Here is a 57,671-nt window from a genome sequence, read left to right as displayed (position 1 = left end):
TTCGCGACGCAGAAGCGAACGCCGAAGCTGAGCGCCCAATGGTATAAGGAACTGATCCGCCGAAACGCCCTGGTCTGAGGGCCGCCGCAGCGACGATCCACCTCTCGTCAGGAGGTGGATCGCGCCGCGTCACGCACAGATGTGGGCATCGGGCAGCGGCGCGTTCGCCGGCACGGCGACGCCCTTTGCCGCGGCGGCCGCTTCCAGTGTCGGGCTGGGACCCGGACGCGAAAGGTCGGTCGCGGCGGCGTAGAAGGGATCCGCCTCCGCCCGCGCCAGCGTCGTGAAGGTGAAGCCAAGGCTGCGGTAGAGATCGAGCAGGCGCGGCAGCATATGCGCATCGAACGCGCCCAGATGCATCAGCAGGACATAGGGGATGTCGCGGCCCAGAGCGGCCTGCGACAGCATGCGCGACCGCAGCGCCTGGACGCGCGCGGCCGCGAGAAAGCTGCTTTCGAGCCCGGCGATCGCGCCCTGATCCCGCTTCGCGACGCAACGGGCATAGGCGTCGTTCCAGCCATAGTCGCCAAAGCTCATCGTCACGGCGGCGATGCGGTAGCCGCGTGCGCGAAGGCCGGCACGGACCGCATCGCGATCCGCCGCATTCCTTCCCTCGCTGAGGAACGGATAGCGGAACCAGTGCCAGTCGCTGCCGCGCGACGCGGCGACGAGGGGTGGCTCGTCGCGCCAGACGTCGGCAAGGAAGGCGTCGGGACCCACCGTGGCAAGATCGCCATGCGTCCAACTGTGATTGCCGATCGGGAAACCGGCCGCTCGCCAGGCGCCGACGACCTGCGGCGCAGTGGCGTCGGTTGCGAAGCCCCCATTGTAGAAGCCGAAGGCGGGCGCGTGCGCCGCCTTGAGCGCGGCGATGATCCGTCGGGCGATCGCCAGACGATCGTCGCCCACCGGCAGGGGCCCGTGCGCGGGCATGTCATCGAAGGTCAGCGCGATCTGCGGCGGCTGCGCGGGGGGCGCAGCCGCCGTCGCCGTATCGAACAGCGCCAGCGGTACGGCATCCGCCATCGCGCGATAGCCGCCGGGCCCCGGATGCAGATGGTCGCCCGAATCATAGGCCGGCAGCAGGCGGTCCGGGTGCGCCGGGTCACGCAATGCGGCATCGAAATCGATGACCCCGTCGAACGCGCCGGATGTGCGGATGAAAGCGTTGATCGCCTGCCGATCCGCCTCCGTCGCGGCATCGGGGTGGTAATAGTCGTTGCCGGCGAAGGGCGTGATCGTCCCGCCGATCAGGCGGATGCCATGCGCATGTGCGCGCCCGGCAAGCTGACCGTAGGCGCCGGTGATCGCCCGGACGAGCGCCGCATGTTCCGCATCACCGATCCGATGATCGCGCGTCGCGGTGCCGAGGTCATTGACCCCTTCCAGCAGGATCACGTCGGCAACGCCGGGGGTTCCGAGAACGTCGCGGTCGAAGCGCGCGACCAGACTTGGCCCGATGCCGTCGAGCAGCACCCGGTTGCCGCCGATGCCCATGTTGACCACGGCATGGGGGGGCGTCGTGCGTCCGGCGGCCAGGCGCGCGGCGAGCAGGTCCGGCCAGCGCTGGTTGCTGTCGTCGACGATACCTTTGCCGTCGGTGATCGAATCGCCGATCGCGAGGATCGCCGACGTGGGGCCGTTCGTCACTTCGACGTCAGACAGGGACCACCAGCCCCCGATCCTCGCGGCATCCTTCAGCGACGCGGCCGCACTCTGGTCGCCAGGCGCGAGGAACGTCGTGGCGCGCGCGCCCGGATGGCCGGTGCGCGAAGCGATCGTATCGGGAAGGAACAGGCTGATCGCCAGGTCCTGGCCGGGATGCGTCGCGAGCGGCAGCGGATCGGTATAGGCCTGCCCTCCCGCAGGAATGGTGACGCCCATCCCGCCCCCGAACGTCAGCGGGACGATGCCGCCGACGGTCGCCTGCCCGGGCTTCGCCTCGGCTGCGATCCGCGCCGCACCGACGACGAGCGCTCGGTCGCCTGCGACGTTCGACAGCCGGACGCGCACGCGCGTACCGCCGGCGGACAGATGCACGATCTGGCGGATCGTCGCGGGGCCTGCCGCGGCGACGCGGTCGGCATCGGCCCCCGTCATCCGCATCTGCGCCGACGCCCAGACCGGCACCCATTGGCGCGCCGAAACCCCGCCCGCAACCGTGCCGAGCAGCATCGCCACCATCCCGTATCGCGCGACCGCCGCCATGCCCTGTATCCTCACCTGCCGCCACGGCTTGTCCGTGCGCGTGATAGCGATATCATCGGGGAGGACGCGCCGCCAGCCGTGTCAGGGAGAGAGGGATGCGCGTGAATCGCCTGCTTTTGACGCTGTTGCTGATGCTGTCGGTGTTCGTCGCGCCGGCCGGGGCACGGGCGCAAGCGTGCGACGGCCCGGTCGCTGCCTGCACGCATCCGACGCGCGGCGGCCTGGCACTGATCCTGCCGGGGCGTGCGACGGTGGTCGTGGTCGACGCGGCGGACGATCCCGGCGTCAGACGCGCAGCCTCGGATGTCGTCGCGGATCTTCGAGCCGTCGGCGGCGGCACGGTGCGCGGCGCCGACCGGCTGGACGGTGCCACGGTGATCGCGGGCACCCTGGGGCGAAGTCCGATCGTCGATGCCCTGGTGCGCACTGGAAAGGTCGATGTCGGGGGTCTGGCGGGACGATGGGAGGGCTATGTCGCGCAGGTGGTCGATCGACCGGCACCAGGTGTCGCACGCGCGCTCGTCATCGTCGGCGCGGACCGGCGCGGTACGATCTTTGGCCTGTACGACCTCAGCGCCAAGGCGGGCGTAAGCCCGTGGTCCTGGTGGGCCGATGTGCCGCCCCTGCGCCATCCGACCCTCTTTCTGACCGCCGGACGCGTCGCCGACCATCCGGTCGTCAAATATCGCGGCATATTCATCAACGACGAGGAGCCCGCGTTCGGCGGCTGGGCACGCGCCCGCTTCGGCGGGGTCAATCACCTCGCCTATGAACGCGTCTTCGCGCTGCTGCTCCGGTCCAAGGCGAATTTCCTGTGGCCGGCGATGTGGGGCAAGTCGCTGTGGCAGGACGATCCCGCCACCGCGCCGCTGGCCGACCGGATGGGCATCATCCTCGGGACCTCGCATCACGAGCCGATGGGACGGTCGCAGGTCGAATGGCAGCGGCAGGGCGGGGGGCCCTGGGACTATACGCGTAACGCGGCCGCACTGCGCGCGTTCTGGCGGGCCGGCATCGAACGGCGCGGCCATGCGGAAGATCTCGTCACGATCGGCATGCGGGGCGATGGCGACGAACCGATGACGCAGGGGACCGCGATCGACCTGCTCCAGCGCATCGTCGCGGACCAGCGCGGGATCATCGCCGACGTGACGGGCAAGCCCGCCGACCGGACGCCGCAGGTCTGGGCGCTCTACAAGGAGGTGCAGGATTATTACGACCGGGGGATGCGCGTTCCCGATGACGTGACGTTGCTGTTCTCGGACGACAATTGGGGCAACATCCGCCGCCTGCCGCCGCCCGGCATGGCGCGGCGGGGGGGCGCGGGCGTCTATTATCATTTCGATTATGTGGGCGATCCGCGCAACTACAAATGGCTCGACACCAACGCGATCCCGCGTGTCTGGCAGCAGATGCGGATGGCACACCAATTCGGCGCGGATCGGTTATGGATCGTCAACGTCGGCGACCTGAAGCCGATGGAATATGCGACGAGCTTCTTCCTCGCGATGGCATGGAACCCCGATGCGATGACGTTGGCGGGGATGCAGGCCTATCCCGCACGATGGGCGGCGCACCAGTTCGGCGATGCGCAGGGGCGGGCGATCGGCGCGCTGCTCGGCCGCTACGGCCAGCTCGCCAGCCGGCGCAAGCCCGAACTGATCGACGCCGATACCTATATGTCCACGCCGGGTGGCTGGGCACGGGTGCTCGCCGAATGGGAGGCGCTCGCAAGGGTTGCGCATCGTGTCGGCGCTTCCGTGCCGATGGATCGGCGCGACGCCTATGACGAGCTGGTGCTGCACCGGATCGACGCGATGACCAACCTCCACCGCCTTTATGCCGCCGTGGCGTCCAATCATCGGGCGGCATTGGCGGGCGATGGCGGGGAAGCCGAACGGCAGGCCGCGGCCGCTCGCGGTTTCTTTGCACAGGATGCCGCGTTGCGTCGGCGCTATGAGGCGCTCGCGGGCGGCAAATGGCCCGTAATGATGGCACAGACGCATATCGGCTATACCGGCTGGCAGCAGCCGGAGGTGGACAGGATACCGCCGCTCTGGACCGTCGCATCGGCCGGGCCAAGGCCTGCGCCCGTACCGGCACCGCCGATCGCGATCATCGCCGCCGATGCGGGTCGGCCGATCGATGGCGGGACCATCCGCTGGCAACGGATCGCCGGCTTTACCGCGGACGGCGCGGCAATGGTCGCGGCTCCGGCGACTGTGTCCCCTATCGAGAAGCCCGGGGGGGCAGGGCCGCAGATCGCCTATCGCGTCAACCTTCCGGCGGCGGGCGCTTTCCGCTTCGACGTGGTCGCGGCGCCGGGGCTGGACGTCCGCGGCAGCGGCCACCATCGCGTGGCGCTGTCGATCGACGGCGGCGCGCCGGTGATCGTCGATCTGCTCGCGCACGAGGACGAGGCGCGCTGGCGTCGGGCGGTCGCAGACAATGCGCGTGTCGCGGGCGCTTCGGTATCGGTCACCCGCGCCGGCCGCCACACATTGCACCTGTGGCTGGTCGATCCCGAAGTTGTGGTCGAGCGTATCGAGCTGCGGCGCTGAATCAGCGTGCCGCCAGGTCGCTTGCCACCCAGACCAGCGGCGCGTTCCAGTTGATCGCGACTTCGTTCAGCGCGAAGGCACGCGCATCGTCCCGCCAGCATCGCTGCGGCGCGCAGCCTTTCAGCGTCGCGGCGATGGGGTCCGCAAGGGCTGTGTTGTTGGCGCCGCCGCCCAGAACGCCCGGCGGCGGACCCGGCTGTCGCTTGTCCAGCTGGTGCGTCCAGAACCGGTGGTGCGGGTTCTGCATCGGATTCCATCCGAAGCCCGACACGTAGCTGCGATCGAGAGGATTGCGCCCCAGCACGTAATCCGCGGTGTCGACCTCCGCATCCCGATAAGCCGCCTTGCCGGTGAAGCGCGCGGCCAGGCCGAGCACGATACCGCGATTGAGGATCGTGCCGTTCGATCCCCAGGGATACCGCAGTGTGTCGAAGGGGATATGATAGCCGGTACGCGCATCTTCCCCCAGGAAGCGGTCGGCAAGCGCGACGATCTTGGCACGTGCCGCGTCCCGTTCGGCATCAGGCAGACCCGCTGCGGTGGCGAGCGTGATCGTGCCCAGCGCGGCGGTAGCACCCCAGCTCGCCTCGCTGTCGAGCGGTGCGGCATGGAGCGGATTGCGGTGCAAGGCGTCTGCCAGCTCCGGCATCCGCGTTGCGGCATAGAGTTCGGCCGTCGCCCAGTAGAATTCGTCGGCGAGGTCGCCGTCGCCATAGCCGCCGCTGCCGGTAAAGGCCTGGGCGGCGTAGATGTCGGGATTGCGCAACGCCGCCCGATAGGCGCTGGCGGCGGCGGTGAGGCAGCGGTGCGCGAAGGCAGGATCCGCCGTCTTCCACACGCGCGCGCATTGCGCGGCGGTCGCCGCGAGGTTGAGCGTCGCCGCGGTGCTCGGCGGGTAGAGCAGCCGATCCTCGCGGTCGTTCGCGGGCGCGGTGGGCAGGGGTGTCCAGTTGCGGTCCGCGACCTTGTGATGTGCCATGCCACCCGCATCCACGTCCGTGAGGCGCAGCGGTCCGCGTCCCTGTCGCCCGACGGGAAGGGCGAGGTGCGTGCCGTCCGGCACCTGCATCGCGAGCAGGAAGCGCATTTCCACCCGCGCTTCGTCGAGGAGGTCGTCGGTGCCGTTGCCGGCCTCCGGCAGGGCGGCGCTGCCGTCCGGAAAGGGTGGGGATCCGGCATTCACCTCGTAGAGGTTCTGGAGCGTCCAAAGCGCGATGCCGCCGTTGACGACATATTTGCCCTGGTCGCCCGCATCGTACCAGCCGCCGGTCACGTCGAGGGTATAGGGACAGCCGGGCCAGACCGTGCCGCCGAGGTCTGGACCCTTGAAACAGGCCGCGACCTCATGCGCATGGCCGGCCGGACGTGCCCATGCCTTGCCGGCAAAAGCCGCGTCGATCGGCACGCCCGCGCGTGTCTGATAGAAATAGTTCAACGCGGCGCGGGCGAGCGGCCGGTAGAGGTCCGTCGCGATGACGAAGGGATGCGACGAGGCATTGGCGACCTCGAGCCGATACGTGCCCGGCGTGCGTACGGCACCCAGGTCGAGCTGATGTACCCGATCGCCCGACGCTGGATCCTCGCCGAACGGCTGCGTCATGCCGTTGGCGACCGGCCTGCCCTGCGTATCGACGACGCGCCATGCGAGCGGTGCCTTTGCGGCATCCGCCACGATCGCGCGCTTCGCGGTGTCGGGGCGGAAGCCAAGCTGATTGAGATGCACCGTGTCCGGCGCGTTGCCGAGCGCGGTCAGCGCCAGCAGGACGCGAAGGTGCCGCCTCATGCCGCGCCGCTCCAATCGTCGCTCGGTCGCGACGGCGTCGGCACCGTCGTCGGGGCGAGCGGCGACGGTGCCGCGGCGCGAAGGAAGTCGCCATGGGTCGGCAGCCGCATCGCGGTATCCAGATAGCCGCGCCGGATCTGCTCCAGTGCGCCTGCGACCTTGTCTTCGTCCAGCGCGTCGACGGCGGGTTCCCACCCCTCCGGCGCCAGCCCCTGTCCCAGGCACACCGCGACCCAGCTGGGATTGGTGAAAAGCTCATAGCCTTCCCGGAACAGGCGCCCCTTGCCGCGCCACAGGTCGAGCTTGCGCGCGAGACTGTCGGGCACGCTCATCTCGCGCACACGATTCCAGAAAGGCGTGTCGTCGCGGCGGGTCACCTTGTAATGGAGGATGATGAAATCGCGGATGTCCTCGTAGAGGTCACGCATCTGGCGGTTGAACTCGGTGCGTTCGGCGGGGTCGAAGCGACGGTCGGGAAACAGCGCGACGAGGCGCTGGATCGCAGACTGGACGAGGTGGATGCTGGTCGACTCCAGCGGCTCGATGAAACCGCTCGCGAGGCCCAAAGCGACGACGTTGCGGTTCCAGCATTGCCGGCGGCGTCCCGCCTCGAAGCGGATGCGCCGCGGCGCGGCGAGCGCTTCTCCCTCGAGGCTGGCGAGCAACTGCGCCTCCGCATCCTCGTCGGACAGATGGTCGCTGCAATAGACGAGGCCGTTGCCCATCCGGTGCTGGAGCGGGATGCGCCATTGCCAGCCCGCGTCACGCGCGGTGGCGCGGGTGAAGGGCGACGGCTCGCGCGGGTCGGGCAACGCGCAGGGCACCGCGACGGCGCGATCGCACGGCAGCCACTGGGCATAGCTGTCATAGCCGGTTTCCAGCGCGTCCTCGATCAGCAGGCCGCGAAAGCCGGAGCAGTCGATGAACAAATCGCCTTCGATCCGTCGGCCGTCGGCCATCGTGACGGATTCGACGAAACCGTCCCCGCTCCGCAGGTCGACGGTGGCGATCCGCCCCTCGATGCGGGTCACGCCGCGCGGTTCGGCATAGTCGCGCAGATAGCGGGCGTAGAGCGACGCGTCGAAGTGGAAGGCGTAGAACAACTCCCGCACCGGCGACTGGGCGTCGTCGCGCGCGCGCCCGAACTTGCCGTTGGCCGCGGCGACCGCGCTCATCGACCAGGCTTCGACCGACGGGATCGGCCGCCGATTGCGTTCGCGCAGCCACAATTGGTGGAAATGCACGCCCTGCAGATCGTGGCCATGATTGCCGAATGGATGGAAATAGGTCTCGCCCAGCGCGCCCCAGTCGCGGAACTCGATACCGAGCTTGAACGTGCCCGACGTCGCGGCGACGAAGCCGTTCTCGTCCAGACCGAGCATGCGGTTGAAGTTGAGCAGCGGCGGGATCGTCGCCTCGCCAACGCCGACGGTGCCAATCTCCTCCGACTCGACCAGCGTGATCTGCGTATAGCCGTTGTTGAGCAGGCGCGCGAAGGCGGCGGCGGCCATCCAGCCGGCGGTACCCCCGCCGACGATGACGACGCGGCGGATCGCATGGGGGTTCGCCGGGGGATTTGCGGAATCGATCATCGGGACAGGCGGCTCGCTTGCGCCGCCAGCCAGGCGGCATGGGTTGGGGTGCGCTGCACGGCGGCGGCGATATCGGCTTTGTGGCGGGCCATCGCTGCGGCGGCGGCGTCGGCGGGAACGGCCTCGACCAGCGGGTCGACACGGCGCGGCAGGACGCCCTGGCCGATCAGCACCGCCGCCCATTCGTCCCGGCTGAAGGTTTCTTCCTCGTAAAAGGGCAGGCGGCCTCGCTCGGCGAACTGGGTGAGCGTATGGGCGAGGCTGTCCGGCGGCGGCGTTGCGGCGCAGGCGCGCCACATCGGCTCCGGCCGGCGCGCGGCGACGTAGTGGAGCGCCACGAAATCGCGGACGCGCTCGGCTTCCGCGACGCATTGACGGTTGAAGTCCGCCGCTTCCACCGGTGCCATCGCCGCATCGGGCAGCATCGTCACCAGCCGGTCGATCGCGCTGAGGGCGAGGTGCAGGTTGCACCATTCGAGTGGCTCGACCTGAGTCGCCGAGTCGCCGATCGCCACGCAATTGCCCCGCCACGGCGCGCGGCGCATGCCGGGCCGGATCGCAATGCGATCGCCGTCGGGCATCAGTGCCGCCAGTGCCGCCTCGTCGGCATGCGCCGCGGCATAGGCGATGCCGGTTTGTGCGCCGCTGCTCCACCGCCAGCCGGCGGCATGCGCGACGACCGGGGTGAGTACCGGCGGCTCGATCGGCGCGCCAGCGTGGATCAGCAGGCGGTCGCAGGGCAGCCAGCCGGACCAGTCGTCGACCGCCTGGTCGATCGCGCCGCGCAAGCGTGCTGCGGGCCCTGTCGCGTCGACGACGAGATCGGCGGCCAGCGATCCACCGCCGACCAGCGTCAGTCGTGCGACAAAGCCGCGGTCGTCGATCGCCACGTCGGCGATCTCGCCCGCGAGGATGCGAACCCCGACGTGATCGGCAAAGGCGCGCACCATGCGTTCCTGGCGCGGCAGGTCGAGCGTCAGGCCGTAATCATGGTCCGCGAAGGGCGTGCCTGGCGTCGGCGGTACGAACCGCCCGGCGCGTGCCAGAGCGGCGGCGGGCGCGTAGGAGTCGAATGCGTCGGCCCAGCCTGCGCGACGCGCACGCAACCAATGCAGGTGAAAGCTCGTCGCTCCGAAGCGCTGACCATAGCGATCATAGACGTGCGCATAATCGGGAAGATCGTCGGCCCAGCCGCTGAACAGCGTGCCGAGGCGGCAGGCCGCACCGGTTCGCAGCACGGCGTCCTCCTCGCCGATGCCCAGATCGGCATGGAAGCCGCGGATCGACGGCAGCGTACAGGCGATGCGGTCGGCCAGCGCGTCCGGTGCCCCCCGGGTCGCCAGCATCGTCACGTCGAGGAAGGGCGCGCGCCGCTTGATCGCCGCGGCGGCATACCATCCGGTTATCCCGCCCCCAGCGACGAGGACGGTGCGCAGCGGTTCGGTCATGCCGCGTCCGTCATCGGGCAATAGCGATCCAGGAAGCCGCGATGATCGGGTCGGGCGGCGACGTCGGCGGCGATCTCCTGCCGCAACGCGGCGATGCCGCGATGCACGGCGACGGGATCGGATGCGTCCGCGCGCGGATCCCAGCCCTCCGGCACGATGCCCTGGCCCAGATAGACCGCCACCCAGCTCGCATCGAGGAAGACCCCCTCGCGATATTTGACGACGCGACCGCGGCGGCGCCACAGGTCAAGTTTCTCCGCCAGGCTGTCCGGGATCGTCATCGTGCGCACATAATCCCAGAACGGCGAGTCGGACCGCGTCGTCGCGTGATAGTGCAGGATCAGGAAATCGCGGATGCGGTCATATTCCAGGTCGATGACGCGATTGAACTCGTCCCGGTCCGGCGGGCTCGGCGCACCGTCGGGGAAGAGCTCAACCAATGCGGTGATCGCCTGCTGCACCAGATAGATGCTGGTCGACTCGAGCGGTTCGAGAAAACCGCTCGCAAGGCCGATCGCGACGCAATTGCCCACCCAGCTGCGCCGCCGACGCCCGGCGCGGAAGCGCAGCAGGCGCGGCTCGGCGAGGGGTTCCCCCTCCACCGCCGCGACCAGTGCGTCGCGTGCCTCGGCATCGCCGACGAAGGCGCTGGCGTAGACATAGCCATTGCCGGTGCGGTGCTGCAGGGGGATGCGCCAGCGCCAGCCGGCGGGCATGGCGATCGCGCTGGTATAGGGCGTCACTGCCGTCTCCGTCCTGCACGGCATGGCGACGGCGCGGTCGGCGGGCAGCCAATGCGCCCAATCCTCGAACGGTTCCTCCATCGCGCCGCCGACGAGCAGGGAACGGAAGCCCGAACAGTCGACGAACAGGTCGCCCTCGATCCGGGTCCCGTCGGCAAGCGTGATCGCGCGGATGTCGCCGGTGTCGCCGTCGCGATCGACCGCTGTCACGATCCCGTCCGTCCGCACCACGCCCGCCCGCTCGGCGAGGCCGCGCAGATATGGCGCGAACAGCTGGGCGTCGAATTGATAGGCATAGCCGAACGTCCCCGCCAGCTGACCCGGGTCGGCCTGCGGATGCGCGAAGCGGCCCTGCCGCGCGAGCGTGCAGGCGTAGGACAGGTCGTCGAGCGGCGGCAGCGGCGCGCCGGCGCGGGATAGCCGGCTCCAGTAATGATGGAAGTCGATCGCACCCTTGCCGCTACCGAAGGTGCCGAAGGGATGGATATAGCTGTCGCCGATCCGACCCCAGTCGCGAAATTCGATCCCCAGTTTGAAGGTGGCGCGGGTGAGCGCCATGAACTCCGCCTCCGGGATGCCGAGCCGCTCGTTGAAGAAGCGGATGTGGGGCAGCGTCGCCTCGCCAACGCCGACGATGCCGATCGCTTCCGATTCGACGAGATGCACGCTCGCACGATGCGGCAACAGCCGCGCGATCGCCGCCGCCGTCATCCAGCCGGCTGTGCCGCCGCCGACGATCACCACCCGCACTGCCTTGCCCGGCGTGGTCAAGATCCGCTCCCCCGTTTACGGCGCTTGTGTTCGCGCTCCCATCTCCTTCTGGGTCGTTCATCGTCGCGCGTTCGTCAACACCACTTCCACAACTGGCGCCGTACGTTGCAGGAACGTCACACCTCGGCGTCAAAAACGGCGTCGCATAGAAAAATGTTACCGCGACCATTGCTCGATTGTGAATGGTCTGCCTACAAAGAGGCCGTATCGGACGGGCGCCGCAAGCAGTGCCGCGATCGTATTTAGGGGAGGACCAATGATGCGCCCTGTCGCGCCGTCCACTGTCACTGCACGTTCCATCGTTCGCCTGCTGCGCGGCGCTTCCGTCACGGCGCTGTGCATCGCCGCCCCATTTGGCGTCGCGCAGGCGCGCCCGCTGTCGGGCCAGGACACCAGCCAGTCGCCGACCGGCGCGAAAGCGGGCGAAGGCACCGTCGGTGTCGCCACCGCCACCGGCGCGGCGACCAGCCCCGCCGACGTCCAGGCTGAAACGCAATCGACCGGCGGCGCGAGTCCCGACGATATCGTCGTCACCGGCATCCGTCAGAGCCTCGCCAACGCGCAGAACATCAAGCGTAACGCGGACACCATCGTCGACGCGATCACCGCGTCTGATATCGGCGCACTGCCCGACCGCTCCGTCACCGAAGCGCTGCAGCGTGTGCCGGGCGTCGCGATCAGCCGCTTCGCCGGGTCGAACGACCCCGACCACTTCTCGGTCGAGGGTTCGGGCGTCAACGTGCGCGGCCTGAACTTCGTCCGTTCCGAATTTAACGGCCGCGACACCTTCTCGGCTGGCATCGGTGGTCAGGCGATCAACTTTTCCGACGTGCCCGCCGAGTTGCTCGGCTCGGTTGAGGTCTACAAGAACGCGACTGCCGAGACGATCGAGGGCGGTCTGGCCGGTACCGTCAACCTCAACACGCGCAAGCCGTTCGACAATAAGGGTTTGCACATCGGCGTCGACGCCGAGGCGAATTACGGCGATTTCGAGAAGAAGTGGTCGCCGACCGGCTCGATCCTGGTCAGCGATACCTGGCAGACCAACATCGGCACCTTCGGCCTGCTCGGCGACGTATCCTATTCGCGTATCCGTAGTCGCGCGGACGGCATCCAGGTCACCAATTTCCAGACCCGTGACAACCAGAACGCGATCGCGGCGAACTCCACCACGACGCTCGTCTGCCGCAACGCGCTGCCTGGCACCACCGACACCACGACGCTGCCTGCCGCGGGTTCGGCCTGCGGCGCGGCGAACACGCCAGGGGCGGACGGCTTCCTCGACCCGGCGGGTGTGCGCTATGCCCCGATCGGCGGCCAATTCCGCAGTCAGGACTATGACCGCAAGCGCGATGGCGTCGCGTTGGCGGCGCAGTGGCAGAGCAACGACGAGAAGACGGTACTGACCGCGCAGTTCCTGCGTACGCACACGACCAACGAATGGGGTGAGCACACGTTCGAAACGGCGCCGGATCTGTCGGAATACAGCACCTATCCGTTCGGATGTCTCGGCAATACCGACGGCGCGCCGTCGAACGGCAACAACACGACCCGCGCCGAATGCCCGGTCGGCTCGACCAAGAATTACGTCTACGACGCGAACGGCTTGTTCCAGAGCGGCTATATCACCTACCCGGGCAACGTCGCCTATCGCGGCACTGGCCCCAGCACCTCCGCCAGCTTCGTACCGGCCGGCGGCACGCAACAATCGCTGTCGCGTCGTCAGGTTTTCGATGAAAACACGGTCAAGGACTTCGGCCTCAACCTGAAGACGCAGCTCAGCGACCGCCTGTCGGTCAATCTGGACGGCGACTATACCAAGGCCGAGCACTACAATCTCGACTTCAGCACCTTCGGTTCGACGTTCGCCGATTCCGAACTCAACATCACCGGCAATCTGCCCGTGGTCGTGCCGCACAAGCCCAACCAGCTGAACTACACGTGGTCGGGCGCGGCCCCCAACCCGGTGGTCGTCGGCGAGACCGACAAGCAGTATTTCTCCGACCCGCGCGTACAGTTCTGGCGCGCGGCCATGGACCATATCGAACAGTCCGAAGGCCGCGAATATGCGTTCAAGGGTGACTTCGACTATAAGTTCGGCGAAGGTGGCTTCGTCAAGGACATCAAGTTCGGCGCCCGCTATGCCGACCGCTCGATGGACGTGCGCTATAGCACCTACAATTGGGGCGTGCTGAGCGAGACGTGGGCGGGCAATACGCCCGTCTCGATCGCCCAGTCGCCGAACAACACCGCCTTCTACAATTTCCCCAACTTCTTCCGCGGCGCGACTCCGGGACCGGTGGGGGGCTATTATTATACCGGCGACCTGATCAACGATTATGACGGATCGGCCAAGCGGCTGCAGCAGGTGGAGGCGGCTTGGGCAGCGAATGGCTCGACCGCGACCGGCTGGTCGCCGCTGGCCCAGCGCGCGGGCGTCGTCGCCGGAACGCCGTTCCTTCCGTCCGAAATCCAGAAGGTGACTCAGCAGGACAAGAACGTTTATGCGCAGCTGAACTTCGCATCGCCGGGGCCGGTGTTCGGCGACGTACGGCTCAGCGGCAACGTCGGCGTGCGTTATGTGGTGACCGACGTGACGTCGGCGGGATCGATCGGTGCGCCATCAAGGGCGCAAACCGGTACCCTAGATGACTTTGACTCTCGTTGCCCGCCGCCTTCCGCCCAAAATGGCCAGCCGCAGCCGGTCAATCCGAGCGGTGTGTGTACCCTCGGCCGCGCGGGCTATAATGCCCTCCGACAATTCTCTACCGGCATCACAACGGCGGAAGTCGCGCGGAACAATTATGCTTACTGGCTGCCCAGCGCGAACCTCAAGTTCGGGCTGAGCCGGGACCTGATCCTGCGTCTGGCGGCATCGAAGGTGCTGACGCGCCCCGATCTCGCCAACATCCGCAACTTCCTGACCGTCGGATTCGACACCGGCAGCGGGACACTGACCGCGACCGCGGGCAATCCCTATCTGAAGCCGGCCACCGCCTGGCAGTTCGACGCGACACTCGAGTGGTATTTCGGTCGTGTTGGGCAGCTGTCGGTCGATGCCTTCTACAAGTCGGTGCACAACTTCTTCTATCAGGCGGTCACGAACCGTACGATTCAAAGTGCGGGTATCTCGCAGAATGTGCTCGTTCGCGGGCCGGCGAACTTCGACGGCTATGGCAAGATCAAGGGCGTCGAGGTTTCCTATCAGCAGACGTTCGATTTCCTGCCCTCTTTCCTAAGCGGTCTAGGGACAAGCCTGAACTACTCGTATATCGACAGTTCGGGCCTGCCCAATTCCTTCCTGAATGGCGGCTCGCCTTCCGGCACGTCGAACATCACGCCCGGCAATTTGCCGCTGGAAGGTCTGTCGAAGCACAATGCCAATGCGACCGTCTTCTACGAGAAGGGGCCGATCTCGCTGCGCGCGGCGTACAACTGGCGTTCCAAGTATCTGCTCACCGCGGCGGACGTCATCTTCCCGTACACGTCGATCTATCAGTCGGCGGGCGGCCAGCTCGATGCGTCGGCCTTCATCAACATCAACAAGTACATCAAGATCGGCGTCCAGGGCGTGAACCTCGCCAATCAGGTCGTGAAGACGGAGCAGGCGTATATCAGCGGCTCGAACGCGACGGCGCCGCGATCCTATTTCGTCAACGATCGCCGCTATTCGTTCATCCTGCGCGGCAACTTCTGAACTTGCGGGCGGTCGGCCCTGGCCGGCCGCCCGGTTTTCCCCAACTGGAAAGGGCGCGCTCCGATCGGAACGCGCCCTTCTTTTTTGCCCGCTTCGGCGGCGACGGCTCAGTTGTGCGGTAGTTTGGCCGGATCGACGCCCGGCCCGAGATCGAGCAGGAAGGCCGGGCCGACCTCGACGACCTGCTTGGCGCCGGCCAGTTGCAGCGAGATGTTGGCCTTGCCCGCGGCGAAGGCCTGCGACGCGACGCCACTGGCGAAATATCGCTTCCAGCCTGGGCCGACCGATGCGGTCGCCGTCGCGATCTGCGGATAGGGGGCCTCCGAACCGGTGGCACCCAGCGGAATGGTCAGCGGCGCGTCCTCCTTCGCATCCGGCGCGCGCAGATAGACCATGACCAGCACCGTATCGCCCGCCGCGATCGGCTTCACCGTGGGATAGGACGCGCCCGTATCCCATGGATGCGCGCCGGCGCGCGTGACCTGTACGCGCACCGCGGCGCCACCCGGCACGTCGGCGGCCGGTACCTGTTTGGCGCTTTGGTTTGGACCGTAGAGCGCCCAGCCGATCCCCGGCTGGTTGACCGCCTTGTCGAAGATGCTCGGCTGCGCGGAAGGCGCGGGCGCCGTCTGCGCAATCGCGACGGTCGCATATAGTGTCGCCAGCGATAGGGCAACAAATGTCTTCATCATCCTTCTCCCTGTTATGCGGCCGGCGGGTCAGCCGGTCCGGATCGGCGCCGTGGCAAGCGCGGCGGCGACGGCGGCGCGCATCGGCTTGGGCTGAAGCGCGGTGTCGTAGAGGGTCGGGCGGCGCGGGGCGCGATCGCGCCGAGGTTCGAAGCCCTCGATCCAGCTATGGCGATCCGCAAGTCCCCAGCACAGCACGTCGGTCAGCTGCGGATAGGCGAGCGTCACGTCGAGATAGGCTCGCGTGAATTCCGCGACGCCTCGGTCGCGTACCGCGATGTCGGCGGGCAGCATGTTGTCGCGCACGTCCAACTCCGTGACGACGAGCACATAGCCCATGTGCGTCACCGCATCGAGGAACGCGCGCCATGGCCCCTCAAGCGCCGCAACATGGCTGGCGGTCGGCAGCCCCTGGGTGATCAGATGGGACTGCACGCCCAGCGCATCGACGGGCGTGCCACGCCGACGGAACCCTTCGAGCAGGCGCAGCACCCCCGCGCGGTGCGCGTCGTTGCCGGGCTCCCAGCTCATATAGTCGTTGTAGACCAATTGCGCATGCGGTGCGGCGGCACGGGCGGTGTGGAAGGCGAGGTCCAGCGTCGGCTCCGTTCCGCCGAGCGCCTTGGACAGGCTCGTCTCATACAGCGTGCCGTCCTTGGGATTCACCGCCTCGTTGACGACGTCGTAGCTCTTGATGCGCGTCCCGTAGCGCCGCGTCACCGTATCGATATGCGTTGTCAGCAGGCGTTCCGCCTCGCGATGCGGCGCGCTGCCGAAATCATACGCGTTGAGCCAGGCGGGAAGCCACTTCGGCTGATGCCACAGCAGATTGTGGCCGCGCACCGCTATGCCGTGCGCCTCGCCCCAGCCGAGGATGGCATCGAAGCGATCGAACGCGAACGTGGTCGGTGTCGGACGCAGCCATTGCCACTTCATCTCGTTTTCGGCGACGAGCAGGCCGCATTGCCGGGCGACCAGTGCGGCATAGGCGGGATCGCGGGTCAGCGCGCCAAAGCTGAGCGCGGTACCGAAGCGGAGCCGCCTGCGCGCCGCAACGTCCTTGAGCGCGGCAGCTTCGGTCCCGGCCGCGTCAGGCATCGCGGCGGCAAGGGCCGGTGCGAGCGGTGCGCTGGCGATCAGACCGGCGGCGCTGACGATCAGGTCGCGGCGGTTGAGCATTGTAGGCATGACTAGTTCTTTCCGGTCCAGAGCGTGACGCGCAGCAGCGTAGGATGGGTGAGATTGAGGCCGTAATCGATCTGATCGCCGTTCCAGATGCGGCTCGTGCGCCATGTTCCGTCCGGCGCCAACGTGCCCTCCTCGACGCGCAGCAGCTCGCTTTCCCGACCGTCCGCGCGGCCGAAACGGACGCGGACGTCGGATCCCGCGACCAGGAAGCGGTTCGGGTCCAGCTGGATCGCGGCCACGCCGCCGACCGGGCGACCGACGCCGGGGGCGGGATCGGCGGAGAGGTGCGTCCATTCGGGTTCGCCGAACGACCACAATCCATAGTGCGCGGTGATCTTCCAGGCGCCCAGCGTGCCGCTTTGCGCCGTATCGTCATGCCCCTTCGCCGTGCCCCAGGTAGGATGCGTGCCGGCGAGCCGCGCCCAGGCGCCCGCAACCGGCGCCATCAGCCGATAGGGCTCGGCGAAGGCGGCGAGCGTCGCCTCGTCCAGCACCTTGGCGCCGAGCGGATAATTGACATAGCCGGTGTCATCCATGCCGAACGGCGCGAAGCCGATCGCCCCCCGGCCCAGCGCCGCCCACAGGAAGCGCGCATAGTCGGCGGCATTGCCGATCTCCGGCACGAGCAAGGCATTGTCGGGCCGGGCATAGCGATCGAGTACCGCGAGCACGGTAGTGCCGTTGCGATTGTAGATGTCGGGTGCGAGCAGCGCGATATGCGGAGCCGCCGCCTTCCATATGTCGATCACCTGCATGTCGGGACCGCCGCTCGCGCCGCCGCCGGTGCCGGGCGCGGCGAAGGGGTCGCCGATCGCGGCGTTGACGTACATCGGCAGCGCGAGCTCCGCCTGGCCGGCCGCCGCGACGCGATCGACGTAGCGCGCCGTCGCCCAGGCGTTGAAGGCCGTGTCGGCGAGCTGGCCGAAGACCTGCGTCCAGCTTCCGCTCCTGCCGACGCGCCGGGCGAGCGGCGCCGGCACCGCACCCTGGAACGCCTTGTCGGCGGCAGCCGAAAGGTCGCGCTTCTGGTTGTAGACGCCGGTTTCGTTCTCGACCTGCACCATGATGACGCGATGGTCGGGATCGGCGGTCTTGAGGTGGCGCATCAGCGCGGCGAAGGCGCGCGAGTCGGCCGCCAGTGTCGTTTCGGCGTGCGGCGACAGCGTGACGCTGGTCTTTTCATCGGGCCGTGCCATGCGCGGAAAGCGGGCGTGGTCGGTTCGTACCCACGCGGGCGCATAGCTGGCGCCCGTGTTCTTCCAGGTCCCGAACCAGAGCAGGACCAGCCGTTTGCCATGCGTGCGCGCACCGTCCAGCAGCGTATCGACCCAGCCGAAGTCGAACCGGCCTTCCTCGGGTTCGATCTGTTCCCAGGCCACGGGCATTTCCAGCGTATTCGCGTGAAGCCGCTCGAGCGTCGGCCACACCTGCGGCAATACGGCCGGATAGTTGCTGGAATTGTTGGCTTGCGCGCCGAGCATCAGGAACGGAGCACCGTCGACGAAGAGCGTGTGCCGCCCGTCATGCGTCTCGATCCGGGGGAGCGGGGTCTGGGCGCCGGCGGGGAGGATCGAGGCGAACGCGAGAAGGGGGGCAAGCAGCGCGGCGACGGGGCGGCGCATGGTCATCGCCCCACGACGCTGACCAGGGGCGCAAGCGCCTGACCCGTGGGCAGCGCACCGCTCGCGGTCAGGCGACCGGCGGCGTCGTCCCAGCGCAATATCGCGCTGCGGCCACCGCCCTTGCGCCAGGCGTTGGTCGTGCCGTCGTCGTCGTAGAGCGTGAAGCTGGCGTCGTGACCGGGATAGACGCGGATGCGCTCCAAGGCCTGTGCGGTCGCGGTACTCGGCACCTGCACGCCCATGGGCACGATCGACCCGGCGCGGACGAACAGGGGAATGCGGTCGATCGGCGCGGCCGCGTCGATCCACTGGCCGCCCGCAAGCCGCTTGTCGGTCCACCAGTCGTACCAGTCGGTCCCGGCGGGCAGCCAGACGCGCCGCGATGTCGCGCCCTGCTCCGTCACCGGCGCGACGAGGAACGCCGGACCGAACGTATATTCGTCGCCCAGCGACTTTGCGGTGGCATCGTCCGGGAAGTCCATGAACAGCGCCCGCATGAAGGGCGCGCCGGTCTGGCTCGTCCGCCGTCCGAGCGCATAGACATAAGGCATGAGGGCGTAGCGCAGCCGCAGGCTGGCGGCGAGCAGCGGCTCGGCCGCCGTGCCATATTGCCAGAGCGCGGTGCCAGGCCGCTGGCCGTGGATACGCAGGGTCGGCGTGAAGGCGTTATACTGGAACCAGCGGACGAAGAGCTCGGGATAATCGCGGTACGACGGCGCCATGGCGGTCGCGCCGGCAGGATCGACGAGCACCGGATGCTGCGCGGACGGACCGTTCGGCCATTGCCAGCCGCCCGTGTCGCTGGACCAATAGGCGATGCCGCTCGCCGTCATGCCGAGGCCGGCGGGCACCTGGCGGCGCAGCGCCTCCCAGGTCGACTGGACGTCGGACGACCAGAACAGACAGCCGTTCGCCTGCGCACCGAGATAGGCGGCGCGGCACAGGATCAGGTTGCGCAGGTCGGGGCGGTCCCTCGCCGATCCTTCCGCGACCGCGCCCGTGTGCAGCAGCGGGAAAACGTTGTGATAGCGGTCGCCCGACCCGATGCTGTAGAAATAACCGTCGGGCACGAGGTCGGGTTCGGTTTCATCGAGCCAGGCGAAATCGAAACCCTGGCTGAAGATGTCGTCGCGGATCTTGTCCCAATACCAGGCGCGCGCATCCGGATTGGTCGAATCGATCAATGCGCCGGCCCTGTCCGAACGTATGGGCAGACCGTCGACCGGCTTGCCGTCCTTGTCGTGCAGCAGCCAGCCCTTCGCGGCGAGCGTGTCGAACCAGCGGCTCTCGCGTTCGAACCGTGGCCAGATGCTGACGATGCTGCGCATGCCCATCGACTTGAGGTGCGCATTCATGGCGGCTGGGTCGGGGAAGGCGTAGCGGTCGATGTCGAGCTGCCCCATCCGCGTCCAGTAGAACCAGTCGAGCACCATGACGTCGAGCGGCAGGCCGCGCCGGCGATAGCCGTCGGCGATCTCGGTCAGTTCCGCCTGCGTCTCGTAGCGCGCCTTGCTCTGGATGAGGCCGAAGGCGGCCTTGGGCGGCAGCGGCGTCGCGCCGGTCAGGCGGGCATAGCCGGCATAGAGATCGTCCGTCGTCCTACCGGCGATGACGAAGAAGGACACGCGTTCGCCGACGTTCGACTGGAAATGCGTCGCGTTGAGCAATCCGGGCGAGACCGTGGTCGCCGAGGGATTGTCCCACAGGATGCCATAGCCCTGGTCCGTGACCATGAAGGGCACGCACACCGCCTCGCCGGAGGGACGGTCATAGTCGTGGCGGCAGTCGATCGTGCGGCCGCGCAGGTCGAGGACGCCGTCCTGATACTGGCCGAGGCCGTAATAATGCGTCGCCGGGGTATCGGCGAAAGTCGCACCGACCCGGAACGTATGCTCGCCCGCGACGTCATGCGGCGCCTTTTCCCAGCCGTTCATGGCGGTCAGCGCGCTGCCGTCGACGCGCGCGAAGCTGATCGACACGGGGGGCAGCGAGGGCGCGAAATAGCGCTCCATCTGGCTGGGCGGCTTGGGCCAGGGTTGCGCGGCGACGGTGACGCGCAGGTCCGCGGAGGCGAAGGTGTCGCCGCTCGCGTCGCTGCTGTGGCGCCAGCCCGCCGCGTCGCTCTTGCCGGTGATGCCGTAGCCCGGCGCACCCTCCGCCTCGTCCCGGCTGGTCGCGATCGTCACGCGCACGATGCCGGGTGCATAGGGTTCGATCGACACGCGCGCGCCGTTGCGATCGAGCGTCGCCAACCGTTGCGCCGCGACCGGCGCCGTGCCGGCGAGCAGTAGGGCGAGCGTCATGACGAAGCGGTTCATCGACCGAGCGCCTTCTCGATTGCGGCCTCGGCAAGGGGGCGCATCGCCGCATAGCCCGCCGCGGTCGGATGGACGCCATCGCTGGCCAGCCCGGGTTTCATCGCGCCGTCCGATGTCGCGAGCGCGGGATGATAGTCGACATAGGTGAAGCCGTTGCTTTTCGCATAGGTGGCGATCCAGCGGTTGAGCGCGGCGATCTGCGGTACGGGCTGCTTGTCCTTGGCCCAGGGAAAGGCTCCGGCGGGCGGAACGGAGGCCAGGATCACCCGGATGCCATGCGCACGGGCGAGGTCCGCCATGCTCGCGATATTGCCTTCCACCGTTTCCATCGCCGCGGCACCGGTGTTTCCGGCGATGTCGTTGGTGCCGATCATGATGTGAACCGCGCGCGGGTGCAGGTCGATCACGTCCTGGCGGAAGCGGACGAGCAGCTGCGGTGTCGTCTGTCCGCTGATGCCGCGATCGACGAGGCCGTGAGTGAAGAACGAAGGGTCGAGGTTGATCCAGTTGTCGGTGATCGAATCGCCCGCGAAGACGACGCGCGGCCGCTCGGTCAGCGCGGCATTGGCGGCACGGTACCGGCACAGCTGGCCGAAATCGCGTGCCTGATCATGGGCGTGCTGCACCGCCCAATCGACCTTGCCATGCGAAGGACAGGGATCGGCGACGATGCCAGTCGGATCACCGGCAAAGGGATCCGCCGGGGCCGCGACCTGCGCCGCGGCGGGTACGGCGCACATCGCGGCAGAGAAGAGGGCAAGCGTGGGCAGGAACCGGGTCAATGGATGGTCCTTCACGGAGAGACGGTGAGCATGACGACGCCGTGCGCGGGCACGTCGGCCGCGATCGTGCCGGCGGCGGTGGGCAGGTCGCGATGCGCCCACAGGTCGCGGACCCGGGCCCGCAGCGACGGGGGATAGCCGAGCTGATCCCAGGTCGCCGCGACGCGTGCCGGCGCCTCGCCACGGTTGAACAGCAGCACCGCGCGTCGGCCGCCGGACAGGGGGCGTACCCATGTCTCGCGCGTGCCGTCGCGTGCGACGCGGCGGCCGGGTTGACCGAGCGGATCCTGGTCGATCGCGATCACCTCGCGGTTGGTAAGGATCGCGCGGGTCGGCGCGTCCATCGCCGCAATGTCGTTGCCTGCGATCAGCGGCGCGGCCATCATCGCCCAAAGCGAGAAGTGGCTGCGATATTCGGTGTCGCTCATCCCGCCGTTGCCGACTTCGAGCATGTCGGGGTCGTTCCAATGGCCCGGGCCGGCGAACGGCCAGAGGGGCTCGTTCAGATCGGCGATGGCGACGACGCCGAGCGAATAGCCGTGCTTGCCGTCCCATTTGTCGGTGATGTCACCGGTCGTGCGCCACATCTGACCGACCTGCGGCGACCAGAGCCATGGCTTGGCCGTGCCCCATTCGCACAGGGAAAACAGGATGGTGCGGCCGCTCGCCGCAAGCGCCGCCGCCATGGTGCGATAGGCTTCCTCCGCGTTGCGCGTGCCCGTCTCGCACCAGTCATACTTGAGATAGTCGACGCCCCAGCGCGCATAGGTCAGCGCATCCTGATATTCATGGCCCTGGCTGCCCGGGCGACCGCCGCAGGTCTTCGCGCCCGCGTCGGAATAGATGCCGAACTTGAGCCCGCGCGCGTGGACGTAATCGGCGAGCGCCTTGATCCCGTCCGGGAAGCGCGCGGTATCCGCGGTGATAAAGCCGTTCGGGTCGCGCGGTCCGTGCCAGCAATCGTCGATGACGACATATACATAGCCCGCGTCGCGCATGCCGGACGCGACCATCGCATCCGCGACGCGGCGGACCTTCGCAGCATCGACGGTGCAGGCGAACTTGTTCCAGCTGTTCCACCCCATCGGCGGCGTCGCGGCCAGGATCGGTGACATCGCCGATGATGGCGGCGGAGGCGCTGCGGGCGTGGCCGCGGGAATCTGCGCCAGCGCGGGCATTGCGATTGCGGTCGTTAGCGCCATCACCGCTCGCGCCACGGCATGCGCGGCCCGCCACAAGTGCCCCGGCATCATTGCCTCCCCTCCTTGCCCTTTGGCATGTGACCGCTACCGTATCCTGTGGCCTGACAATACGGAAGGGGCAAAGCGGTCCCGCGGCCCGGCCTATTTCCGCCGCTGCCACGCTCGCGCGCGCCGTCAGCGTCGGATCACGGGGTCACGGGCCATTCGAACGGCACCGCAGGCAGATCGTCGGTATTGTACAAATTGACATAGGGTGCGTCCGCCCAGGCATAGCGGACGCGCGTCACGTCCGGCCCGTTGGCACCCGCCAGCACGATCCGGTCGCCCGCAACCGTGCCGAGCACATATCGGCAGGCCGTGGCGGTGCAGGTCTCGAAGCCGATCGCCTGAGCGGCGCCGTAGGTCCGCAGCCCGGCCGAGACGTTGCGGAACGTCACGGCGAGGTCCGCCCCATCGCGCGCCACCGCGGTCACCTCCGGCCCCCCGGGTGTGACCGAGCGGCCGTAAGCCACCACGCGCGCGGCGCGGGCAAGCCGTTCACCGACGATCATCTTCTGCGTCGGGTGGATGTCGTAGCGATCGCCGAGGTCGAACGTCACTGCCAGGCCGGCATGCGGATCGGCGCGTACGGCCTTCGCCTGTACGTCCCGCATGTCCGCCCAGCCGGATTCACCGGGCGCCGTCGCTGGCGTGCCGAGCGTCGCGAGCTGGGCGACAAGGAACGGCAGTGCCGGATCGTTCGTCTGTCGGCGCCAGTCGCGCATCAGCATCGGCAGGAGCGACGCATAGCCCTTCGCGTCGCCGACGTTCGATTCGCCCTGGTACCAGGCGGCAAGGCGGAAGCCGTAGCGCGCGATCGGGGCGATCATCCCGTTGTTCAGCGTCGCGAGGCTGGCGGGAACTTCCCAGGGGGCGCTGGGCGGCTTGCCTTTCAGCGCGGCGCCAAGCTGGTACGACCAGTGTCCGGCGAGCGATATGGCGGTGCCGTCCTTCAGCTTGATCTGGCGGTTGTCGGGCTGGCCCGTCGGTCCGCCGCCGCCGAGCACGCGGATGGCGATGACGTTGCGTCCCGCGTGGAAGGCGCCCTGCGGTACCGCATAGTCGCGCCAGAACCAGTTGACGCCGTTGCTCCCTGTCCAGCGGCCGTTGATCCAAACGGTGTCGTGCGCATCGATCGGGCCGAGCAGCAGCCGGTCCGCCGCGGCAGCCTGCTCCGCGCTGAGGTCCACCGTCTTGCGCAGCCAGACGACGCCGTCGAACGCCGCCAGCGCCGGAATGCCGGCATCGCGCCACGAGCCGGCGAGGGCCAGGGTCGGCCAGGCGGCATCGTCGAACGCCGGGTCCGACCAGCGCCGCGTCGCTGCCCAGCGCGGGTCGTTGCGTCGCCACCAGGCTTCGCCACGCCGCGCTTCGGCCGCGCGGGCCGCGGCGGGATCCTTTGCGAGCAAGGCGAGACTGGCCGCGCCATCGGCATAGTCCGGCAGGGTCGCCAGCGACGGCGCGGTGATCCAGCTCTGGATCGTCGTACCGCCCCAGTCGGAATCGACGAAGCCGACGGGTATCTTCAGATCGTGCTGGAGCGAGCGCGCCATGTAGAAGCAGACGGCCGAGGCATCCCCGACGCTCGACGAATCGACGATCCGCCAGGGCGCCGGCTTGGAGAGATCGTCGCGGGGAGCGGCGGCGCTGTCATGTTCGACATGGGCAAAGCGCAGCATCGGCTCGGGCTTGGGGGCAAGACCGCCCCAGGCGCCCGTCGACTGACGGGCCGGAAACTCCATGTTGGACTGGCCGCCGCACAGATAGACGTCGCCGACCAGCACGTCCGACACCTGCTGCGTCACGGCGCCGGCCTGTGCGGACAGGACATAGGGGCCGCCGGCGGGGAGCGGCGGAAGTTGCGCCTGCCATGCGCCGCGCATGTCGGCGCGGGCGCTGACCCGTGCGCCGCTCAACGCGACCGAGACGGTTTCCCCGGGATTTGCATGGCCCCAGACGGTGATCGGGCGGTCGCGCTGCAGGACCGCGTGGTCATTGAACAGACTCGCGAGCAGCGGCGAGTCCTGCGCCGCGGCGGCGGCGGGCAAGCTCACCGTGGCGACGGCCACCAGCCAACGTGCGATCACCCGACCCTCTCCTCTTGTCTGACGATTGCCAGACTAGGAAGGGTCGGGTGGCTCGGTCAATCCATCACGTCATCCGCAAAGCGCGGAAAAGCCGCGGCTGTCAGCCACCGCCAGCGGCCAGTGCCGCGAGCAGCAACAGGGCGACGATATTGGTGATCTTGATCATCGGATTGATCGCCGGGCCGGCGGTATCCTTGTACGGATCGCCGACCGTGTCGCCGGTGACCGCGGCCTTGTGGGCTTCCGATCCCTTGCCACCGTAATTGCCGTCCTCGATGTACTTCTTGGCATTGTCCCAGGCGCCGCCGCCCGAGGTCATCGACAGCGCGACGAAGAGGCCGGAGACGATGACGCCAAGCAGCATCGCGCCGAGCGCCGCGAAGCCGTTCGCCTGGCCCGCGACCGCGCGGACGATGAAGTAGACCGCGATCGGCGACAGCACCGGAAGCAGGCTGGGCACGATCATCTCGCGGATCGCGGCCCGGGTGACGAGGTCGACGGTCCGGCCGTAATTGGGACGGCTGGTTCCTTCCATGATCCCGGGATTGTCGCGGAACTGGCCGCGGACTTCATCGACCACGGCACCCGCCGCCCGGCCGACCGCGGTCATGCCGAACGCGGCGAAGAGATAGGGCAGCAATGCGCCGAGCAGCAAGCCGACGATGACATAGGGGTTCGACAGGCTGAAATCGACGGTGATGTCGGGAAAGTAGGTGTCGAGATCGGTGGTATAGGCACCGAACAGCACCAGCGCGGCGAGGCCGGCGGAACCGATCGCATAGCCCTTGGTCACCGCCTTGGTCGTGTTGCCGACCGCGTCGAGCGCGTCGGTCTTGTGCCGTACTTCATCGGGCAGGCCCGCCATTTCGGCGATGCCGCCGGCATTGTCGGTGACCGGGCCATAGGCATCGAGCGCCACCACCATGCCGGCGAGCGCGAGCATGCTGGTCGCGGCGAAGGCGATGCCGATGATGCCGGCGAGCTGGTAGGTGGCGACCACCGCGACGACGATGACCAGCGTCGGCAGCGCCGTCGCTTCGAGGCTGATCGCCAGGCCCTGGATCACATTGGTGCCGTGGCCGGTCTGGCTTGCCTTGGCGATCGACTTGACCGGGCGGTAGGCGGTGCCGGTGTAATATTCGGTGATCCAGACGATCAGTCCGGTCACCGCCAGGCCGATCACCATGCACCAGAACAGGTCCATGCCCGTGAAGCTGGCGCCGACCTGGGTTGCCGTCGCCGCCGCGGGGCCGTCGGCGCCGTTGCTCAGATCGTCGGTCACCGCGTCGAGGAAGCCCGCGCCGCCGAGCGTGCGGTTGAGATCGCCGAGCACGTAGCGGCAGGCGAGATAGATCGCCGGGATCGACAGCAATGCGCTGGTCCAGAACCCCTTGTAAAGCGCGCCCATGATCGATCCGCCCTTGCCGAGCCGGACCATGTAGGTGCCGATGATCGAGGTGATGATGCACACGCCGCCGACGAGCAGCGGCAGGCTCATCAATCGCATCAGCTCCACCGTATCGGCTTTGACGAGCAGGGCGATCGACACCATCGTCACGCCCAGCGTCACGACATAGGTTTCGAACAGGTCGGCGGCCATGCCGGCGCAGTCGCCCACATTGTCGCCGACATTGTCGGCGATGACGGCCGGATTGCGGGGATCGTCCTCTGGAATGCCCGCCTCGACCTTGCCGACCAGGTCGGCGCCGACGTCGGCGGCCTTGGTGAAGATGCCGCCGCCCAGTCGCGCGAAGATGGAGATGAGCGAGGCGCCGAAGGCGAGCGCGGTCAGTGCCTCGACGATGACGCGGTCTCCCGGCGCATGGCCTCCCGGGCCGGTGAGATACCAGAAAAAGGTCGCGATCGCGAGCAGCCCCAGTCCCGCGACGAGCATGCCCGTCACCGCGCCCGAGCGGAACGCCATCGTCAGGCCGCCCTGCAGGCTGCCCCGCGCCGCCTCCGCGGTCCGCACGTTGGCCCGGACGGAGATGGTCATGCCGACGAAGCCGGCCACGCCGGACAGCACAGCGCCGACGACGAAACCGACGGTCGACAGCGCTCCCAGCGTCGCGAACAGGATCACGGCGACGACGACGCCCACGATGGCGATGGTGGTGTACTGGCGGCCGAGATAGGCCTTGGCGCCTTCCTGAATGGCGGCGGCGATGTCCTGCATTCGGGCGTCGCCCGGCGAGGCGCGCAGCACCTGTTGGCTGGTGACGAAGCCATAGACCACGGCGACGAGGCCGCAGAGGATGGCGAGGGTGACCGTGGTCATTCGCAGCGATCCTTCTCCTGTTGGCGCGCGGCCGATGTGATCCCGGTCTCGCGCGGAACGGGGAGGCTATGGCGCGGTGGCGCGGAGCGCAAGCACCTCAGGCAAAGCCGTGCTCGAAGCCGAGCGACGACGGCAGGGGGACCGGGACGCCCGCCTCGTGCAGGTACAGGCCCGGCGCGCGGCGAAACCGGCCAAGCAGCGTCGCGGCGACGGCGGGCACGGTGTTGGCGGGCATCGCGAACAGCAGTTCGTAATCGTCCCCCGCCGTGGCGGCGGCGAGGCGGGCGGACCGGTCCGCGCCGCGACAGGCGCGATAGTCGGCGGACAGCGGCACGGCGGCGAGGTCGATCTCGACCCCCAGGCGGCTGGCGGCGCCCATGCGCGCGGCATCGATCAGCAGTCCGTCCGACACGTCCATCATCGCATGCGCGACGCGCGACAGCACGCGCCCCTCGCCAAGGCGCGGCTGCGGACGGCGATAGCGTGTCGCGAGCGCGGCGGGGCCGGGCTCGCCGCGCGCGATGGCGAGGCCCGCGCCAGCGTCGCCGATCGTACCCGTTACCCAAAGGGCATCGTTCTCTCCCGCACCCCCGCGCGGCGGCGCGGGCGTGTCCCCGCCAAAGGCGGTGGCGGTGAGGATGCGGGGTGCGCCGCGCGGCAGGGTCACCGTGTCGCCGCCAAGCAGGCCGGTGCCGCAGGCCGCCAGCACCTCCGCCAGGCCGGCGAGGAATGCGCGGTCCCAGGCGTCGTCGGACAGCGGATAGTTGAGCAATATGCCTTCTGGCCGCGCGCCCTTGCCGGCGATGTCGGACAGGTTGGTCGCGACCAGCTTCCACGCCACGTCCGCCGGCGTGTCGCCGGGTAGGAAATGCACGCCCTCGACCAACGTGTCGGTCGTCACGACGAGCGGTGCCTGGGTCAGCCGCGCCGCATCGTCGCGCAGGTCGCGTGCCGACGGGTGGATCGGCAGCATGCGCAGCGCTTCGAGGAATTCGGCCTCGGTCAGCCGCGCGCCTCCCCGCGGACGTCCTTGGCGATGCCGTCGAGCAGGCCGTTGACGAAGCCGGTCTCGCGCCGCTCGTAAAAGGCGTGCGCGACATCGATATATTCGCTGATCGTCGCGCCGACGGGCACGTCCTTGCGCGCCATCAGCTCATAGGTGCCGGCGCGCAGCAGCGCCTTCATCGGCTTGTCGAGCCGCGCCAGCGACCATCCAGAGGCCAGCTTCCTCTCGATCGCCAGGTCGATCTCGCCCGCGCGGGCGTGCGCGCCGGTGACAATATCGTCGAAGAAATCGACGTCGGCATCGGCATATTCGACGTCCTCGATCGTCGCGCCGATGCGATGCTGATGAAATTCGTGGAGCAGCGCGGGGATCGGCGTGCCCTCCATCTCATGCTGGTACAGCGCCTGGACGGCGGCGAGGCGCGCGGCGGCGCGCGCGCGGGAACGATCGGTGGTACGGGACATAGGCTGGGGCATGTAGGCGCGCCGATCCCCGCTGTCAGCCCCGGTTCGTCCGCAGCCGCAGCGCCACCGAGCGCGCATGCGCGGGCAGCCCCTCCGCCTCGGCCAGCGCGATCGTCGCCGGACCCAGTTCCGCCAGCGCGGTCTCGTCCAGGCCGAGGAAGCTGGTGCGCTTCATGAAGTCGAGCACCGACAGGCCGGACGAGAAGCGCGCGCGGCGACCGGTCGGCAGCACATGGTTCGGCCCGGCGACATAATCGCCGATCGCCTCGGGCGTGTGCCGCCCCAGGAAGACGCTGCCCGCGTGACGGATGCGATCGAACAGGCTCTGCGGATCGTCGACGGAAAGCTGGAGATGCTCGGGGGCGAGGCGGTCGACCAGCGGGCAGGCGGCCTCCAGCGTGTCGACGATGACGATCGCGCCATTGGCGTCCCAGGCGGCGCGGGCGACGGCCTGCGTCGGGAGCTGGCCCAGTTCGTCGTCCACCATCGCCGCCACCGCGTCGGCGAAGCCGGCATCGTCGGTGAACAGGATCGACTGCGTCACCGTGTCGTGCTCGGCCTGGCTGAGCAGGTCGGCGGCGGTGACGCGGGGATCGTTGCGGCCGTCGGCGACGACGACGATCTCGCTGGGGCCGGCGACCATGTCGATGCCGACGACGCCATAGACCTGCCGCTTCGCTTCCGCGACCCAGGCGTTGCCGGGGCCGGTGACGACGTCGACGGGCGCGATCCGGCCCGCGCCATAGGCGAGCGCGGCGATCGCCTGCGCGCCGCCGACGCGCCACACCTCGTCAACCCCGGAAAGGTGCGCGGCGGCGAGGACGAGCGGATTGACCTGCCCGTCGGGCGTCGGCGTCACCATCACGAGCCGCCCGACGCCCGCGACCTTGGCGGGAATCGCGTTCATCAGCAGCGACGAGGGATAGGCCGCACGGCCGCCGGGGACGTAGAGGCCCGCGGCATCGACCGGGCGCCAGCGCGCGCCGAGTCGTACGCCGGCATCGTCGCGCCAGTCGCTGTCCGCCGGCCGTTGCTTCTCGTGATAGGTGCGGATGCGGTGCGCCGCGAGATCGAGCGCGGCGCGCAGCTCCGGCTCGAGCGCCTCATAGGCGGCAGCGCAGGCGGCGGGTTCGATCCGCCAGCCGGTTTCCGCAAGATCGTGGCGGTCCAGTTTACGCGTGAAGGCGGCGACGGCGGCCTCGCCCTCGTCGCGGACGGCGCGGATGATCGTCGCGACGTCGCGGGCAACGTCGGTCGCCGTCTCGCGACGCGCGTCGACCAGCTCGGCGAAGGATGCGGCGAAGCCGGCGTCGCGCGTGTCGAGGCGGATCATGCGGCGATCCTCGCCTTGGCGGCCACGGCACGGCGGAACGCCTCGACCAGCGGCACGACTTCCGCGCGGGTCTTCATCGCGGCGCGGTTGACGACGAGCCGGCTGGTCACCTGTGCGATCACCTCCACCTCGACCAGGCCGTTCTCCTTGAGCGTGCGCCCCGAGCTGACGAGGTCGACGATACGCGGCGCAAGGCCGAGCATCGGCGCGAGCTCCATCGCGCCATTCAGCTTGACGCATTCCGCCTGTACGCCGCGGCGGGCGAAATGCGCGGCGGTGATGTGCGGATATTTGGTCGCGACGCGGACATGGCTCCAGCCGCGCGGATCGTCGCCGGCCGCCATGTCGGCGGGTTCGGCGACCGAGATGCGGCAATGGCCAATGCCGAGGTCGACGGGCGCATACAATTCCGAATAGCCGAATTCCGCGATGACGTCGGACCCGACGATGCCGAGCTGCGCGGCGCCATGCGCGACGAAGGTGGCGACGTCGAAGGCACGGACGCGGATCAGCTCGATGCCCGGCGTGTCGGTCGCGAAACGGAGCGCGCGGCTGTCCTCGTCGGAAAAGGCGGCTTCGGGCACGATCCCGGCGGCGGCGAGGAGCGGCACCGCTTCGGAGAGGATGCGCCCCTTGGGAACGGCGATGATGATCGGTTTTGTCACGGGCTGCGCTTTACGGCGGCGCGCGGGGCGGAGCAACGGGCTGCAAGGCCAGCCCGCTGGCCGAATGCCTAGATCCCCCAGCGCCGCATCGCCGCGACGACGGCGTCGGGCTTTTCCCAGGTCACGAAATGACCCGCGTCGATCTTCTCGACGGTGAGCTTCGGGACATAGGGGGCAAGGTCGTCGACCAGCACCGGCAGCAGCGCGGTGTCGCGCGTGCCCCAGATCACCAGCGTATCCTGCGTCACCGGCGGGAAGGGCCGGTCGAGGAAGACGGGGCGGGGCGCGTCCTCGTCCGGCGCGGGCACGACGACGGTCGATGCGCGATACCAGTTGATCATCGCGGTCATCGCGCCGGGCTGCGCCCATTCGTCGAGATAGGCCGCCTTGTCCGCGCCCGCCATCGCGCTGGCGGCATGCTGGACGAAGGTGGAGCCGAAGAAGCGCTCCAGCCCTTCCCCGACCAGGCCGCGATCGATGCCGGTGTCGCGGAAGCGGGTGATATACTGGCTGGCGCGACGCTGTGCCGGATCGTCGAACAGCGCGCGCTGGAAGAGATAGGGGTGCGGCGCGTTGACGATGACGAGCCGCGCGACGCGATCGGGGCGGGTCAGCGCCGCCATCCAAGCGACCGCGCCGCCCCAGTCGTGGCCGACGAGCGTGAAGCGGTCGATGTCCAGCGCGTCGGCGAGCGCGACGAGGTCGGCGACGATCTTGTCCGCGCTGTAGCTGTCGACGCCCTCCGGCTTGGACGATCGGGCATAGCCGCGCTGGTCGGGGGCGATCACATAATGGTCGCGGGCGAGGTCGGGGACGATGCCGCGCCAGGTGCGGTGCGATTCGGGAAAGCCGTGGAGGAGGATCACCGGCGGCGCGGCCGGATCGCCCGCGATCTGGACGTCGAGCTCGACGCCGGTGGACAGCGACAGGCGGCGGGTGTCGGTCATGGCTGCATCCTCTCTCGTCCGAATGTCTCGATCACGGATAGCTCACCGTCTTCGGCACTTCCGGGATCGGGATCCATTCCTTGTCATCGCCGGGCACCTTGGGGAAGTCGCCCGCCTTCCACGCGCGTTTCGCCTCGTTGATCCGGTCGCGGCGGGAGGAGACGAAGTTCCACCAGACGTGGCGCGGCGTCGCGAAGGCGTCGCCGCCGCACAGCATCGCGCGGCCGCCGCTGTCGGAACGCAGCGTCGCGGGCACGCCCGGCTTCAGGATGTACAGCTGCATCGGTTCGAGCGGCACGCCCTCCAGGCTCGCTTCGCCGAAGGCGAGGTACAGGGCGCGCTCCTCCGCCGCGGCGTCGATCGGCACGCTGGCGCCGGGATCGAGCGCGATATCGGCGTAGATCGTGCCGGCATAGGTCGTCGTCGGCGCGCGCTGCCCCCACAGTTCGCCCATGATGATCCGCGCGCGGGCGCCGTGTGCGTCGAGCGTCGGCAAGTGCGCGCGGGCGACATGTTCGAACGCCGGGTCCATCTCCTCGTCCGCCTCGGGCAAGGCGAGCCAGGTCTGGATGCCCGACAGGGCGGGGCCGTGCGCGCGCTCGTCGCCCGGCGACCGTTCCGAATGGACGATCCCGTGGCCGGCGGTCATCAGATTGACCGCGCCGGGCTCGATCCGGGCGCAGGTGCCGAGCGAATCGCGATGGTCGATCGCGCCTTCGAACAGATAGGTGACGGTGGCGAGGTTGATGTGCGGATGCGGGCGCACGTCGATGCCGCCGCCCGTCGGCAGGTGCGCCGGCCCCATCTGGTCAAAGAAAAGGAAGGGGCCGACCATCGTCCGCTCCTTCGCCGGCAGGGTGCGATGAACCTTGAACCCGCCCAGGTCGTGCGTGACCGGGGTCAGCGTGCGTTCGACGAAGTCATCGAGCATGAGGCGCCTTTCGTCTGGCGGAGCAGATCGGCCAGATCCTCCGGGTAGATGGTTTCCGGCCAGTCGGCCAGTTCGTGCGGCTCGAACCACCGCCAACCGGCGAGCACGCGCTGTTCGAGCGGCGTGAGCGCGCCGGCCTTCACCTCGCAGGTGTCGACCTCGACGCGGAAATAGCGCTCGTCGGCATCGACCGCGACGCCTTCGAACGTGACGAAGCCGACGACGCGGCGCGCGACCTCCGGCCCGCAGTCGCGATCGAGACCCACCTCTTCCCACAATTCGCGCCGTGCGGCGGCGGCATAGCTTTCGCCCGGATCGACCGCGCCCCCCGGCGTGCACCACAGCGGCGGGCGATCGCCCGGCGTGAACCGCATCAGCAGCACCCGGTCCTGCGCGTCGACGAGCAGGATGCGCGCCGCCGGGCGCGGCACGCGCGGCGCCTTATTCGGCATCGAGTTCGGGATAATGGCGGAAGATGCCGTCGGTGTTGAACGCGATGCGGCGGTCGCTGGCGAGATAGGCGGCGATCCCCGGCAGCGCGGCAACGGCGTCGTGCAGCCGGACGAGGCCGGGATATTCGCCTTCCAGCGTCGCCATCCGTCGGGGGAACATGTAGCGCAGGCCGGCGACGACCTGGAACAGCGACGTATCCGCATAGGTCCAGTTGGCGCCGGCCACGAACGGCCCGCCCGCGCTGGTCGCCGCATCCTCGAAATGGTCGAGGAACTTGGGCATGCGCTCGTCGCGGAACTGGCGTGCGGCGCGCGCGGCCTCCGGTTTCTGATCCTCGTAATAGTCGCCGGTGCCGACCGGATGATGGACGTCGTGCACCTCGGCGACGCAATCGGCAATCGTGAGTTGGAGCTGATGCAGCCACAGGCGGTCGGCGGCGAGGGCGAGGTCGTGGTGCTCGCCGAGGTAGAGCAGGATGTTGGCGACCTGTGCGATCGTTCCGTCCGGCGTGTCGAGATAGGGCGGGGCGAACGGGCCGCGCCCGCTTTCGCTGCGCCGGTCGAGATCGTCGAGCAGCGCCTCTGCCCCCCGCAGCCGCGCGCAGTCGCGATAGTCGAGGCCGGCGCCTTCCAGCGCGAGGCGGACGAACTCGCCGCGCCCCTGGATCGAGGGCCAGTACCAGAGATGGTAGGTCATGCGTCAGGCGTTCCCCGGCGCGCTCGCCCGGATGGCGAGCGCATGAATGCGGCTGCTCAACAGATCGGCGAGCGCCTGGTTCACCAGCCGCTGCTGCTGGACGCGGTTGAGGCCGACGAAGTGTTGGCTTTGAACGACGACGGTAAAATGCGTCTCGCCTGTGCCGTCGTCGCCCATGTGGCCGGCGTGAAGATGGCTGTCGTTGGTCACTTCCAGGCGGGTAGGGGCGAGGGCGTCGCGAAGGCGGGCGGCGATGATGTCGGCGAGCGGAGCGGTGGCGAGGTCGGTCATCGCGCCTATATAGCGGTATTGCGCTGACTAAGGGAGCGTTCGTGGCGCAGACGAAGGACAGGAAGGACCGGCCGAACACGCGTTTCCACGGCCGGATGGATGCCAATGGCAGGATGTGCGCGGAACCCGGCTGCGAGGAGCCGGGCGAGTTCCGCGCGCCGCCGCTCGAGGGCGCACGCGACGGCGACGGGCCTGGCCCGTTCCGCTGGCTGTGCCTGGAGCATGTGCGCGCGTTCAACAGCCGCTACAATTACTTCGACGGGATGACCGCCGACGAGATCCATCACGCGCAGCGCCCGCTGGCGGGATGGGAGCGCGAGACCCGCGCCTTTGCGCGCGCGGGCAGCGGCGACCAGGGCCCGCGCTGGGCAGACTTCAGCGACCCGCTCGACGCGATCGCCGCGCGCTTCCGGCGCAAGGTCGCCCCCGAGCGCAGCGACGGCAAGCCGCTGAGCGGCCAGGATCGCGCCAGCCTTAAGGTGCTGGGCCTCGCGGCCGACGCGGACCGCATGGCGCTGCGCAGGCGCTATTCGGAGCTCGTGCGGCGCTATCACCCCGATCGCAACGGCGGCGACCGCAGCCAGGAGGCGATGCTGCAAAAGGTGATCGCGGCCTATCAGCAATTGCGCCAGGCACCCGCGTTCGCGTGATCCCGCCCGCCCGCCCCGGGCGGGCAGGCGGGGCGTCAGGCCAGCCGCTTCGCGATCGCCTCCAACTGGTCGGTCGCGGCGTTCCAGCCCGCCTCGAAGCCCATCGCCGCGTGGCCGTCGCGCGCCTCCTGCGTCCAGTGGCGCGCGGTCGCGGTATAGCGGGTGCCCTCGCCCTCCGGCGCGAAATCGTCGATGCGGACCATGAAGGGGCCGGCGGGTATCCATCCGGCGGTGAAGGCGTCGGTGGAGACGATGCGGCGTTCGGGCACCACCTCGAGGTAGACGCCCTCCAGCCGGTTCTCCTCGCCGTTCGGACCGCGCATGACGATGGTCGACCGGCCGCCGGCGACGAGGTCCTGGTCGAGGAACTCCGCCTTCCAAGGCGCGGGGCAGAACCAGGCGCCGGTATCCTCGGTCCACGCCCGCCACACCGCCGCCGGCGGCGCGGCGATCAGCCGCGTGATCGACAGGTCGTAAGTTTCGCTCATGCCGTCTCTCCCTTCATCGCCGCCTCGATCCGCGCGATGTCGATCTTGCGCATCGTCATCATCGCGGCGAACGCGCGCTGGCCCGCCGCGCCGCCCGCGGACAGCGCGTCCATCAGCACCCGCGGCGTGATCTGCCACGCATAGCCCCAGCGGTCGGTGCACCAGCCGCATGCCTTCTCGCTGCCGCCATTGCCGACGATGGCATCCCAATAACGGTCCGTCGTCGCCTGGTCGTCGGTATAGACCTGAAAGCTGACCGCCTGGCTGGGCGTCACGTCCGGGCCGCCGTTCAGCCCGAAGAACGTCTGGCCGAGCAGGGTGAAGGTGACCGTCAGCTCCGCACCAGCCGCGGCGCCGGGCAGGTCGATCGGGGCGCCCGTCACATCCTCGACGAACGTGTCGGGAAAGACGCCGGCGTAGAAGTCCGCCGCCTTGCGCGCCTCGCCATGGTCGAACCACAGGCAGGTCCGCATCCGCACGCCGGTCATGCCGCCACCCCGCTCCGGCGCGCGCCGACCAGTCCCAGCTGGATGCCGTGCGGATCGAGGATATTGGCGGAATAGTCGCCGCCCGGGATCGGATCGGGACCCTGTATCAGGGTGCCGCCCCTGGCCGTGGCGGTCGCGACCGCCGCGTCGATGTCCGCGACATGCACATACCAGTTCCATCGTGGCGGCGCGCCGGTCGCCGTACTCGACATCACCGCACCCGGCCGGACATCGCCGGCACCGCCGATGAAGGCGTAATCGCCCATCTCGCCCATCGGCATCGCGCCCGCTTTCTCCCAGCCGAACAGCGCGCCGTAGAAGGCGAAGGCGCCGTCGGGATCGGGCGTCGCCAGCTCGATCCATACGCCGCGCCCGATCGTGTCGCCGCGCGCCTGCGCGAAGGCGCGCGAAGTGTCGGCGCCTGGTCCGGACAGCAGATTGAAGGCGATGCCCTGCGGATCGGCGACGAGGGCAAAGCGACCGACATGCGGAATGTCCATCGGGCCGAACCGGCAGCTGCCGCCGAGCGATACCACGCGTTCCACCGCGCGATCGACATCGGCGGTGGCGAGGTTCAGCGTCCAGCGATGGGCCTGCGGCGCCCCCGGCGGCGGTGCCATGAGTCCCGCGACACCGTTCGCGAGATCGGGGCCGGCAAGCAGATAGCCGCCATGTTCCGCGACCGGCGAGGGCGCGACCTGCCAGCCCGCCACGGCGGCGAGGAAATCGGCCGCCCCCTGCGGATCGGGCGTCGTCAGTTCGAACCAGACGGGTGTTCCTTCGACCTGGGTCATCTTCTGTCCTCCCTTTCGCGCCGCGGCGGGCGCGCTGCCGATCGTCCGCTCAGCCTTCTGCGTGCCGGGCGTCCCCCTGCGCCATCGCCTCCGCATGCGCGGCGACATCCATGGAGAAGGGACCCCAGCCATGGCCGTCGAGGTCCTCGAAGGCGCGGCTGTACATGAAGCCGTGATCCTCCGGCTCGTGCAGCTCGCGTCCACCGGCCGCCACCGCCGCCTGGGTGATCGCGTCCACCGCCGCGCGGTCGTCGAGCCCGAGTGCGAACAGCGACGTGGTCTGCGTGAAGGGATCGGCGATCGCCTTCTGCGTGAAGCTGGAAAACAGCGGCCGGGCGAGCAGCATGACGTTGATCGTGTCGGTCCATTGCATCGCCGAGCCTTGCGGATTGGAGAATTGTTCGTTCTTCTCGAAGCCCAGCGCCTGATAGAAAGCGGTGGCGCGCGCGACGTCCGCGACGGGCAGGTTGACGAAGATCATCTTGGCCATGGCTCTTTCTCCTCTCCCGACTCGGGACTGGCTATGGATGCCGCAGGTAGTTATATAAAGCAACGATGAAGTCAGAAAAAGTAACTGGCGCGCGGCCGCGCTGGTACGAGGATGCCTGCGGTACCGCGCTGGCGCTGGAATTCCTGGGCGAGCGCTGGTCGCTGCTGATCCTGCGCGAACTGATGTTCGGGCCGCGGCGGTTCGGCGAACTCCGCGCGCATCTGGCCGGACTGAGCGCCAACGTGTTGACGCAGCGGCTCGGCGGGCTCGAGGCGGCGGGTCTGGTGGTGCGCCGGAAGCTGCCGCCGCCCGCCTCTGTGCAGGTCTACGACCTGACGCCCTGGGGCAGGGAGGTCGAGCCGATCATGCAGGCGATGGGCCGCTGGGCGACGCGGTCGCCGGATCATGATCCGACCCTGCCCTTTTCGCCAGCCTCCGCGATGCTGTCGCTGCGCACGATGCTCGACGCGGACAAGGCGGGGGACCTCGCGATGACGCTGGGTTTTCGCCTGGGCCACGACGCCTTCCGCGCGACGCTGGCGCAGGGCCGGCTCGATATCGTGCGGGCGGAACCGGGCGAGGTCGACGTGCTGGTCGAGACCGATCCGACCACGCTCGCCATATGGATCTACGTCAAGCGGCCGATCGCCGTGGCGGAGGCGGAAGGGACGATGCGCCTGTCCGGCGACCGCGCCCTGGCGGAACGCTTCGCCGACCTGTTCGCGCTGCCGCCCAAGGTCGTCCCCGTCCAAGCCGCGGATTGATGGCTCGGGTTGACGCTTCGCGTTGACGGGACGACGATAGCTTCCCACTGCAAGGCGATGTGCCTTTCCCCCGTATCGTGCGTTGGGAAGGGCCTTGCCCGAGACGATGCGCCCAGGATCATGACCGACATACCCAATACCCAGCCAGATAGCCGAGAGACGACGATCCTCGACGCACCCGACAAGATGGCGTCGGTGCGCGACGTGTTCGGCATCGACAGCGACATGCAGGTCCCCGCCTTTTCCGAGGCGGACGAGCGCGTGCCGGACCTCGATCCGGCCTATGTCTTCGACCCCGACACGACGATGGCGGTGCTGGCGGGCTTCGCGCACAACCGGCGCGTGATGGTGCAGGGCTATCACGGCACCGGCAAGTCCAGCCATATCGAGCAGGTAGCGGCGCGGCTCAACTGGCCGTGCATCCGCATCAACCTCGACGCGCACATCAGCCGCATCGACCTGATCGGCCGCGACGCGATCGTGCTGAAGGACGGTCAGCAGGTGACGGAGTTCCGCGAGGGCCTACTGCCCTGGGCGCTGCAAACGCCGACCGCGCTCGTCTTCGACGAATATGATGCCGGTCGCCCCGACGTGATGTTCGTGATCCAGCGCGTGCTGGAGACGGAGGGCAAGCTGACGCTGCTCGACCAGAACCGCGTGATCCGACCGAATCCCTGGTTCCGCCTGTTCGCGACCGCCAACACGGTGGGCCTGGGTGATACGAGCGGGCTGTACCACGGCACGCAGCAGATCAACCAGGGCCAGATGGACCGGTGGAACATCGTCGTCACGCTCAATTACCTGCCGGCAGCGACCGAGGCGCAGATCGTGCTCGCCAAGTCGGGCGAATATGACAAGCCGGAGGGCAAGAAGCAGGTGGAGGCGATGGTCCGCGTCGCCGACCTGACGCGCAAGGGCTTCGTCAACGGCGACATCTCGACCGTGATGAGCCCGCGCACCGTCATCACCTGGGCGCAGAACACGCTGATCTTCGGCGACGTCGGCTTCGCCTTCCGCCTGTCGTTCCTCAACAAGTGCGACGAGAACGAGCGGCCGCTGGTGGCGGAATATTACCAGCGCGTGTTCGGCAAGGACCTGCCCGAAAGCGTGGTGGGGCGGGCTTGAAGCACGGGGTGGACTAAGCTAGTTAGTCCACCTTTCCGGAGGTGAACGATGGCAGAGGCCGATCCGCGGAAGACCTTCAACATCCACGAGGCGAAGACGCAATTTTCCAAGCTGGTCCACCGCGCGCATGCGGGTGAGGAAATCGTCGTCGCCAAGGATGGCGTTCCTTATGCGAAGCTCGTGCCGATCGCGCCGGTAGCGGCGCAGCCGCGCCGGCGACCGGGTCGCTTCCGGGGCCTGTTGGGCGATATCCCCGACGCCATATGGTTCGCGCCGCTTCCGGACGAAGAACTGGACGCGTGGGAAGGAAAGTTCTCCAATCTTGTCTGACGGTTACCTCCTAGACACGCATACACTCATCTGGTGGTGGAACGACCCGGACCGGTTATCGTCGACGTTGATCGATGTCTTGGGGGATCCCGCTAACCCGGTGTTCGTCAGCGCGATCAGCGGGTTGGAGATCGCGATCAAGGTTCGCATCGGTCAATTGCCGGCCATGGCGGCCCGGATCGAGGATTTTGACGCCGCGATCCGACGCGACGGGTTTGTTCACCTTCCCGTTATGCATGCACATGCCGTTCGCGGCGGGCTGATGCCCGGATCGCACCGCGATCCCTTCGATCGCATCCTCGCTGCACAGGCGCTCACCGACGATCTGACCGTCGTGACGCGCGACGCGGAAATCGCCGCCTTCGGCTGCAAGGTTGTCTGGTAATGGCTAACGAAACCCCTCTCGACCGGTTCAAGGCGGTGCTTACCGGCACCGCGCGCGCGATCGCGGAGGAGCCGGAGGTCGACCTCGCCTTCACCGCCGACGCGCCGGCGCAGTCGGGCAAGCACATCAAGGTGCCGATGCCGGCGCGCGCGCTGCCGCCCGAGCAGGTGGCGGAGGCGCGCGGCTTCGCCGACGGCTTCGCGCTGCGCCTCAGGCATCATGACCTGGCCCTGCACCAGCGCGGCGCGCCGAGCGAGGCGGTCGCGCGCTCGGTGTTCGACGCGGTCGAGACGGCGCGGATAGAGGCTCTGGGCAGCCGCGGCTATGCCGGCATCGCCGACAATCTGGGCCACGCGCTCGACGTCCGTTTGCGCAGCGATCCGATCGCGCGCGCACGGAATCGCGACGAGGTTCCGCTGTCGACCGCGCTCGGCCTGCTAGTGCGCGAGGCGCTGACCGGGCGGGCGGCGCCCGACGCCGCGGAGCCGGGGCTCGCTCTGGTCCGCGACTGGATCGCCGAGCGCACCGATCTCAGCGCGATGGCGCTCGCGCTCGACGACCAGCGCGCCTTTCAGGGCCTGGCGATGAAGATGCTCGAGGATCTCGAGCTGGTCGAGGGCGAGGTGACGCCCGACGAGGCCGACGAGGGCGGGAACGAGGACGAAGGCACCGAGAACGACCAGGACGAGCAGGGGGACGAGGGCGAGGACGAACAGTCCGGCCAGGGCGAGGGCGAGGTCGAGGCGCGCGGCGAACAGCGCGAGGCGGACAGCGACGAGGGCGACGGCGAGGAGTTTGGCGAGGACAGCCCCGCCGACCTCGACGGCGAACCCGGCGACGAGGGCGACGACGGTGCACAGCCGTCGCGGTCCAATCGTCCGTCCAACGACTTCGCGCCGCAATTCGACTACAAGGCCTGGACGACGCAGTTCGACGAGGTGATTGCTGCGGGCGACCTGTGCGACGCGGAGGAGCTGGCTCGTTTACGCGGCTATCTCGACCAGCAGCTGGCGCATCTGCAGTCGGCGGTCTCGAAGCTCGCCAACCGTTTGCAGCGCCGGCTGATGGCGCAGCAGTCGCGCTCCTGGGATTTCGACCAGGAGGAAGGGTTGCTGGACGCGGCGCGGCTGGCGCGCGTCGTCGTCACTCCCACGCAGTCGTTGAGCTACAAGATCGAGCGCGACACCGATTTCCGCGACACGGTGGTAACGCTGCTGATCGACAATTCGGGGTCGATGCGCGGCCGGCCGATCGGCATCGCGGCGATCAGCGCCGACATCCTCGCTCGCACGCTGGAGCGGTGCGGCGTGAAGACCGAGATCCTTGGCTTCACGACGCGCGCGTGGAAGGGCGGCCAGGCACGCGAGACGTGGCTCGCCGCGGGGCGGCCGCCGCAGCCGGGGCGGCTCAACGACCTGCGCCACATCGTCTACAAGCAGGCGGACGAGCCGTGGCGTCGGGCGCGCGCCAACCTCGGCCTGATGATGCGCGAGGGCCTGCTCAAGGAGAATATCGACGGCGAGGCGCTGCTCTGGGCGCATGCGCGGCTGATCGCGCGGCCGGAGGAACGCCGCATCCTGATGGTGATCAGCGACGGCGCGCCGGTCGACGATTCGACGCTCTCGGTCAATTCGGGCAGCTATCTGGAACGCCACCTGCGCCAAGTGATCGGCTGGATCGAGACGAAGAGCCCGGTCGAACTGATCGCGATCGGCATCGGCCACGACGTGACGCGCTATTATGCGCGCGCGGTGACGATCATGGACGCGGAGCAGCTGGGCGGCACGATCATCGAACAGCTTGCCGCGCTGTTCGATACGGATTGAGGGGAAGGGCGGGGGCGCAACCGTCGCTGGGACTTCGTCGTCGCACTCTGGTGTCCTGGACCCGTAACGATTGTCGCCGCGCGAAGGGCGTGTCAGACCCTGCTCGATAGAGGCGCATATGGACGAAACGGCTTTTCTGGAGCGCGTGTTTGAGCTGGATGGCGGCAGGCTGGCCGTTCGCTTCTACGCGCCTTTCAAGGCTCCCGGCGGGGAGTTCCAATGCCGATATTCGGTCCGTTGGCCGGAACGGGAAGTATGGAGCTACGCTTGCGGGCTGGACGGCGTTCAGGCGCTGATGCTCGCGATGCGGTCCGTGCACACCAGACTAGTCGAGAGCGACGCCTACAAGGCTGGGCTGCTTACTTGGTGCGATGAGGCCGATCTAGACCTCCCGCCCGTCTGGGGCGGCGGATCGCCCTAGCATGTCCCTCCCATCGGCATGGGCCGAAATGATCCGATCGACTTCGACTGGCCCCGGGTTCGAGCTGCTCTGGCCCGACACGCCGCGGAGCGCGCCGCGTATCGGTGGTCTCACTGATTTCCTCGCTGTGAGTCAGCTTGCCTCAAGGCGGATTTGGGTCCGCGCCTGATGTCTATGTCCTAGAACAGGATTGCGCCGCCGGTGACGAGGCGCACGTCCGGCGCGGCGCGGTTGAGGCCGGCCACGGCGAGGACGTCGAGCTGCAGCACCTTGGTCGGGCGCCACGCCGCCGATAGCGCGGCCGAGGCCATCGTTTCGTGACCCGCGGGGTCGTCGTCGCGTTCGAGGGCGAGTTCCGCCGTGGCGGTGACGCTTTCCGTGAACTTGTAGCGCAGGCCGGTGATCTCGCTGTACGCGAGATGGCGGCCGTCGCCCGACTGGTTGGCGGCGGCGTCCGCCTCGCCGGTCACCGCGACCGCGACCTTTTCCGTCAGGTCGTACTGGAGCGGGATGATCACCCCCGTCGACCAGGTCCCCGCGCCGATCGGATAACGGCCGGTGGGCGCGGTGACGTACAGCTGGACGCCGGCGGAAAAGGGCTTTCCCTTCTTCCCCGCCAGATGCTCGCGGACCGCGAAGGTCAGGTCGCCCGTGCCGGTGACGGTGTCGACCGTCCCGGCCGCCTTGTCGCGCGTCCGATCGCGCCCATAGCCGACCCATTCGAGCTGAAGCTCCGTATCCTTGCCGACGCCAAGCCGCGCCAGCAGGTCGGCGGTCACGATACGGTCCTCGCGCTGGTCGGGCTGGTCGTCGCGCTGCCAGTCCAGTGTCGAGACCTCGATATGGACGCGCCCCGGCTCGGTCGTGCAGCTCGAACCGCCGAGGCTCGGCCGCGTCGGGCAGAAACGCGGATCGTCCTGCGCGAAGGCGGGCGTCGCGGCCGCCAGCATTGCCGCCGCCAAGGTCAGACCGAACGCCTTCGTCACCTGCTACCCCCGTTCCGCCAGCCCTGTGCGGCCATGCTTGCGCCGACTGCGCGCGACTTGGCAAATGCTTTGATCAGAACGCCTTGGCGGGAACGTGCCATGCTATTGCGCCTCCTCGGCGCCCGCGGGTTCGCCGAGCCGCTGTTCGGTGAGCACAGCCCAGCCGGTGAGGAACAACGCGCCGACCAGCGGGCCGATGACGATGCCGCTCAGCCCCAGCGCGTCGATCCCGCCTAGCGTCGTCACGAGCACCAGCCAGTCCGGCAGCCCGGTATCGCGCCCGACCAGGATCGGCCTGAGGATATTGTCGGCGAGCCCGATGACCAGCACGCCCGACAGCACCACGACCACCGCCTGCCAGATCGCGCCGGTGGCGAGCAGGTAGACCGCCACCGGTCCCCAGATGATTGCCGGCCCGACCGCGGGCAGCAGCGCGGCGATCGCCATCAGCACGCCCCACAGCAGCGCCGCGGGCAGGCCGACGATCCAGAAGGTGATCGCGCCCAGCGCGCCCTGCACCAGCGCGACGACGCCCGACCCCTTGATCGTGGCGCGGGTCACCGCGACGAACTTGTCGGCGACGCGCCGGGCGACGGATGGCTCCAGCGGCAGCGCGCGCACCACCGCGGGGCCGATATGCTCGCCGTCGCGGAGCAGGAAGAAGGTGACGTAGAGGCCGACGCCGAAGGCGAGCAGGAACGCCGCCGCATTGGCGCCGAGCGAGAAGGCGCGACGCGCGAGCTGGCTCGCGCTGCTGCCGATCGCCTGCGACAGGCGGGCCTGCGCGCGTTCGAGGCTGCCATAGCCCGCGTGATCGAGGGCATCGCGCAGCCGTATCGGCAAGGCGTCGTGGACCTGCTGAAAATAGGCGGCGAAATTGATCTGGCCGCTGCGCATCTGCGTATAGACCCCCGCCGCCTGTTCGACGACGAGGCTGGCGAGAACCAGCGCGGGGATGACGACCGCGACGGTGATGATCAGCAGCGTTACCGTCGCGGCGATGTTGCGGCGTGTCGGCCAGCGCCGCAGCAGCCGCTGGAACAAGGGCTGGAACAGCAGGGCCGCGAGCGCCGCCCATAGCAATGCGCCCGCAAATCCCGACACGATCAGGATCAGGCCGGCGGTGATCAGCATCAGGAACAGGATGAGGCCGCCGTTTTCGACGTGCCGGCGTTCGATCGTCACGTATGGTCCCTTTCGCGCGTCGACCGCGCCCGCATTCGTTGCGGCAGTGTAACGCATGGCTGCGGTGATCGCTCCCGTCGGGGGCCGGCGTGGACGGATCGTGCGCCGGGCATGGGCGATGCCGGCCATAGTCGCTACACGGTGCCCATGTCTCTTTCACCCCCGCCCGGCGGCTTTCAGGGCCCGGTCAAACGGTCGATCACGATCGCAGGCCACCAGACCTCGATCAGCCTGGAGCCCATCTTCTGGCGCGCGCTCGAGCGGGCGGCGGCCAGCCGCGCGCTGCCGCTGAGCGCGCTCGTCGCGGAGATCGACGTCCTGCGCATCGCCGATCGCGCGCCGGCGAACCTGGCGAGCGCCCTGCGCAGCTGGCTGTTCGCGAACGAAAGCAACTCGAAAATGTGAGAATAAATCGCAATAGCATTGACTCTGCGAATTCGTCGCAATAGCAGCGCGCTCGATCACTGCGATTGGGGGATTTCATGTCGCGCTTCACTGCTTCGTTCCTGGCCCTGTCCTGCGTCGGCTTCATCGCCTCGGCGCCGGCCAGCGCGGCGGACAAGGATCAGGACGGGCGACGCCGCATCGACCGCGACGACATCGTCGTCACCGGCACGGCGGAAAAGGCACCAAACAGCGTCGAAAGTCCGAAGGCGACGGCGTCGATCCTGGATACGCCGCAGACGATCACCGTCATCTCTGACCAGGTGCTGCGCAAGCAGAACCTGCAGACGCTTCGAGATGCGCTGCAGACGATCCCCGGCATCACCTTCGGCGCGGGCGAGGGGGGCGGCGGCTATGGCGACAGCATCAATCTGCGCGGCTATTCGGCGAACACCGACATCACGGTCGACGGCATCCGCGACAGCGCGCAATACAGCCGTACCGATCCGTTCAACCTGCAGCAGATCGAGGTCTACAACGGCGCCAATTCCGTGTTCAACGGGTCGGGCAGCGTCGGCGGCACGATCAACCTGGTCAGCAAGGAGCCGCGTCCGGAGGATTTGACGATCGCACAGGCCGCGGTCGGCACCGACAATTACTATCGCGCCGCGCTCGATTCGAACCTGCGCATCCGCGACGGGATCGCGGCGCGACTCAACGCGGTCTACCACCACAACGACGTGCCCGGCCGCGATGTCGAGAAGTACGAGCGCTGGGGCGTCGCGCCCGCGGTGACGATCGGCATCGGCGGCCCGACCAGCCTGACTTTGGCCTATGTCCACCAGGAGGACCGCAACACGCCCCTGTATGGCGTGCCCTATGTCCACAATGCGATCGTCGACGGCCTCGTGCCGGGGACGACCCGCAGGGGCTATTACGGCTACAGCAACCTCGACACGCAGCGGATCACCGTCGACCGGTTCACCGCGACACTGCGCCACCACGTCGACGACCATGTGTCGGTGCGCAACCTGACGCGGTGGCAGCGCGTCGGGCAGTACAGCGTTACCAGCGCGCCGCAGGGCACGTTCTGCCTCGCGGGCACCGGGTTGCAGCCGATCACGACCGGCCCGACGAGCACGACCGGCCTCGCCTGCACGACGACCGTGGCCGGAAGGCCGCTGACCATCCCCGCCGGCCAGTGGCTGCCCTCCGGCCCGCGCGGTCTGGTCCGCGACCAGGAGAACCAGCTGTTCGCCGACCAGGTCGACATCCGGCTGGACCATGGCACGCGCGGCGGCATCCGCAACGTCGCCGACATCGGCGCGATCGCGATGGTCGAGGATTATCGCATCACCACGGGGTCGCTGCTGCGCAACCCAGACGGGTCGGCGCTCGCGTCGCTGCCATTGCTGTCGATCGCGGCCCCCGACAGCATGTGGCGGGGCGGCACCAACTACGTCACCACGGCGCAGTCGCGATCGACCACACAGAATGTCGCCGTCTACGCCTTCGACACGCTGGAGCTCGGCCGCTATTTCGAGATCAACGGCGGCGTGCGCTGGGAATATCAGAAGGCGGAATTCCGCAGCCTGCCGATCCCCAATGCCGCCCCCGGCGTGACGCAGCCGCTGCCCGCGCAGCTGGCGCCGCAGGTCAATCGCGAACGGCTGTTCTCGTGGCGTGCGGGCGCGGTGTTCCACCCGGTGAAGGACGTCAGCCTGTATGCGGGCTATGGGATCGCGAAGACGCCGTCCTCGGCGACGGTGCGGCTGGGCTGCGTCAGCGTGTCGAACGCCATCGTCACCGACAGCTGTGCCGTCGCGCCGGAGACGGCGCGCAATTACGAGGTCGGCGTGAAGGCGGGCCTGTTGCACCGTCGGCTGGAGCTGACCGCGGCGCTGTTCCGCAACGAGCGGACCAATTATCGCGTGCCGTCCAATGACCCGGCCCTGCCCACGTTGCAGGTGCTCGACGGACGCAGCCGCGTCGACGGCGTGGCGCTCGGCGTATCGGGCAACATCACGCGGGACTGGACGATCTTCGCCAATTACACCTATCTCGACGGCAAGGTGCTGCAGTCGGTGTCCGACCTGTGCCTGGCACGACCCGGCACGGCAGGATGCGGCAACAGCGCGGCGGTGCCCGATCCGCAGGCGGGCGCGCCGCTGATCCAGACACCGAAACACGCGGGCAGCCTGTTCACCACCTACAAACTGCCGTTCGGGCTCGAGGTCGGTTACGGGCTGACCTATCAGGGCTCTTTCACCACCTATGCGCCCGTCCTGGCAAACGGCAGCGTGCTGCGCGCGCCCGACTATCTGATCCACCGCGCCTATCTGGCCTATACGTTCGGTGGCGGCCTCACCGCGCAGCTCAACATCCAGAATCTTACCGACGAAAAGTATTTAACCAATGTGCGCAACAATTTGAACGCAAATGGTGTGGTAACGGGCGGCTGGGCGATGCCGGGCGACCGGCGGCAGGCGGTGCTCAGCCTGTTCTACAGTTTCTGATCTCAAGCGAACTCTTGCCCGCGCCTTCGATTTCTCGGAAGGGCGCGGGCAGGAGACCGAGGGACCCATGCTGATCGCCATCCCCGACGTGCTGACCCGTGACGAGATCGTGGCCCTGCGCGCCGTGATCGACACCGCCGACTGGATCGACGGCAACGCGACCTCGGGCCCGCAGGCGGCGCTCGCCAAGCGCAACGCGCAATTGCCGGAAGACGGCGCCGCCGCGCGCCAGGCCGGCGCGATGGTGCTCGACGCGCTCGGCCGGTCGCCGCTGTTCGTCGCCGCGGCGCTGCCGCGCAAGGTCTTTCCGCCGCTGTTCAACCGCTATGCGGGCGGTCAGGACTTCGGCCTCCACGTCGACAATGCGATCCGGATGAAGCGCGGCACCGATTTCCGCATCCGATCCGATCTCTCGGCGACGCTCTTCCTCGAGGATCCGGACGCCTATGACGGCGGCGAACTGGTGATCGAGGACCAGTTCGGGCCACAGTCGGTCAAGCTGCCCGCGGGCCATATGGTGCTTTATCCTGCGTCGAGTCTGCACCGCGTCACGCCGGTGACGCGGGGCGCACGCGTCGCCTCCTTCTTCTGGATCGAATCCATGGTCCGCGACGATGGCGCACGGCGATTGCTGTTCGAGCTGGACCAGGGCGTGCAGGCCGCCGCGACGACCATGGGGCGGGACGCGCCGGCGGTGCTGCGACTGACCGGTGTCTACCACAATCTGCTCCGCCGCTGGGCGGACAGCTGATGCGATTGACGGGCAATACCGCCCATGCGACCCGGAAGGTGTCCGGGCGGAGACGATGATGAACAGACTGGCGTGGCGCCGTACCTGGTTCCAGGTCCACAAATGGATCGGCCTCGTCCTGGCGATCCTGATCGTGCCTTTGTCCCTGTCCGGCGCCGCGCTGGTGTGGGACGAGCCGCTCGACCGGATCGCCAATCCGGCGCGCTATGCGGTGACCGGCGACACGTTGCTGACCCCGTCGGCCTATGTCTCGGCGGCGGCGCGCGTGCTCAAGCCGGGCGACCGCATCGCGCAGCTGAGTCTGCCGGACGGCCGAGGCCCCGTGGTCGTCGCGGCGGCGCCTGCCGCGGCGGGGGCGTCGCGTGGGGGGCCGCCGGCCCGCACCGTGGTCTATCTCGATCCCCCGACGGCGCGCGTGCTGGAGGTGTCGCCGCGCAACGCGGGACTCGTCCGCTTCCTGCACGTGCTGCACGGCAGCCTGCAATTGCCCGGGGTCGGGCGCCAGGTGGTCGGCTGGATCGGCGTCGCCATGATGGTGTCGAGCTTCACCGGCCTGTGGCTGTGGTGGCCGACGGTGGGCAAGTGGGTGCGGGGGCTGCGCTGGCGCCGGCATCGCAACACCGACACCAACCTGCACTATCTGTTCGGGTTCTGGGTCGCGCTGCCGCTGTTCGTGCTGTCGCTGACCGGCGCGTGGATCAGCTTTCCCGCCTTCTTCGGCGCGCTGAGCGGCGAAGCGCGGCCGCGCGGCCCCGATCCGCGCGCCGCGATGCGGGCGCCACCCGTCGCGCGCGCCGCGCTGACGCCGGAGGCGGCGGTCGCCGACGCGGCGGGGGCGGCGCGGGGCGACCTGGCGTCGATCGCCTGGCCCACGGAGAAGAGCGCCGACTGGACGCTCGGCTACGCCGGCGGTGTCAGCGTCAAGGTGGCGGACGACAGCGGCGTCGCCGTCGCCACACCGGCACGGGCGCAGGCCGGCCTCGCGCGGACGATGCGCCGCATCCACGACGGTACCGGCATGGGGCCGGTGTGGCAGACGATCATTTTCCTTGGCGGCCTGCTGCCGGCGGCGCTGGCGGTGACCGGCGTCATCATGTGGTGGCGCGCGCGGGGCTGGAAGGCCGAGCTCGCAGCGAAACAGCGCGGCAAGCGCGTGGCGCGCGGCTGAGCGGCATCTCCCTTCCCGTTCTTCAGAGGGTGGGTCGTCGCGTCGCGGGAAGCGCGCTGCTAGCGGAAATGCCCCACCCCCGGCCCCTCCCCTGAAGGGGAGGGGATGAGCGGTGGCGACGGCCCGCGGTGGGCCCGGTGCTACGCGCTTCTACCGCCCCAGCAGCACCCGCGCCTGGCCCGCGATCTGCGCCAGCATGGCCGCGCTGGGTTGCGCGGCATGGCGGGCGCGATCGATCACCGCCTTGAACTGGCCGACGCGCGCCGCATTGGCGGCAAGCCAGTCGTCGGCGGCCTGCCGCGGCGCCTTGCCGCCCCGCGCGAGGAACTCCAGCCGCAACTGCTGGAAATCCCGCGCGAGACCGGCGAGCAGCAGCCGTTCCCACGGATCGCTCGACACGATCCGCGCGGCCACGCCCTGCGCCCAGTCGAGGCCGAGCGCCTGACCCAGATGCGTGAAGGCGCGGGTCAGCTCGACCTCGTCGATCCCCTGCCGTTCGCCCAGCGAGGCGAGGCCGATGACGCCGTCCATCTCGAACAATCGCACGACACGACGCGCCAGATCGGCCGGCGCGCCCGCCGCCTCCAGCTCCGCCGCGATGCGCGCGCTCTGCGCGCTCGCCTCCTCGAGCAGCAGCGAGGCGGTCTGCGCCTCAAGCTGCGCGACGCGCTTGCCGACGCGGTCGAGCACCGCCTGCGGCGGCGTGCCCGGTGCGACCGCGCGCAGCAGGTCGGCGATGTGCGATCGCGTCGCCACCGCGACCTCGTTGAACAGCGCGATGCGGGCGCCCTCGGCGACCGGGGCGGCCTCGATCTCCGCCCAGAGCGCATCGAGCCCGAACAATCGCTCCGCGACGACGAACATCGCCGCGATATCGGCGATGCTGGCGCCCTCCTCCTCGGCCAGCTCGAACGGATAGAGCACGCCCAGCCGGTTGACGATGCGGTTGGCGAGCTTCGTCGCGACGATCTGGCCGCGCAGGCGATGCTCGTCGATCGCCTTGGCGAAGCGGGTGCGCATCGCCGGCGGGAAGGCGGCGTGCAGATCGGGCGCAAGCTCGGGCGCCATCGCCAGCGGCGCATGCTCGATCCCGTCCTGCAGCGCCAGCTTGGCGGTGGCGAGCAGCACGGCGAGCTCGGGCCGGGTCAGGCCATGGCCTTCGAGGCCGCGGCGCAGCAGGTCCTCGTTCCCCGCCAGTCCCTCCACCGCGCGGTCGAGACGGCCCGCACCCTCGAAGATCTCGATGAGCCTGACATAGCTGGGGATCGCCGCGGCGCCGTCCGCCTCCGCGATCGACAGCGCCAGCGTCTGCAGGCGATTGTCCTCCAGCACGATATGCGCGACGTCGTCGGTCATGCTCGCGAGCAGCGCGTTGCGATCCTCGAAGCCCAGCCGGCCCTCGGTCATCTCGCGGTTCAACGCGATCTTGATGTTGACCTCGTTGTCCGAGCAGTCGACCCCTGCCGAATTGTCGATGAAGTCGGTGTTGATCCGGCCGCCACGCTGGCTGAACGCGATCCGCGCCGCCTGCGTCACGCCCAGGTTCGCCCCCTCGCCGACGGCGATGACGCGCAGGTCCTCGGCATTGACGCGCAACCGGTCGTTGGCGGGATCGCCGACCGCGGCGTTGTTCTCCGCCGCCGCCTTCACATAGGTGCCGATGCCGCCGAACCAGAGCAGGTCGGCGGGCGCCTTCAGGATCGCGGAGATCAGGCTCGCCGGGTCCATCTCGCTTTGCGTCAGGCCGAGCGCGGCGCGCGCCTCGTCGGACAGCTTGATGCTCTTCTCGCTGCGCGCCCACACGCCGCCGCCCTTGCTGATCAGCGTGGCGTCATAATCCGCCCAGCTCGACCGCGGCAGCGCGAACATGCGCGCGCGCTCGTCCCAGCTCGTCGCCGGATCGGGATCGGGATCGATGAAGATGTGGCGGTGGTCGAAGGCGGCGACCAGCTTGATCGCCTTCGACAGCAGCATGCCGTTGCCGAACACGTCGCCCGACATGTCGCCGCAGCCGACGACGCGGATGCTCTCCGATTGCACGTCGAGCCCGCGTTCCGCGAAATGGCGCTGGACGGAAACCCAGGCGCCCTTCGCGGTGATGCCCATCGCCTTGTGGTCGTAGCCGACGCTGCCGCCGCTGGCGAAGGCGTCGCCCAGCCAGAAGTCGCGCTCCAGCGCCAGTGCGTTGGCGACGTCGCTGAACGTCGCGGTGCCCTTGTCCGCCGCGACGACGAAATAGGGGTCCTCGCCGTCGAGGATGCGCACGCCCTCGGGATGTACGACCTCGCCCTCGACGATGTTGTCGGTGATCGACAGCAGCGAGCGGATGAAGATGCGGTAGCTTTCGGTCCCTTCCGCCAGCCAGGCATCGCGGTCGACGGCGGGGGAGGGGAGCTGCTTGGGATAGAAGCCGCCCTTCGCGCCGGTCGGCACGATCACCGCGTTCTTGACCCTCTGCGCCTTCATCAGGCCGAGGATCTCGGTGCGGAAGTCGTCGCGCCGGTCCGACCAGCGCAGGCCGCCGCGCGCGACCGGACCGGCGCGCAGGTGGATGCCCTCGACGCGGGGACTGTATACCCAGATCTCGCGCCACGGCACGGGCGCCGGCAGGCCGGGGATCAGGTGGCTGTCCAGCTTGAACGCCAGCGCCTCGGCCGCCGCCGGGGCAAAGGCGTTGGTGCGCAGTGTCGCGGCGATCAGATGTCGATAGGCGCGCAGGATGCGGTCGTCGTCGATCGCGGAGACGGCATCCAGCCCGCGCTCGATCGCCTCATCGGCGGCATGCGGATCGCCCGTACCCGCAGGATCGTGGGCGGCGGCGAAGCGCGCGATCAGCGCATTGGCGACCTTCGGCGCGCGGCGCAGGGCGTCGACGACCGTGGTCAGGCCGTAGGTCAGGCCCGCCTGGCGCAGGTAGCGAAACCAGGCGCGCAGCAGCACGACCGCCTGCGGGCTGAGGCCGACGTCGACGATCAGGCGGTTGAACGCGTCATTTTCCGCGCGTCCCTCCAGCACCGCGGCGATCGCGCCCTCCAGCATCGTGGCGTCGCACGACAGCGGACCGCTCGCCTCGACAAGAAATTCGTGGATCGACGAATGCGCATCGTCACCGAGCGCGGTCGGCACCTCCTCGATCACGCGGAAGCCGAAATTCTCCAGCACCGGCACCGCGTCCGACAGCGCGAGCGCGCCGCCCTGGCGATAGATGTTGAGCCTCGTCGCGCTATCGCGGGTGGCGAGGCGCACCGCGCGGCTGCCCGCCGCCTCCAGCCCGGCAAGCCGCTCGATATCGGCGGCAGCCTCCTCGGCGGAATGGCTGTTGCGATAGCCCTGGGGAAAGGCGTTGGCATGACGCAGCGCGAGGCGTGCGGCGCGCGCCGGTCCGACGTCGGCGACCAGGGCGGCCTCGACCGCGGGTATCCAGCCGCGCACCATCCGCTCCAGCCGGTCGGCGAGCGGCGCGGTGTCGGGCATGCGGCCGGCGCCGCGCAGGTCAATCGTGTAGCGCAGCAGCGCGACGACGCCATCGTCCAGGCTGATCGACCAGTTGAGGATCGAACCGTTCGCCGCGTCCGCCAGCATCTGGCCGATCGCGACGCGGCGCGCCGTGGTGAGGTCGTCGCGCGGGAGCCAGGCGAAGGCGAACAGATGCCGGCCGAGCGCGGAGCGGACCAGCACCAGCGCCGGCCGCGGCCGATCCGCCAGGCTCATCGCGGTCAACACCACGTCCTCCAGCGCGGCGGCGTCGAAGGCGATGACCAGATCGTGCGGCAGCGCGGTGAGCGCGTGCGTCAGCGCCTTGCCCGCATGCCCCTTCGGATCGAAGCCGAACTTGGCCTTGAGCGCGGACAGACGCGCGCGCAGCACCGGTACGTCGCGCGGCGCCGCCTGCAGCGCGGCGCTGGTCCACAGACCGGCGTGGATCGACAGGCCGGTGATCGCGCCATTCTCGACGATCGGTACCACGACCAGGTCGAGCGGTACGGCGCGATGCACGGTGCTGATCAGGCTGGACTTGAGGAGCAGCGGCGCATCGTTGCCCTGTTCGAACCAGTCGAAGGCGAGCGCGCGGCTCGCCTCGGCAAGGACGGGCACGTCGTGCGGATGGCGGGCGATGCCCAGCGCTTCGCCCGCGCTGCCGTCCCGATTCCAGTTCTGGTGGCCGAGCAGCGTGAAATGCCCGTCGAGGAACCATTGCAGCAGCTGCGCGCCCTCGCCCTGCGGCAAAGCGGCCTCGTCGCGTGCCATCGCGCGCTGCAGCGCGGGCCAGTCCGCCACCGCGGCGCGGACGTCGGCCAGAACCGCGGTCAGATCGTCGACCAGCCCGCGACGGTCGCGCGCGTCGGCCCGTTCCATCTCGATGTAGATCATCGATTCGGGGATGCCGGCGCCGCCGATGTCGATCAGCGATCCGTCGGTGTCGCGGCTGACGCGGACGACCGGATGGATGACGCGGTCGATGTCGAGATCCTGCGCGCCGATCGCCGCCGCGATCGAATCGACCAGGAACGGCATGTCGTCGTTGACGATCGCCAGCCGCATCCGGCGGCGCGTGTCGTCGGACGCGATCGGCTCCAGCGCGATGGCGGCGGTGCCCGCGGGGCGGGTGGCGGCGGTCTGCGCGACGAAGGTGGCCGCGGCGGCGCGCTCGGCGTCTCCGAAGCCCTTCAACTCTCCCGGCAGCGCACCCTTGGTCAGCCTGGCGGCAAGCGCCGCGGCCATGCTCTTGTCTTGGTCGGCCATGGGCGCGCCTATGCGCCCGTCGGCGGTCAACCTCAAGACTTGCCGCAGTGCAATAATTTCGCGGATCGGAAAGGAACTATCCGCGGGATGTGGCTTTATTGCTTGTTGGCCCGCATCATGCGGCCGCCTTCTTGAGCGCGGACGCGACGAGCGCCTTGTTGTCGACCCGCTTGATCACCTCGACCGAATCGCCGCCGGCCGCCCGGGCGAGCAGCAGCACGAACTCCTCGGTGCCCGCGCCGATCGCGAGCTTGCCCAGCACCGGCAGCGCGCGCAGTTCCGCGGCAGCCCGATCGAACACGTCGGGCGACTTGGCGGGACGGCGTGCCGCCCGCTCGGCGGCGACGACGGCCTTGATGCCGCCCTCTGTCGCGTCGAGCATGGCGGAGAGGCCCCCGGCCGGCACGGCCAGGCGGCGGGCATGGCCGAGCACGGCGGCATATTCGGCGATGCGCGTCTTGTCGTAATCGGCGCCGAAGACGAGCTTGACGATCGGCGTCATCGGTGCGCGCGGCTGCGCCTTCAGCGCGGCGGCGGCGAGCAGCGCGGCCAGGCCCTCGGCGTCCGAATCGGCGGCGAGCGCGAAGTCATGGGCACGGCCGAGCGCGCGATACAGCGCGGCGCGGCCGCGCGTGTCGGCGGCGCGTACCGCTGCGGCGCTTTCGCGTGCCATCATCAGGCGGTCGCCGAGCGTGCCGGTGAGCGGCGGCTCCTCGATCGGGAAGGCCGGAAGCGCGCCGACCTCGAGCTCGGCGGCGTGGCTCGGTCCGTCCGCCCAGATCGCGGCATCGGCGGCGGGCTTGGGCGCGGCGCGGATCGCGGCGACCAGTTCGGCGTCGAGCGTCGCCTGGGTCGCGTCGTCGACCATCTCCTTCCAGTTGATCACGCCATAGATGAAGTCGATCGCCTCGCCGTCGGACGAGAAGGGCATCAGGATGCCGCGGTAGAGGGTCGTGCGGCCGCGCGTGCCGACGAACTCCGCCTCGAACCCGATCGGCGCGCGGTTCGCGATGATCTGCAGATAATGGTCGGTCAGCCGCGACAGCAGCGAGCGGCCGGGCACGTCGGCGATCCGCGTGATGCTGCTTTCCAGCCCGCATTCCTCGCGCAGCGTGCGGCCGAGATAGGCGATCGACGGATCCTCGAGCCCGGCCGTGAAGTCGAGCAGCACGCTGTGCGGGCCGAAATCGACGATATTCGCCGGATCGAGTTCGTCGATCGGCGGATAGGGGCGCCCTTTCAGCAGGGACACCCAGTGATTGTAGGCGCGCACATGCATACGCCGTTCGTCGCCGCCGATGTCGAAGCCGGAATCGGTCACGCCGCCTTCGTCGACATCCGTGCCGCCGTCGTCGAGGCCGTCGTCGATACCGTCCGGGTCGGTGTCCTCACCCGGATCGGTACCGGTGGCTCCCGCCGCCGACGGCAAAGACGCGGCGAAACGCGCGCCTTCTTCCTCGCCATCGGTACGCTGCTGGTCGAATCCGCCCGTATCCATTCCCCAAGACCCTCTTGACGCCGGGGCAATAAAAAACCCCTCGTGACACAGGCTTGTGCACCCCGTTTGGTAAACGGGGCGTAAAGGCGCGGGCGTAATGCACGCTCGTCCTTCCGCGTCGGCCGATGCGAGCGGCCGCTTGTCAGGCCGCCACGACCCTGCTAATCGCCCGCCTCACCCGAGCGGCCCACGCGCCGCCCGTGCCGCTTTAGCTCAGTTGGTAGAGCATCGCATTCGTAATGCGGGGGTCACAGGTTCGAGTCCTGTAAGCGGCACCATTTTTGCTAAGTATTTGAATGACTTAGCCAAAAAGCACGAAGATCAAGCTTGGCGCGACTGTCTGCTACAAACGTAGTGGAGCGACGGTTGACGACACACCTGTATCGCCGGGACGGCGGCACCTACTATTTCCGTCGGGCTATTCCTGTGGCCTTGCGCCCGATGTTCGATGGCCGACGGGAATGGATCAAAACCTTAGGCACGAAGGATCGTAGGGAGGCCAAGCGCCTACTGCCCTCTTTTGTGGTTGCGTTCGATAAAGCCATGGAGGCTGGAACAGGGTCAGGCGCTGTAGAACGCTCAAATAAGCCTGCTACAGTATCATCAGCCCCGATGCCGAGCGTACCGACCCTAGGTAGGAAATCGGCTCTAGCGGGCCTTAAAGTGCCCTTGATCGCTACGTTTGATTCTTATGCGGCGGAACAAGGTATCAAGCCTGCTACCGCAACAGAATGGCGATCGATCCTAAAATCATTGGTTGCCTTTGTAGGGCATGACAACGCCGCCGCTCTCACGGTTAGTGATATAGATCGTTGGCGGGACGCTCTGCTGACGGAGCCGGGTCGTAACGGTAAGGTACGCACGCCGGGTACAGTGAAGCGCAAGCACCTATGCGCCCTTAGGGCGACCTTAGCTTGGGCTTTAGAAAAGCGGTATCTGCAAAGCAATGTGGCTGTAGCAGTAAAGGTGCGCGCGCCTAAAGCGAAAAAAATTAGGGATAGAGACTTTTCCCCTGATGAAGTTCTGTTGATCTTATCAGCAACCTTAAATCTATCTGCCGAATGCGGACATTATGAAAGGCTAGCTCGTAGGTGGATTCCGTGGCTGTGCTCGTACACGGGGGCGCGTGTTAACGAAATAAGCCAGCTTAGAGGGATGGATATTCGGCAGGTAGGTGAAATCTGGATTATCAATATCACGCCAGAAGCCGGTACGGTAAAGAATAATGAAGCTAGGCAGGTCCCTGTTCACCCGCATTTGATCGACCAAGGCTTTACAGCAATTGCAAATGCGGCAGGAGAACGGCCCATCTTCTATGATATAGATCGAGTTCGGACCTCTGGACCTTCAAACCGCTATTATAAGAAGGTTGGTGAGCGGTTATGCGCATGGCTGCGGTCTACCGTCGGCCTTACTGATCCGCACGTTCAGCCTAACCATGGATGGCGCCATACCTTCAAAACCCGCGCCATGGAGGCAGGTATTCCGGAGCGCGTAGCTGACGCCATCCAAGGACATGCACCACGATCGGTTGGGCAATCCTATGGAACGGTGTCGCTGACAGCAAAACTGCGCGCCATTAAGGCGATGCCCCGCTTTATCGTTGAAGAGCAAGTGACCATAAGCATGTGAGTTATCGTAGAAATCAGCCTGTCAGAATAGATTTAGTGGTTTTCCCACCATAATTTGCCTTTTGCCAGTAGGCGACCAATTCAGATTAGATGTTTACAGTTGGCCAAAAAAGCTTAAACCAGCTTAAATATATTTTAATATTACGGCAGAATTGTGGGCGACTCGTCGCTTTCCAAGGGCGTTTCGGCTCACGCCAAGTACATTTCTGTTGATCGGTGTTCGGGAGGCGACGAAGGCGCTGCCCGTCGCATTCAACGGAACCTCAAATGTACAGTGTTTATCTTAGTTTTGCTAGTCTTATAGTTGTATCTTGCTGCCATCTCTATGCGCAAATAGATATAGAAAAGAAATATCGCGCGGACGGTGCCTACCTTTCCTTGGAAAGAGAGGCTGCATCGGACGAGTCATCGGCGCTAATTGACAGCATATTGATCCAAACGGATCATGTTGGCGCCGGACACGAGCGCTCCACCAAGAAGCGGCGTCAGGCCCTTACGGCTATCGTTGCTGACCTTTTGTGCGCTCGCGAGAACAATAGCCCCTATTGCTATCGCTCGCGAATGAGCGCGTCGTTTACAGGTGAAATTATAGGAAGAGAGCCTTTCAATTGGGCTTTAAACAAGCTGGAAAAGGGGGAATTTATTGATGTCCGGCAAGGGGTGAATGGCGTTCCATTGCCCGGAACCCCCGCTCAAGCTGCGCGCTTCTTCATCCAAGATAAGCTTATCGAGCTGGCCGCTTTTCACGGATTAGTGATCGGGGAAATGAGTAGTCATTTTCGCCGGTCTGATCGTGCCGCCACCAAAGGCTTGGTAATTGTTAGAGCCGCTTCAACAAAAAAATACGGCAATTTCGGTGAAAAAACTAAAGGTCGCCGGATGTCAATAGCGGCAGATAATCCAGAAGTTAAGAAGAGCGCCTTCCTGTTAACGAAAATAAATGAAAGATTGGCTAGAGCGATTATCAATCCACCTGGATCATTTGTTTGTTTAAAGCGCGTCTTCAATAATGGTGACATTGAAGGATTCGACTATCGTTCTGGCGGCCGCCTTGTTGACCCTTCGGGCAAATATCAAAATATGCCCAAAGAGGATAGAGGTGTTCTTACGATTGACGGCGAGCCGGTCGTAGAGGTTGATATCCAAGCTTCCCATTTTACTACGCTAAGGTGCCTTCTAGGGTCAGGACTCATTGGTCATAGCCAGAAGATGACGGTGGCCGCGAGGGCGACGGCAGAGAAGAAGACGGTTGGG

General features: G+C 68.0%; 46 protein-coding genes and 1 tRNA gene (1 of these 47 running past the window's edge). 17 read left to right on the top strand and 30 right to left on the bottom strand.

What is annotated here, in order from left to right; all coding sequences use genetic code 11:
- Positions 1-78, top strand: the 3' portion of a protein-coding gene (locus IQ292_RS03410) for a GH1 family beta-glucosidase (RefSeq protein ID WP_203308921.1). Its footprint begins 1,353 nt before the window's first position; 78 of the gene's 1,431 nt are visible here — the last part of the coding sequence; its start codon lies off the left edge, out of view; it ends in the stop codon at positions 76-78.
- 51 nt (positions 79-129) lie between these two features.
- Here IQ292_RS03410 and IQ292_RS03405 read toward each other — a convergent pair whose 3' ends face one another.
- Entirely contained in the window at positions 130-2,208 is a 2,079-nt protein-coding gene (locus IQ292_RS03405; protein ID WP_238940785.1) for a GDSL-type esterase/lipase family protein, read from the bottom strand.
- Between the two features lie 101 nt (positions 2,209-2,309).
- On the opposite strand from IQ292_RS03405, the gene IQ292_RS03400 reads away from it, so the two are divergent.
- Entirely contained in the window at positions 2,310-4,769 is a 2,460-nt protein-coding gene (locus IQ292_RS03400) for a glycosyl hydrolase 115 family protein (protein ID WP_203308920.1), read from the top strand.
- A 1-nt stretch (position 4,770) separates the two neighbouring features.
- Here the strand turns inward: IQ292_RS03400 and IQ292_RS03395 are convergent, their stop codons facing one another.
- From IQ292_RS03395 to IQ292_RS03380, 4 genes are read right to left on the bottom strand one after another with little or no spacing between them, the layout of a single operon-like run.
- On the bottom strand, positions 4,771-6,552 hold the full coding sequence (locus IQ292_RS03395; protein WP_203308919.1) for a glycoside hydrolase family 9 protein: 1,782 nt from the start codon (positions 6,550-6,552) through the stop codon (positions 4,771-4,773).
- Entirely contained in the window at positions 6,549-8,144 is a 1,596-nt protein-coding gene (locus IQ292_RS03390) for a tryptophan halogenase family protein (RefSeq protein ID WP_203308918.1), read from the bottom strand. Before IQ292_RS03390 ends, IQ292_RS03395 begins: the two co-directional genes overlap by 4 nt.
- Positions 8,141-9,592, bottom strand: coding sequence for a tryptophan 7-halogenase (locus tag IQ292_RS03385; protein WP_203308917.1), 1,452 nt, complete (start codon positions 9,590-9,592; stop codon positions 8,141-8,143). Before IQ292_RS03385 ends, IQ292_RS03390 begins: the two co-directional genes overlap by 4 nt.
- On the bottom strand, positions 9,589-11,106 hold the full coding sequence (locus IQ292_RS03380) for a tryptophan halogenase family protein (protein ID WP_275298258.1): 1,518 nt from the start codon (positions 11,104-11,106) through the stop codon (positions 9,589-9,591). Before IQ292_RS03380 ends, IQ292_RS03385 begins: the two co-directional genes overlap by 4 nt.
- Positions 11,107-11,362: 256 nt before the next feature.
- Here IQ292_RS03380 and IQ292_RS03375 point away from each other — a divergent pair, with 256 nt between their 5' ends.
- Positions 11,363-14,803 (top strand): TonB-dependent receptor, encoded by a 3,441-nt coding sequence (locus tag IQ292_RS03375; RefSeq protein WP_338057577.1) that lies wholly within the window; start codon positions 11,363-11,365, stop codon positions 14,801-14,803.
- A gap of 107 nt (positions 14,804-14,910) precedes the next feature.
- On the opposite strand, the gene IQ292_RS03370 is transcribed toward IQ292_RS03375, so the two are convergent.
- The 17 genes from IQ292_RS03370 to IQ292_RS03290 all read right to left on the bottom strand — a co-directional run bounded on the left by IQ292_RS03370 (position 14,911) and on the right by IQ292_RS03290 (position 33,794).
- Entirely contained in the window at positions 14,911-15,492 is a 582-nt protein-coding gene (locus IQ292_RS03370; protein ID WP_238940784.1) for a hypothetical protein, read from the bottom strand.
- A gap of 30 nt (positions 15,493-15,522) precedes the next feature.
- Positions 15,523-16,680 (bottom strand): endo-1,4-beta-xylanase, encoded by a 1,158-nt coding sequence (locus IQ292_RS03365; protein ID WP_203308916.1) that lies wholly within the window; start codon positions 16,678-16,680, stop codon positions 15,523-15,525.
- A gap of 2 nt (positions 16,681-16,682) precedes the next feature.
- Entirely contained in the window at positions 16,683-18,302 is a 1,620-nt protein-coding gene (locus tag IQ292_RS03360; protein ID WP_203308915.1) for a DUF5597 domain-containing protein, read from the bottom strand.
- 2 nt (positions 18,303-18,304) lie between these two features.
- Positions 18,305-20,620, bottom strand: a complete 2,316-nt coding sequence (locus tag IQ292_RS03355; RefSeq protein WP_203308914.1) for a glycoside hydrolase family 31 protein — start codon at positions 20,618-20,620, stop codon at positions 18,305-18,307.
- Entirely contained in the window at positions 20,617-21,402 is a 786-nt protein-coding gene (locus IQ292_RS03350; RefSeq protein ID WP_420853645.1) for an SGNH/GDSL hydrolase family protein, read from the bottom strand. The genes IQ292_RS03355 and IQ292_RS03350 overlap by 4 nt, the downstream gene beginning before the upstream one ends.
- 11 nt (positions 21,403-21,413) lie before the next feature.
- Entirely contained in the window at positions 21,414-22,517 is a 1,104-nt protein-coding gene (locus IQ292_RS03345; protein WP_238940783.1) for a glycoside hydrolase family 27 protein, read from the bottom strand.
- A gap of 272 nt (positions 22,518-22,789) precedes the next feature.
- A complete protein-coding gene (locus IQ292_RS17855; RefSeq protein ID WP_203308913.1) occupies positions 22,790-24,730 on the bottom strand; it encodes a sialate O-acetylesterase in 1,941 nt (646 codons plus the stop codon).
- Positions 24,731-24,830: 100 nt separating this feature from the next.
- Positions 24,831-27,008: a sodium-translocating pyrophosphatase gene (locus tag IQ292_RS03335; protein ID WP_203308912.1), complete on the bottom strand. Its 2,178-nt coding sequence runs from the start codon at positions 27,006-27,008 to the stop codon at positions 24,831-24,833.
- A gap of 97 nt (positions 27,009-27,105) precedes the next feature.
- The gene (gene thiL / locus IQ292_RS03330) at positions 27,106-28,014 is read right to left on the bottom strand and encodes a thiamine-phosphate kinase (protein ID WP_203309333.1); all 909 of its coding nucleotides are present in this window, start codon (positions 28,012-28,014) and stop codon (positions 27,106-27,108) included.
- The gene (nusB, locus tag IQ292_RS03325; protein ID WP_203308911.1) at positions 28,011-28,478 is read right to left on the bottom strand and encodes a transcription antitermination factor NusB; all 468 of its coding nucleotides are present in this window, start codon (positions 28,476-28,478) and stop codon (positions 28,011-28,013) included. The genes thiL and nusB overlap by 4 nt, the downstream gene beginning before the upstream one ends.
- A 34-nt stretch (positions 28,479-28,512) precedes the next feature.
- On the bottom strand, positions 28,513-29,811 hold the full coding sequence (hisD, locus tag IQ292_RS03320) for a histidinol dehydrogenase (protein ID WP_203308910.1): 1,299 nt from the start codon (positions 29,809-29,811) through the stop codon (positions 28,513-28,515).
- Positions 29,808-30,476, bottom strand: coding sequence for an ATP phosphoribosyltransferase (gene hisG / locus IQ292_RS03315; protein WP_203308909.1), 669 nt, complete (start codon positions 30,474-30,476; stop codon positions 29,808-29,810). The genes hisD and hisG overlap by 4 nt, the downstream gene beginning before the upstream one ends.
- A 68-nt stretch (positions 30,477-30,544) precedes the next feature.
- Positions 30,545-31,423, bottom strand: coding sequence for an alpha/beta fold hydrolase (locus IQ292_RS03310; protein WP_203308908.1), 879 nt, complete (start codon positions 31,421-31,423; stop codon positions 30,545-30,547).
- Positions 31,424-31,454: 31 nt separating this feature from the next.
- The gene (locus IQ292_RS03305) at positions 31,455-32,354 is read right to left on the bottom strand and encodes a pirin family protein (protein ID WP_203308907.1); all 900 of its coding nucleotides are present in this window, start codon (positions 32,352-32,354) and stop codon (positions 31,455-31,457) included.
- Positions 32,324-32,806, bottom strand: a complete 483-nt coding sequence (locus IQ292_RS03300) for an NUDIX hydrolase (RefSeq protein ID WP_203308906.1) — start codon at positions 32,804-32,806, stop codon at positions 32,324-32,326. Before IQ292_RS03300 ends, IQ292_RS03305 begins: the two co-directional genes overlap by 31 nt.
- Positions 32,796-33,503: a glutathione S-transferase gene (locus tag IQ292_RS03295; protein WP_203308905.1), complete on the bottom strand. Its 708-nt coding sequence runs from the start codon at positions 33,501-33,503 to the stop codon at positions 32,796-32,798. The genes IQ292_RS03300 and IQ292_RS03295 overlap by 11 nt, the downstream gene beginning before the upstream one ends.
- 3 nt (positions 33,504-33,506) lie before the next feature.
- Positions 33,507-33,794 carry a BolA family protein gene (locus tag IQ292_RS03290; protein ID WP_203308904.1) on the bottom strand — a complete coding sequence of 96 codons (288 nt, stop codon included), beginning with the start codon at positions 33,792-33,794 and terminating at the stop codon, positions 33,507-33,509.
- Between the two features lie 113 nt (positions 33,795-33,907).
- Between IQ292_RS03290 and IQ292_RS03285 the strand changes: the two genes are divergently transcribed.
- Complete coding sequence (locus tag IQ292_RS03285; RefSeq protein ID WP_420853654.1) at positions 33,908-34,444, top strand: J domain-containing protein; 537 nt, start codon at positions 33,908-33,910, stop codon at positions 34,442-34,444.
- 35 nt (positions 34,445-34,479) lie between these two features.
- Here the strand turns inward: IQ292_RS03285 and IQ292_RS03280 are convergent, their stop codons facing one another.
- Genes IQ292_RS03280 through IQ292_RS03265 form a run of 4 tightly spaced genes read right to left on the bottom strand, consistent with a single transcriptional unit; the run spans position 34,480 to position 36,704 of the window.
- Complete coding sequence (locus tag IQ292_RS03280) at positions 34,480-34,932, bottom strand: SRPBCC family protein (RefSeq protein WP_203308903.1); 453 nt, start codon at positions 34,930-34,932, stop codon at positions 34,480-34,482.
- Complete coding sequence (locus IQ292_RS03275; RefSeq protein ID WP_203308902.1) at positions 34,929-35,420, bottom strand: VOC family protein; 492 nt, start codon at positions 35,418-35,420, stop codon at positions 34,929-34,931. Before IQ292_RS03275 ends, IQ292_RS03280 begins: the two co-directional genes overlap by 4 nt.
- Positions 35,417-36,214, bottom strand: a complete 798-nt coding sequence (locus tag IQ292_RS03270) for a VOC family protein (RefSeq protein WP_203308901.1) — start codon at positions 36,212-36,214, stop codon at positions 35,417-35,419. Before IQ292_RS03270 ends, IQ292_RS03275 begins: the two co-directional genes overlap by 4 nt.
- Before the next feature lie 49 nt (positions 36,215-36,263).
- Positions 36,264-36,704: a VOC family protein gene (locus IQ292_RS03265; RefSeq protein ID WP_203308900.1), complete on the bottom strand. Its 441-nt coding sequence runs from the start codon at positions 36,702-36,704 to the stop codon at positions 36,264-36,266.
- Positions 36,705-36,769: 65 nt separating this feature from the next.
- Between IQ292_RS03265 and IQ292_RS03260 the strand changes: the two genes are divergently transcribed.
- From IQ292_RS03260 to IQ292_RS03235, 6 genes are all read left to right on the top strand, one after another.
- Entirely contained in the window at positions 36,770-37,468 is a 699-nt protein-coding gene (locus tag IQ292_RS03260; protein WP_203308899.1) for a winged helix-turn-helix transcriptional regulator, read from the top strand.
- Between the two features lie 120 nt (positions 37,469-37,588).
- Complete coding sequence (gene cobS, locus IQ292_RS03255; protein ID WP_203308898.1) at positions 37,589-38,593, top strand: cobaltochelatase subunit CobS; 1,005 nt, start codon at positions 37,589-37,591, stop codon at positions 38,591-38,593.
- Between the two features lie 48 nt (positions 38,594-38,641).
- Entirely contained in the window at positions 38,642-38,923 is a 282-nt protein-coding gene (locus tag IQ292_RS03250) for a type II toxin-antitoxin system Phd/YefM family antitoxin (RefSeq protein ID WP_203308897.1), read from the top strand.
- Positions 38,916-39,308: a type II toxin-antitoxin system VapC family toxin gene (locus IQ292_RS03245; protein ID WP_203308896.1), complete on the top strand. Its 393-nt coding sequence runs from the start codon at positions 38,916-38,918 to the stop codon at positions 39,306-39,308. The genes IQ292_RS03250 and IQ292_RS03245 overlap by 8 nt, the downstream gene beginning before the upstream one ends.
- Positions 39,308-41,134 (top strand): cobaltochelatase subunit CobT, encoded by a 1,827-nt coding sequence (gene cobT / locus IQ292_RS03240; protein ID WP_203308895.1) that lies wholly within the window; start codon positions 39,308-39,310, stop codon positions 41,132-41,134. Before IQ292_RS03245 ends, cobT begins: the two co-directional genes overlap by 1 nt.
- Before the next feature lie 118 nt (positions 41,135-41,252).
- Positions 41,253-41,555 carry a DUF6968 family protein gene (locus tag IQ292_RS03235; RefSeq protein ID WP_203308894.1) on the top strand — a complete coding sequence of 101 codons (303 nt, stop codon included), beginning with the start codon at positions 41,253-41,255 and terminating at the stop codon, positions 41,553-41,555.
- Between the two features lie 179 nt (positions 41,556-41,734).
- Here the strand turns inward: IQ292_RS03235 and IQ292_RS03230 are convergent, their stop codons facing one another.
- Together IQ292_RS03230 and IQ292_RS03225 are read right to left on the bottom strand one after the other, a co-directional pair.
- A complete protein-coding gene (locus IQ292_RS03230; RefSeq protein ID WP_203308893.1) occupies positions 41,735-42,541 on the bottom strand; it encodes a transporter in 807 nt (268 codons plus the stop codon).
- 102 nt (positions 42,542-42,643) lie between these two features.
- Complete coding sequence (locus tag IQ292_RS03225; protein WP_203309331.1) at positions 42,644-43,675, bottom strand: AI-2E family transporter; 1,032 nt, start codon at positions 43,673-43,675, stop codon at positions 42,644-42,646.
- A 198-nt stretch (positions 43,676-43,873) separates the two neighbouring features.
- Between IQ292_RS03225 and IQ292_RS03220 the strand changes: the two genes are divergently transcribed.
- The 4 genes from IQ292_RS03220 (at position 43,874) to IQ292_RS03205 (ending at position 48,545) form a co-directional block, all read left to right on the top strand.
- Entirely contained in the window at positions 43,874-44,131 is a 258-nt protein-coding gene (locus tag IQ292_RS03220) for a ribbon-helix-helix domain-containing protein (protein ID WP_203309330.1), read from the top strand.
- Between the two features lie 77 nt (positions 44,132-44,208).
- Positions 44,209-46,626, top strand: coding sequence for a TonB-dependent receptor (locus IQ292_RS03215; protein ID WP_203308892.1), 2,418 nt, complete (start codon positions 44,209-44,211; stop codon positions 46,624-46,626).
- A gap of 67 nt (positions 46,627-46,693) precedes the next feature.
- Positions 46,694-47,377 carry a Fe2+-dependent dioxygenase gene (locus IQ292_RS03210; RefSeq protein WP_203308891.1) on the top strand — a complete coding sequence of 228 codons (684 nt, stop codon included), beginning with the start codon at positions 46,694-46,696 and terminating at the stop codon, positions 47,375-47,377.
- 55 nt (positions 47,378-47,432) lie between these two features.
- Positions 47,433-48,545: a PepSY-associated TM helix domain-containing protein gene (locus IQ292_RS03205; protein WP_238940781.1), complete on the top strand. Its 1,113-nt coding sequence runs from the start codon at positions 47,433-47,435 to the stop codon at positions 48,543-48,545.
- A gap of 150 nt (positions 48,546-48,695) precedes the next feature.
- On the opposite strand, the gene IQ292_RS03200 is transcribed toward IQ292_RS03205, so the two are convergent.
- Together IQ292_RS03200 and IQ292_RS03195 are read right to left on the bottom strand one after the other, a co-directional pair.
- On the bottom strand, positions 48,696-53,288 hold the full coding sequence (locus IQ292_RS03200) for an NAD-glutamate dehydrogenase (RefSeq protein ID WP_203308890.1): 4,593 nt from the start codon (positions 53,286-53,288) through the stop codon (positions 48,696-48,698).
- 115 nt (positions 53,289-53,403) lie between these two features.
- Positions 53,404-54,786, bottom strand: a complete 1,383-nt coding sequence (locus tag IQ292_RS03195) for a PAS domain-containing protein (RefSeq protein WP_203308889.1) — start codon at positions 54,784-54,786, stop codon at positions 53,404-53,406.
- A gap of 202 nt (positions 54,787-54,988) precedes the next feature.
- Between IQ292_RS03195 and IQ292_RS03190 the strand changes: the two genes are divergently transcribed.
- The 3 genes from IQ292_RS03190 to IQ292_RS03180 form a co-directional block, all read left to right on the top strand.
- Positions 54,989-55,064, top strand: a tRNA-Thr gene (locus IQ292_RS03190).
- A gap of 88 nt (positions 55,065-55,152) precedes the next feature.
- Positions 55,153-56,418, top strand: a complete 1,266-nt coding sequence (locus IQ292_RS03185; RefSeq protein ID WP_203308888.1) for a DUF6538 domain-containing protein — start codon at positions 55,153-55,155, stop codon at positions 56,416-56,418.
- A 266-nt stretch (positions 56,419-56,684) separates the two neighbouring features.
- Positions 56,685-57,671: hypothetical protein (locus tag IQ292_RS03180; RefSeq protein ID WP_203308887.1), on the top strand; the 987-nt coding region annotated here is incomplete at its 3' end.

The organism is Sphingomonas beigongshangi, from assembly GCF_016820445.1.
GTDB classification, from domain to species: domain Bacteria; phylum Pseudomonadota; class Alphaproteobacteria; order Sphingomonadales; family Sphingomonadaceae; genus Sphingomonas; species Sphingomonas beigongshangi.
Note: the sequence above shows the minus strand (reverse complement) of the source record. Positions and strands in the feature narration are given on the sequence as shown.

Excerpts from the sequence above, each read along its gene's own strand:
- IQ292_RS03405 (WP_238940785.1), bottom strand. The coding sequence starts at position 2,208 with ATGGCGGCGGTCGCGCGATACGGGATGGTGGCGATGCTGCTCGGCACG.
- IQ292_RS03395 (WP_203308919.1), bottom strand. The coding sequence starts at position 6,552 with ATGAGGCGGCACCTTCGCGTCCTGCTGGCGCTGACCGCGCTCGGCAAC.
- IQ292_RS03390 (WP_203308918.1), bottom strand. The coding sequence starts at position 8,144 with ATGATCGATTCCGCAAATCCCCCGGCGAACCCCCATGCGATCCGCCGC.
- IQ292_RS03385 (WP_203308917.1), bottom strand. The coding sequence starts at position 9,592 with ATGACCGAACCGCTGCGCACCGTCCTCGTCGCTGGGGGCGGGATAACC.
- IQ292_RS03375 (WP_338057577.1), top strand. The coding sequence starts at position 11,363 with ATGATGCGCCCTGTCGCGCCGTCCACTGTCACTGCACGTTCCATCGTT.
- IQ292_RS03370 (WP_238940784.1), bottom strand. The coding sequence starts at position 15,492 with ATGAAGACATTTGTTGCCCTATCGCTGGCGACACTATATGCGACCGTC.
- IQ292_RS03365 (WP_203308916.1), bottom strand. The coding sequence starts at position 16,680 with ATGCCTACAATGCTCAACCGCCGCGACCTGATCGTCAGCGCCGCCGGT.
- IQ292_RS03360 (WP_203308915.1), bottom strand. The coding sequence starts at position 18,302 with ATGCGCCGCCCCGTCGCCGCGCTGCTTGCCCCCCTTCTCGCGTTCGCC.
- IQ292_RS03355 (WP_203308914.1), bottom strand. The coding sequence starts at position 20,620 with ATGAACCGCTTCGTCATGACGCTCGCCCTACTGCTCGCCGGCACGGCG.
- IQ292_RS03345 (WP_238940783.1), bottom strand. The coding sequence starts at position 22,517 with ATGTCACCGATCCTGGCCGCGACGCCGCCGATGGGGTGGAACAGCTGG.
- IQ292_RS03335 (WP_203308912.1), bottom strand. The coding sequence starts at position 27,008 with ATGACCACGGTCACCCTCGCCATCCTCTGCGGCCTCGTCGCCGTGGTC.
- nusB (WP_203308911.1), bottom strand. The coding sequence starts at position 28,478 with ATGTCCCGTACCACCGATCGTTCCCGCGCGCGCGCCGCCGCGCGCCTC.
- hisD (WP_203308910.1), bottom strand. The coding sequence starts at position 29,811 with ATGATCCGCCTCGACACGCGCGACGCCGGCTTCGCCGCATCCTTCGCC.
- IQ292_RS03310 (WP_203308908.1), bottom strand. The coding sequence starts at position 31,423 with ATGACCGACACCCGCCGCCTGTCGCTGTCCACCGGCGTCGAGCTCGAC.
- IQ292_RS03305 (WP_203308907.1), bottom strand. The coding sequence starts at position 32,354 with ATGCTCGATGACTTCGTCGAACGCACGCTGACCCCGGTCACGCACGAC.
- IQ292_RS03300 (WP_203308906.1), bottom strand. The coding sequence starts at position 32,806 with ATGCCGAATAAGGCGCCGCGCGTGCCGCGCCCGGCGGCGCGCATCCTG.
- IQ292_RS03295 (WP_203308905.1), bottom strand. The coding sequence starts at position 33,503 with ATGACCTACCATCTCTGGTACTGGCCCTCGATCCAGGGGCGCGGCGAG.
- IQ292_RS03290 (WP_203308904.1), bottom strand. The coding sequence starts at position 33,794 with ATGACCGACCTCGCCACCGCTCCGCTCGCCGACATCATCGCCGCCCGC.
- IQ292_RS03285 (WP_420853654.1), top strand. The coding sequence starts at position 33,908 with ATGTGCGCGGAACCCGGCTGCGAGGAGCCGGGCGAGTTCCGCGCGCCG.
- IQ292_RS03280 (WP_203308903.1), bottom strand. The coding sequence starts at position 34,932 with ATGAGCGAAACTTACGACCTGTCGATCACGCGGCTGATCGCCGCGCCG.
- IQ292_RS03275 (WP_203308902.1), bottom strand. The coding sequence starts at position 35,420 with ATGACCGGCGTGCGGATGCGGACCTGCCTGTGGTTCGACCATGGCGAG.
- IQ292_RS03270 (WP_203308901.1), bottom strand. The coding sequence starts at position 36,214 with ATGACCCAGGTCGAAGGAACACCCGTCTGGTTCGAACTGACGACGCCC.
- IQ292_RS03265 (WP_203308900.1), bottom strand. The coding sequence starts at position 36,704 with ATGGCCAAGATGATCTTCGTCAACCTGCCCGTCGCGGACGTCGCGCGC.
- IQ292_RS03260 (WP_203308899.1), top strand. The coding sequence starts at position 36,770 with ATGAAGTCAGAAAAAGTAACTGGCGCGCGGCCGCGCTGGTACGAGGAT.
- cobS (WP_203308898.1), top strand. The coding sequence starts at position 37,589 with ATGACCGACATACCCAATACCCAGCCAGATAGCCGAGAGACGACGATC.
- IQ292_RS03250 (WP_203308897.1), top strand. The coding sequence starts at position 38,642 with ATGGCAGAGGCCGATCCGCGGAAGACCTTCAACATCCACGAGGCGAAG.
- cobT (WP_203308895.1), top strand. The coding sequence starts at position 39,308 with ATGGCTAACGAAACCCCTCTCGACCGGTTCAAGGCGGTGCTTACCGGC.
- IQ292_RS03235 (WP_203308894.1), top strand. The coding sequence starts at position 41,253 with ATGGACGAAACGGCTTTTCTGGAGCGCGTGTTTGAGCTGGATGGCGGC.
- IQ292_RS03225 (WP_203309331.1), bottom strand. The coding sequence starts at position 43,675 with ATGCTGATCACCGCCGGCCTGATCCTGATCGTGTCGGGATTTGCGGGC.
- IQ292_RS03220 (WP_203309330.1), top strand. The coding sequence starts at position 43,874 with ATGTCTCTTTCACCCCCGCCCGGCGGCTTTCAGGGCCCGGTCAAACGG.
- IQ292_RS03215 (WP_203308892.1), top strand. The coding sequence starts at position 44,209 with ATGTCGCGCTTCACTGCTTCGTTCCTGGCCCTGTCCTGCGTCGGCTTC.
- IQ292_RS03210 (WP_203308891.1), top strand. The coding sequence starts at position 46,694 with ATGCTGATCGCCATCCCCGACGTGCTGACCCGTGACGAGATCGTGGCC.
- IQ292_RS03205 (WP_238940781.1), top strand. The coding sequence starts at position 47,433 with ATGATGAACAGACTGGCGTGGCGCCGTACCTGGTTCCAGGTCCACAAA.
- IQ292_RS03200 (WP_203308890.1), bottom strand. The coding sequence starts at position 53,288 with ATGGCCGACCAAGACAAGAGCATGGCCGCGGCGCTTGCCGCCAGGCTG.
- IQ292_RS03195 (WP_203308889.1), bottom strand. The coding sequence starts at position 54,786 with ATGGATACGGGCGGATTCGACCAGCAGCGTACCGATGGCGAGGAAGAA.